Genomic DNA, 52,524 nt, shown 5'->3' with positions numbered 1-52,524 from the left:
GGCCCCTTGGTCAAGCGGTTAAGACACCGCCCTTTCACGGCGGTAACACGGGTTCGAATCCCGTAGGGGTCATAAAACCATGTACAAGATGTACATGGTTTTTTTATTTGCCACCAAACTTCTGATAGCTGTTGACCTGCAATCTTTTATCTTTAGTGTGACCTACGGATGCTTATCAGATTCTAATGGTAAAAGTTGAGAGAAAATTCCTTTTGAGTAAAACGTAATAGGTTTCGAAAGGCCTTATATGTATCAAAATGAAAAAATAGATAAAAATCTAGAAACACGCATAAAATATAGTATGAAAATAGCAGTGCACACCTTCATTCAATGTGCACTGTTTTTATTATTCCCTCAATTCAATTAATAAGCTAACTTATCCCGCTATATTTTACATTTATTCCTGTCTTATTACATTGTGATATATTTACTATATGAAATATTAAAGAGGTGCTTTTGATTGAGTGACAAAGCAGTTGTTTGAATATTTATTAACCGTGAATAACCTGCGTTTTAAGGTTATCCGTGATTATAAAGAGTATGAGAAAACTTGGTCCAAGTCATCCCTTGAGGAATACGGGGAAGACGTGTATGTAATGGGGGAGGGAGAAGAGGAGGATGCTATCCTAAAAATACACAGGAAAAACCGTAGGCGATGCCGATAGCACACCTCCCGATCCCGATGAATCCATAAGGGAGTGGATTACCTACTCGTATGATAACGAGAAACATTCCCCGACAATCCCAGATTCAAAGGTGATTACAGAAGGAGATTCACACGTAGAAGTCAGGCTCGATGAGGACTCGAATCGGTTCGGTGAACATTTTGGATTTAATAGAAATAATGGAGACAGCTGAATCCAATGGAAACACTGGGCTTGTGCAGTATCGTGTGCAGCTTCTGTGCAGTATTTGTCCAATGTATAAAAATACAGGAGTAATGGGTTTTTACTGAAAATAGAAAAAGGCTCAACACCTTGATACACTTGGGGTTAAGCCTGAAGAAGTATGGACCCCACCCTGTCAATTTACTATTCTGAATCTTATATACAATATATGCATAAATAGAGTCCAAACAGTCCACTAATTCAGGGTGCCATTGATTATTTATACAAACTGAATCTCTTAATTCCGTTGTTTATAGAAACCCATAGTATCAATTTGAATTCTTAGAAAAAATTTAGACCAGAAGCAAGGATCTGTGCGTTTGTTTAATCTGGATTATTAGTATGATATTCCTCTATATCAACTTTTAGCCGCCATTGGATTAACTATTTGTAAAATCCACAATAAAATTACTGTCTTGAGTATTGCTAGTCTTAGAATATATGTCCATCGCTTTCAATAAAAGAAGGATTTGGAAATTCTCATTAGGATCCTTAAAATCTGTCTTCAAATACTCTTTCAAGTTTTCTAGTCGATAGAGAAGTCCACTCTTTGAAATCTTTAATAAGCGTATCGTAGATTCAATTTTTAAATTATTATTTAGATATATATATAAAGTTTCTAAGAGCTCAATCCGTTTTTGTTCCTTTAATGAAAAGATTCCTGCAAATCGATTATTCGCAAGTTGCTTAATATGTTCTATATTTAAATCATTAATAAATATTGATAAAACACTAATATCTTTAAATGCAGTAATGGATGCGTTGGGGTTGGAGATGAGAGCAATTGCAGCCTCATTATAGTGAGAGTTTGCCTCCAAAATGCTATGTCCTATCTCGCTGTAACCAATTTGAACAGGATAATTAGGGAATTGTTCCATTAAAGCTTCTCTTAAATTACTAAAAACCTTCTGAACCATAGAATGATCTTTTAGAGGATGAAATAACAAAATAACTAGTTCCATCTCCTTAAAAGAAATAAGTATACGCTGTTTTTTTAAGTGTTCCCGAACAAAGTTTTCAAACTCTTTTTGAATCCTATACATATTATTATTCCTTCTCACAATAGCAACGGTGTATAGTTGGTTAATATCAATATTAAAGTAGCGAGACCTAGAAAGAATCTGATTTATATCTGTTAAACGTTGATGCAAAATATCATTAGTAAACTTGGATTCACTCTCTGCTTTTGATTTTTCTATAATAGAATTCATCATAAGTAGAACAGAAATTACATTTGTCAATTTAGATAGTATTAAATAGTCATATGAGGAAAATGTTGTTGGATGCATCGATATAACTGACAAATATGCAACGACTTTATTTTTAATGACAATCGTGTTTGTTAAACGAACATGATTATCTAATTGAACAACCTTTTTTGTGAAAGGAAGTTGCTGACGCTTTTCAAAAAAATAAGTACCTAATTGATTTCTCTCATTTTGGTCATATATCTGCATATCCTGCTCAATTAATTGTCTATCGATCTCTGATAAATTAGTAGAATGTACAAAGTTATAAAATATATCTTCTATTAAAAAGGTTCTGCCAAAAATTTTTTCAGCTTCTTTAAATATATCCTCTACTGTTGCTCCATCAATAATCGCTTGAATCATTTCACTTTGAATATTGCCAAGTTCAATCAGATCAAACGATACTTGATTTTCAGAGTTTTCATTTGATTCATCAGGTAAAGGGTTAACAGTATAAAACTCCCATGTACAATTTTCGTCACCTCTTGCTACACAGGTTTTCTCAACTACCTTTACTTCAAACTGAAAAATGGTGCTCATATAGCCAGTAGCAAATCCCATAAGTGTATGACAAACTGGTACATCACTTTGACCAAAATAATCTAGATGAACTTTTGCCTCGTAAGACTGTAACCACGTTCCTATACCATAAACAGCCTTAACTGATTTATCACCATAAAATTCCATATACCCTTCGAAAATCGAACCGTTTATATGTCCTTTTTCACAATGAAGAGTAGGCCCTTGTTTAAGTAGATCTTGTATATCGAAATATTTTTCTCTCATTCGGTGAGCTTCTGAAACCCCTAATTGATACCCATAATTAAACATTAATTCTGTTGCTTTCTCTATCCCATTTATTTCAATGATATCTGCTTTTAGAAAACTTAAAGCCTTAACGATTGCAATATTGTCGATATCTTTCTCCCTATTTTCAAGATGAAAAGTAGTCCTTTTTAAAGAAATAACACGTTGTTCCAACCTATTCCCCCCTTAATTGTAAGAAGTGCCTCAAAAAATATTGTTATTTCTCTCTTAATACTAAAATACCATAAAAAAGAAAAAACCAAACGAAATATACTGAAAACGCTTTCAAATTAATACAATTAGTCTGTTTTCAGAATATTTTATATCTAATATATTGAATGTGTAAATGATAAAAAACAAACAAAAAAGGGGAAAAGAAAATGTTACCAGAGATTGCTAAACTAGGTCATATTGCTTTAATCACACCGGATTTAAAAAAATCACTATGGTTCTTCTCTGAAGTCTTAGGTTTAGAAGAAACAGAAGTAGTGAATGGTACACATTATTTACGTGCATGGGGAGATTTTGAACACCATACACTATCGCTAAAACAAGGGGAAAAATCAAAAGTAGATCACATTGGTTGGCGTACAAAACGTCCTGAAGATGTAGAGAAATTTGCTGAATTACTAACTGAGGCTGGAGCAGAAGTGAAGTGGGTTGAATCGGGTGAAGAAGCAGGTCAAGGAAGAGCAATTCGCTTTGAGTTACCCAGTGAGCATCCATTTGAAATTTATTATGAGATGGAAAAAACGCATCCAGATCAAGACCGCAAATCCGTGCTAAAGAACCAAACTTATAAATCTTGGAGAAAAGGTGCTTCACCTCGTCGTATTGACCACGTGAATCTAGCGACTTCACACGATCCATCAGTAATTCATAAATGGTTAATTGATAATTTGGGATTTAAAATGCGTGAATATGTAGATTTAGGAAATGGAGTTATTCAAGCTGGTTGGTTAAGTGTAACTCCATTGGTTCATGACATAGCTGTTATGGCTGAACCGGAAGCTAAAACACCTAACCGTTTACACCACCTAGCTTATTGGTTTGATAATGCCCAAGATATATTACGTGCAGCTGACATTTTAAGTGAAAATGGAATTGAGCTTATTGGGCCAGGTAAACATGGTATTTCACAGGCAATTTACTTATATGTAAAAGACCCAGGTAGTGGTCATCGTGTGGAACTATTTTCAGGAAGTTATTTGATTTTTGAACCTGATTGGGAGGCTATTAAGTGGACTCCTGAAGATTTAAAAGTTGGTTTAACTTATTGGGGACAAGATCTTCAGGGAATGGATGCTGATTCAACAGAAGCATAGGAGGGACTATAATGAGCTATTCAACAGAAACTTTAGATACAGGTCGGTTTCAAACGTTCTATTGTGAAGCAGGACAAGAAAATGAGGAAGTAATCGTATTCCTACACGGTTCAGGTCCCGGAGCGAATTCAGTAAGTAATTGGCAACATATTTTACCAGAGCTTGCAAAGAACTATCATGTGATTGCTCCTGATATGTATGGATTTGGAAATACAAAACACCCCGAAGTACACCCAAAATCATTTTGGGAATGGACTCAGCTACGCGTTGAGCAACTGCTTGAACTACTTGATAAGAAAAACATAGAGAAATTCAGTCTCGTAGGTAATTCAATGGGTGGTTATGTGTCGTTAAATGTTGTTATGTATGCACCTGAACGAGTGAAAAAAGTTTTACTTATGGGCAGTGCTGGTGGAGAAACACCGCCTACTCCGGAAATAATACGAATGGTTGGTTTTTATAAAAACCCAACGTATGAAAACCTACGAAACTTAACAAGTTGGTTTGTTTATGATCCTGCAACGATTCAAGATTCATTAGAAGATATTTTAGAAATTCGATATGAAACTATTCAACGTGAAGAGATTCGCAATTCCTATTTGCAAAATATGTTCCCTATGCCTGGGGAAGGTCATATTCCTCCCAATGCATTACGTCAAATGAAACAACCATTCTTACTACTGCATGGTTTTAATGACCGATTTGTTCCAAAAGAGAGCAGTATTAATTTGATGGAACATTTACCTAATGCAGAGCTTCGTTTATTTACACAGTGCGGACATTGGCTGCAGGTAGAAAAGCGAGAAGATTTCATTAAAGCAGCTAAAGAGTTCTTCTAGTTAACTAGAATACAATAACGTGAGGTCACTAAAGAAGAGATTTTAATGTTTTTTAGTGGCCTCACCAGTATTTAAAACTCCGAATATAACATCTTCGCTAACTAAGATTTGTTATAAACTTGAAAACGTATAATAGGAGGGTTATAAATGTCAGTTGATACAAAGCAAAAATCCAAAGGATTTACAGATGTTGAACTAGAGCTTATTGAAAAAGCACGTGAAGCAGGCCTACTAGCAGAATCAGAAGTAGCAACTTCCGAAATAAATGCCTCTGTTTCTCGAAACTATGTTAATAAGTTAATTGAATCAGGAATTACTCGTGCAAATCTACCGAAAGAATATGGTGGTCCACAAATTTCGTTACGTGGCCTTGGAGAAATTGTACGTACTATCGCGTACCATAATATCTCAGCTGCATGGTTAGGTTATTTCTTCCCTTTACACAACTCCTTAACAGCACACCTTCCACAAGAAGGTAGAGACGAAATTATAAATTCAAACGGTTTGATCGTGGATGTTTTCGCGCCAGTTGGACAAGTAACCGTGGTTGATGGCGGTGTTCGCTTAACAGGTACTTATAACTATACAAGCGGTGTTAACTTTGCAGAATGGATTGGTTTAGGGGCAATTGCTCAATTACCTGAATCAAATCAACCAGAATTAATTATGTGTTTCATGCGTAAAGATGAAGTGAAAGTAAATGAAAATTGGGATACATTTGGTTTACGTGGTTCAGGTAGTAACCAAGTGATTGCAACGGAAGTATTTATTCCAAGAAGACGCGTTTTAAGACTTGAATTAGCGAATGATACACGCCGTCCACCGGAGGGTTCTAATTATGATCCCGATTATCCTTATTACCATGTACCATACTTCTCTGCATTCTATCTTGGGTTTCCAAATATGGCATTAGGTGGAGCTAGGCGTTTGCTGGATGAATATAAAAAGAGAACAGAAGCACGTGTTCGTCTACATGGAGAAAATGAAAAAGATTCTCCTCGTAGTCAGCGAATTCTAGCTAAACTTATGTTGGAATATAAAAAAGCGAATGGTTTAATGGAACAATATTACGATCTATTAGCAACTTATGAAACAGAAGGTCCATACGAAAAAGGGGAGTTTTCTTCACTACGTGCAGAAATTATTAAAATTTGTCAAGAAATCGCTACGACAGTAATGGTCTCACTCGGTGGGGCATCTCTAATAAAAAATGACACAATTGAAGTGTTTGTACGAGACATCATTGCCGTAGCCACACATATAACGTCTCTATATGAAGATGCACTATACACATATGGTCGTAATTTATATGGCTATCAAGGAATTGGTATGGGCTAATTCACCTTAATAACGAGTCAAAAAATGAATGTTTATTCAATTGAAATATGAGTAAACAAGGGGGATTTAGACATGGCAAAATTAAAGGTAGCCATTTTAGGGTCAGGCAACATTGGTAACGATTTGATGAAAAAAATTCAGCGGTCCTCTTTTCTAGAGTTAACGGCTGTTATAGGGATTGATCCCAACTCCGAGGGCTTACGAAAAGCACGTGAAGCAGGTTTTCAAGCTATCGATACGGGAATTGAAGGCTTTCTTCAAACTCCAGGACTTGCAGATGTTGTGTTTGACGCAACTAGTGCTTATGCACATGTGAAGCATGCAAAGCTACTAAAAACTCACGGTAAGAGAGTAATTGACTTAACCCCAGCAGCAATTGGACCACTTACAGTACCAACAGTGAACCTTTACGAACATCAACAAGCAGATAACGTAAATATGGTGACATGTGGTGGACAAGCAACAATTCCAATTATTTATGCAGTATCTCAGCTTTATGAGGTAGAATATGCGGAAATTGTTGCCACAATTGCAAGTAAAAGTGCTGGCCCAGCAACACGTGCGAACATTGATGAATTTATCGCAACTACTTCACGTGCCATTGAGGTTGTCGGCAAAGCAAAAAAAGGAAAAACAGTTTTAATTTTAAACCCTGCTGAACCACCAATTATGATGAATGACACGATTCATCTGTTAGTAGATCATCCGGTAACAGATGAGGAAGCATTGATTGATGCACTTAAAAAAATGGAAAAAGCAGTTCAGCAATATGTTCTAGGGTATCGCTTAAAAACACGTCCATACATTGAGGGAAATCGTATCACTGTATTCCTGGAGGTTGCTGGTGCTGCTGATTATTTACCTGCTTACGCTGGTAATTTGGATATTATAACAGCTGCAGCTATTAAAATTGCTGAGGAATGGGCAAAGGCAAAGACAACTGTGTAAAGGAGGAATACGATGAAACGCGATATTATCATAACAGAAGTAGCTTTAAGAGATGGCAGTCATGCGGTCCGTCATCAATTTACAGTTGAACAGGTTAGGAAAGTTGTTGCTGGCTTAGATTCAGCAAACGTACCATATATCGAGGTTGCTCATGGAGATGGTCTTGGGGGATCGACGGTTCAGTACGGCCATTCACATACGGATGAGTTTAAGCTCATCGAGGCTGCTGTAGAAACTGCCGGAAATTCAAAAATTGCTGTACTTTCCTTACCAGGAATTGCAACGAAGCCTGATATTAGACTTGCAGGAGATTTAGGTGTTTCTATGGTTCGCGTCGCTACACATGTCACGGAGGCAGACGTTTCATTACAGCATCTAAGCTTAGCGAAGGAGCTGGGTCTAGAAACAGTTGGTTTTCTAATGATGTCCCATATGGCTGAACCAAGTAAAATTGTAGAGCAAGCAAAAATTATGGAAAATGGTGGAGCAGATGTCATTTATATTGTAGATTCTGCAGGTGCTCTACTTCCAATTCAGGTAGCGGATCGAATAAAAGCATTGAAACAAGAAATAAACGTTCCTCTAGGTTTTCATGCACATAATAATTTGTCACTGGCTGTGGCAAATTCATTAACTGCTATTGAACATGGAGCTGATCGTATAGATGGCAGTATCCGTTGTTTAGGTGCTGGTGCTGGTAATACACAAACCGAAGTCCTAGTAAGCATATTGGATAAAATGAATATTGTTACAGGAATTGATTTATATAAAATAATGGATGTAGCTGAAGAAATTGTAGCGCCAATTCTGCCAACACCTCAAGAGATTACACGCGGTAGCTTAGTATTGGGGTATGCGGGTATTTATTCAAGCTTCTTATTACATGCGCAAAGAGCTGCAGAAAGATTTGGTGTAGATGCACGTGATATTCTCATAGAGATCGGTAAACGTAAAGCAGTTGGTGGTCAAGAGGATATGATTTTAGAGGTTGCTGCGGAGTTGAAAAGTGGAACAGTAAAGGCTTGAAAATTATTTTTAAGCAAGTTTTGAAGATCCTTTATGTTTCGAAAAATAGGCTATCCAGTAAATCTATAAAAGTTAAATCGTTAGGGGAGGTTCAAAAATGGATGATCGTTTATTTAGAAGTGCAATGGGTAAATTTGCAACTGGTGTGACAGTCATTTTAACAGACCTAGAGGATGTAACACATGGAATGACAGCGAATGCTTTTATGTCCGTTTCACTTAATCCAAAATTAGTAGTGATTTCGATTAAAGAAAACGCACGTATGCTTCCTAAAATCCAACAAGCCAAAAAGTTTTCAGTCAATATTTTAAGTTCTAATCAGGAAGAAATTTCTAAAGTATTTGCAGGTCAAATTAAAGATCAGGAGGTAACATTTAATCGTTTAACAGATGTACCTGTTATCCCTGGGGCTATTGTGCAAGTTGCTTGTGAAGTTTCTGCTGAACATGTTGAAGGTGACCACACATTATTCATTGGTAAAGTAACTAACATTACGGTTGAAGATGGTGATCCATTATTATTTTTCAATGGAAAATATCGCAGCCTCGAGGAATTAGTTGAAGTATAAGGGAAATGGGAATCTCTAACAAGGATGATAGAAGGAGTTATGCTAATGAAAACGATTTTAATTAATGCTCTAAATTTACAGGGAATTTATACTAAGGTAACTCCTTGTGTTATGGCACTTGGCTATTTTGATGGTGTCCATCTGGGACACCAGCGTGTCATACAAATTGCCCGTAAAGAAGCAAATAATCGTGGATTTCCATTAGCACTAATGAGTTTTAGGCCACATCCTATCAATATCTTGTCTGGCGGGAAGCGATGTATTTCTCATTTAACGACACTTTCTGAAAAAGAAATGATGCTCAATCGTTTAGGTGTGGACATATTTTATCTTGTCGATTTTACACTTGATTTTGCAGCACTGTCACCCAAACAATTTGTTGATGCCTATTTACTAAATCTTGGTGTAACACATGTGATTGCAGGTTTTGATTTCTCTTATGGATCTAAAGGTGCAGGAAAACTTAAACATATTCCCAATGATTCAAAATATCAAATTACTGTAACCGAGGTACAACGTGTAGACTATTTAGGTGAAAAAATTAGTTCAACAGCAATTCGACAACGATTACTATCGACCGATGTGCATGAGATTCCTCATTTTCTTGGAAAGCACTATACCGTTAAAATGCTTTGGGATGGAAATCAATTCAAACCTATGGAGCCGAAGATGCTTCCTAATGAGGGGATTTATGAGGTTGTGTTGGAGTACGGTCAGTATAAAATCAAGTCAATTGTTTCTGTCAACGAACATGGTAATATACGAATTATGGATTCGTTCAATAAGGTAACAAAGGGAAATGTGAAAATTCACTGGCTGCAGCCTAGCCAATCAAGAAGTTTAACTAGAATTTAATCTTTAGAGGAGGGGAGTTATGGTAACAGAGCAATTAATATCTAATGTAATTCAACTGCTTGATAAAGCACATGAAAAACATCAATCAATTATACCACTTACAATACAAGAGCCGACAATGACTATTGATGATGCCTATGCCATTCAAGTCAAACGAATTAAAATTGCAACAATGCTAGGTGATTGTATCACAGGCAAAAAAATTGGTTTAACATCATTTGCAATGCAAAATCTCTTAGGTGTAGATCAACCGGACTATGGACATCTTTTAGAGTCGATGTATGTAGAAGAGGGGGCAGAAATTTCCCTAAGTCAATTATTTCAACCAAAAATTGAAGGCGAAATTGCATTTGTACTTAAGGAAGATTTAGTTGGCCCAAATGTTACTGTAGATGATGTTCTACGGGCAACAGATTATGTTGTACCTGCCCTTGAAGTTGTTGATAGCCGTATTAAAGATTGGAAAATAAAACTTGAAGATACGGTTGCCGACAATGCCTCTTGTGGACTTTATGTTCTTGGATCAAATAAAGTTCACATAAGTGACGTGAATTTAATTAGCATTCATATGCAACTTTTAAAAAATAACCAAGTGGTTAATGAAGGAAAAGGGATGGATGTTTTAGGAGATCCGGCTCTATGTGTTGCTTGGTTAGCGAATAAATTATCGGAATATGGTGTCACACTTAAAGCCGGGGAGGTTATTTTATCAGGTGCCTTATCCGCAGCGGTAGTAGTAGAAAAAGGAGATCAGTTTACAGCCAAGTTTACACAAATTGGTGAAGTAAATGTTCACTTTGTGGAATAAATTTAGACCCAATATGACTTTGATAAAATAACTATCCAACTAAGAGCATTGAATTAGCAAATAAAACCTATTGGCAGCTACTTCCATGAAGTGCAACCTTTCATAAGGTTAGAAAAAATCCGTTTTCCTTTAGAAAGCGGATTTTCTATAATTTACAATATTGTTTTATTGCACTTCTTTTTCTATTTCAGATTTTTTAAATACCAGCATCCTTAAGAGAGGCTTCAGAACTTAGTGGCGGTTATGTCCAATTTTGTCCCATTATGCCCCGTCTTAATCTTAGCTACTTCTAATTGTTTAACTCTTCATTTTTGATGTATGTCATTAATAACTTTCTTCCTTTAGGTAAATGAAAGGCTCTTGCATTAAAGCTACCATAATTAATGTAGGGGAATTGGCGGTTCTAAACATGATTACTGGGTTATTTTTCATTCCAATATTTTTAAAAAAGTCATAAGTATGATTTTTTAAGTTTGCTAATTTAAATGTCAATATATTTATTAAATTGTTTTTTTGCAAATTCCACCATAACACGTGTTATTTCTGAATAGTTAGTATTATTTAACCTCACAAAACCAATAAATTGGTTTTGTGGAAAAGGTACTATTAAATCAATGAGAACAATATCCTCTTGTTGAATAAAATAAGGATCAGTTATGAAACTATAATTTAAGCCTATGGTAATAGCAGTATTATTTGAAAGACTTTTACGGATTGAATCTAAATTATTTGTTCTTAAAGCAATATCTATCTTATCAAAATTATTATCACTAGATAAAATATCCATTATTTTATAATCATCATGAATTGCTATTGGATAGTCACTAATATCTGAAAGTGTGACTGATATCTTTTTGGCAAGTGGAGATGTATTATTTACCGCAATCACAGTTTTACAAGAAGTTACTTTTTCAAAGTAATATTCCTTTTTTTCTAATTGATCTTTATCATCAAATGCTAAAAGAGCAATGTCGATATCTTGATTTAACAGTTTCTCATATATTTGTGTTGTACTTCCTTCGAATAGGTTGGATTTTATTAGAGGATAAGTTTTTTTAAAATCTGAGAAGGAGTCAATTATTAAGGGCATAAAACCGGGTAATGAACCGAATCTTATGGTTCCATTAAGTTCATTCTTGATTATTTGGATGGTTTCATTTAGAATCTCAATCTTTAAAATTATTTCCCTAGCTTTATTAATTATTAATTGTCCCTCTTTAGTAGGAATTGTACCAGATCGAGACCTTTTAAATAATTTGATATTAATTTCCTTCTCAAATTGTGATAAAGATTGGCTTAATGTTGGTAAAGTGATATTTCGATTATTTGCCGCTAATGTTAAAGACTTTGTTTTAGATATTTCTACAATGTTTGCTAGTTGTTCTAAGTTCAATATATTCACCCCTTATATACTTAAAAAATAACTAAGTTAACTTAAATATAATTAAATATATTTAAAATAACAATTCATTTATAATAGAAATGTACTAAAATTTTCACAAATTAAATTATTATGACATTGACATTATATTCTTTTGTCATAAAGGAGGATTTGAAATGAGATTACAAAATAAAGTAGCTATTATTACTGGAGCTGCAAGCGGAATGGGTGCAGAAGAGGCAAAACTATTTGCTAAAGAAGGAGCAAAAGTAGTTGCAACTGACGTACAATATGAAAAATTAGAAGAGGTTGTAAATGAAATTATTCGTAATGGCGGAGACGCCTATGCAATAAAGCATAATGTAGCTTCTTCTGAAGAATGGGAATTTGTTGTTGAACAAGCAGTAGCTACTTATGGTAAGGTAGATATTTTAATAAACAATGCAGGGATCGGTGGTAAAAATCAATTTGGTACACCAGAAACAACTGAATTGGATGAATGGGACATGGTAATAAATATCAATCTTAAAAGTACTTTTTTAGGTATGAAGTACGTCCTACCTATTATGAAAAAAGTTGGGAGCGGTTCCATTGTTAACATATCATCTATAGCTGCAATGATTGGTACAGCAGGTCCAACTGCTTATACTGCAACAAAAGGTGCAATCCGTTCGATGACAAAAAATGTTGCTGCAAGTTATGGTAAATTTAATATTCGAGTGAATTCGGTTCATCCCGGCTTTATTAATACACCAATGATGAAAGGTACATTAGAAGATGAAAAAGCTTCTGAACATATTACATCCATTATTCCATTAGGCCGTCCATCTGAACCAATTGAAGTGGCACAGGGAGTATTATTCCTTGCATCAGATGAAGCAAGTTATTTAACAGGTACTGAATTAGTGATTGATGGTGGAGCTACAATAATTTAATCACCATCAATAAATGCTATTTAAAGGTTATACAAATTTTGTGAATAGAAGCTATTTTGTTCAATTAATAGCTTCTTTTTTATTAGAAATTTAATAAATTTTTATTTACGTATAATCAGAATAGAAACAACCAACGAAAAAATAATCCTTATATATCTTCCGGAATTTTTCTGATCTTTTTTAGTAGTCCTATTAATAGTATTATAAAATTTAATAATAGAAATACATAAGAACTGAAATTATAAGTTATCAAGCTATAGACAAATAACATACAAAAATTATTGATAGAAAAATTATTAACGTTGCTAGCATACTTTCCCTCCTAAATATTAAAAGATCCTTAAAAACTACAAAAGTCAATTAACATTCCTACAATAAGCTAAAAATCACTACTCACTACCAAAAATAGACTACCCAAAAAACAAAAAAATGAACTTTTATAAAATTATCTAAGAATTAAATTGGAAATGAATACTATCCTGTAGTGTAAAAACTATAGCATATCGGCCTTGATGCGGAAGAATAATCTGAAATATTTAAGATTCACTTATGTTAGAATATTCACAAACAAAGTGAAAGGAGAGCTAGTTTTGAAATCTATTTTACTAAAGTAGTAGGTTGATTGAGCATATATCTTCTTGTAATACAAAATTCCCATCTTATTTAACTAACGTTGTTGTAACGCTTGATATGAGTGGTTTCTAATTATACAGAATTGCCTTTTCTAAATGATTAGATGTATCTTTACCTATAATAGAAAATTCCCAGCCTTAACCGAAAAGTCATTCATATCAAGGGATACAGCAATTTTCTATTTGTCTACCATAAAAAAGATAGACCATAAAGTCTATCTAAAGAGTGTTGATTATACATCCACTGTATTTAATGGATTATACTTGTCGTTTTGTTCTTTTAAATCATTTCCCCACATGGCAGCGTATTTTTCGGTTACGGCTATTGAGGAATGTCTCATTAGTTTTTGGATAGCAAATGTACTCATTCCAGAATGGATGCATCGTTGACAGAAGGTGTGTCGGAAAGTATGGGCTGATAATCTGACATCTTTAAAATTCATAATTCGTGCTAACCGTTTAAATACATTTTTTAAGGCATCGGGTGTGAATTCTTTGTTGTAACGATTAGTAAAGATATAATCACTTAAATACTCACGGCCAAATACTTGTTCACAGTATAGGTGGTAGGAAGACAATTCGTGAATAACCTTCTCTGTCACAGGAATAGATTCGCGCTTACGGTTTTTACCGAATAAAGAAAGGGTTTGATTACCTATGTCTAAATCAGTCCATTTTAATGTAGTAAGTTCAGATAACCTGATGCCTGTACCAATTAAAACAATAATGTTTGTATGATCTCGATAGGCAACAAAGGGCTTTTCTCTATTAATCCTTCTATAGTAATGGGGCAGTTGTTTAATGTGATAATCCGTAAATACATCTATTCGGATATCTTCTTTGGCTTTGGGTACTTTGGTGGCAGGGCTCTTTTTAATTACTTCACATTCAACCATATTATTAAAGAAGGCTCTTGTACGATGTAACTTAGTGTTTGTGGTAGTAGGCTTATTACCCTTGTCCTTACAGTGAATTATGTATTGTTTAACATGAGAAGGGGAGACATCTTCAACAATAAGAACTTCATTCTCGTTGAAAAAGCGTTACATTTCGTTGAGGATTAACTTGTAAGTTTCCATAGTCTGTGGAGTTACATTTTTAAACTCTCTGTCTTCATAAAAATCTTGGATAACAAACTTTAGTAACATAGAAAATACCACCTCACATGATTTTGTGAAGTGGTCGTTGAGTATCGTAACAGGTTTTGCTACGACCATAACATTTTAGGGTATGAGAAAGTTGATTCAAACCTTGCTACGACTATAAGTATGATCCCGATTGGGTTCGAACCAGCGACCCCCACCCTGTCAATTTACTAGTCTAAATTTCTAAATTTAATCAAAGTAAGATAGTTTCTATTTTTCCATATAGACCGCAAACAATAAGGGATTATTCATTCAAGCATTCTTCGGATTGCTTTTTTATTTTCTTTTTCATTATTATTGCAGGAAATATAGTTCTTGCTTGTCGAATTAATTATTTGGGAGATAGTTGAGTGTTTTAGCGGGAAGAGATTTTAAGAGATTGATGTTCCGTGTGAATATCAGAAGTAAAATTGATTCCTCCCATCACTTGGAAAGAATATACTGCTGCAAGTCCAGTGAATATGTTATGCCTAATTAATTCGGAATATTTAGATTTTGGAAAAGGGGGATACAGTAATGAACGTACCTTTAATACTTACGCAATTTTTAGACAGGGCCGTAAGCTTGTATGGGGACAAGCAGGCAATCATATGTGAAGACAGGGTATTTACATATCAAGAACTAAATGAAAGAGTTAATCGGTTATCTCACGGTTTAAAGAATTTGGGGGTTCAAAAAGGGGATCGTATTGCCTATTTAGCGCCAAACTCTGTAGAAATGCTGGAGGGCTTTTATGGGATTTTCCAATTGGGCGGTGTGATGGTACCACTAAATAGTCGATTAAAGCCAGATGATTATCAATTTATTTTAAACCACAGTGAATCGAAAATTTTATTCGTTGATCAAGACCTTTACCATTTGATTTTGCCAATTAAAGATAAGCTAAAAACGATTGAAAAAATTATAGTTCATTATAAAGATTCAGAGACAGAAGAGTTAGGATATGATGTTTGGTTGGAGGAGCAAAGTAACGAGGCATTTGAGAGATTTCCGTTAGAAGAAGATGATGTATCCAGCCTTCTTTATACAAGTGGAACAACTGGGAATCCAAAGGGAGTCATGCTGTCTCATCGAAATAATTATATTCATGCTTTAAGTACTATGCATCATCTTCGCATAACGGATGAAGATGTGTTACTTCATGTCTTACCGATGTTCCATGTAAATGGTTGGGGTTCTCCGTTTTATTATACGGCTAACGGTGCTACTCAGGTCTGCTCTCGAAAAACGACACCTGAGATGATTTTTTCTGCCCTGGAAAAACATAAAGTAAACGTTATGCATATGGCTCCAACCGTGTTAAATGCACTCCTGCAATATTACGACCAGAATAGCTCAAACATTGAACAAGCAGTTCGAGTTGTCATTGCCGGTTCGGCACCACCGCCAGCCTTTGTTAGACGAGTGGAAAAAGAGCTGGGCTGGGATTTCATACAAGTATATGGAATGACTGAATCTTCTCCTTTAAGCTTGATTTCAGTTGTTCGCTCAGAATTAAAGGAGTTACCTACTGAGGAACAATACAGAATTAAATCGAAGGCTGGGATATCGATGGTTGGCTGTGATGTGAAAGTTGTGACTGAGCATTGCGAAGAAGTCGAGCATAACGGTAAAGAGATTGGGGAAGTCATTACAAGAAGTAATGGAGTCATGTTAGGATACTGGAAGAATGAAGAGGCAACGATGGAGGCGATTAAAAACGGATGGCTTCATACGGGAGATATGGCTACTGTAGATGAATATGGACATATTGATATTGTCGATAGGAAGAAAGACGTTATCATAAGCGGCGGAGAAAATATTTCTTCCATCGAGGTTGAGGGAGTGTTATATGACCACCCGAATGTATTAGAAGCAGCGGTGATTGCTGTTCCTCATGAAAAGTGGGGAGAAACTCCGCATGCCTTTATTGTTCAAAGAGAGGGACGAAACGTGACTGAAGAGGAATTAATAGCATTTACAAGAGAGAGGTTAGCTCATTTTAAAGCAATAACAGGAGCAACCTTTGTAAGCGAACTACCAAAGACAGCTTCCGGGAAAATACAAAAGGTAGTCCTTCGTAATGATTACTGGGAGGCAGCCGGAAAAGGCGGGAAATTCGTCAATTAATAGGGTAGCCACTGAAGATTATTATGATAGGATAACTAATGGATTACATTAGCAAAAAAGTATAATCAATATATTAAAAAAGGCTGGGACATAAGTATTTCAGTTAACGATAAATCCGAACTATTAGGTTACATTTTAAATTGGATATTTGCCGGCTAGTTTGGATTTTATTTGTTTTCAAAAGATAGGTTCATGCTGCATACCATTATTCACATCTAGTGGAATGGAGCGGAAGCCCTCGACTCCTGCGGGAAGTAGAGGAAAGGCTGAGACCTGAGCAAGGCGCAGCCGAGGAGGCTAAAGCCTTCCTCCCCGCGGAAAGCGAGTGGATGCAGCGCAATGGAACGGACTATCTGGTTTTACTTTGAATCTAATTAATGGTGCTGCATGTTTCTATTTCATTAATAGTTATCAAATTCATTTTAACCATCCAGTTCAAACCTAAATATTTGAATAAATTAAATAATTTGACAATTTTGTGAAGTTTAAGTTAGAATCTAAATCATAATAAATGAACATGGAGAGGGGTGAAGAAAACGGAATTAAAGGATCGCATTCTGGATACATCTGTTAAGCTGTTTGAAAAGCATGGCTTTCATGGTGTTTCAGTAAATGATATTGTTCAGGCCAGTGATACTTCAAAGGGTGGTTTTTATCACCATTTTCAATCAAAGGATGAATTGCTTTTCTCTATACACGACACATTTATCTCCTATGTCTTGCGTAAAGCCAAAGAGGCTATCCACCATTATCAAACTCCACCAGAGAAACTTCAGCAGATTATTTACTCGTTTACGAAAGTATTTGATCTCTACCAATCTCACATATCAGTCTTTTATCAGGAAAGTAAATATTTAAAACCGGAACTGGATTCAACTATTAAACTGAAGCGGGATGAGTTCAGGCTATTAATATACGAAGTCATTAAAGAAGGTCAGGATTCCGGAGATTTTCGAAAAGAGATTCCTTTTGAAATCAGTGGTCTTGCCATATTGGGAATTGTGAACTGGACCTCAAAATGGTATCAACGAAACGGGCCAATGCCGATGGATCAGATTTCTGTGTATTTTACTGACTTTATTATGCATGCTCTATTAACCGAAGAGGCAAAAAGGAAATACGGACATTTTTTTACCACATAATTAAAGCGCTTACATATCTATAACAGACCAACCAGTCGGTCTTTCACAAAAGAGTAGGAGGATGAAAATGAACTTTGAATTGAGCACGGAGCAAAAGATGGTCCGCAATATGGCAAGAGAATTTGCGGAAAAGGAAATTAAGCCAATAGCGATTGAATTAGACCGGGAGTCAAGATTCCCTGAAGAAGTATTTAAGAAAATGGGTGAATTAGGTCTGCTCGGAATTCCCTTTCCAGAAGAATACGGAGGCTCTGGTGGAGATACGATCTCTTATGCGCTTGCAGTAGAGGAAATTGGAAGAGCCTGCGGAGGTACGGGCTTGAGCTATGCAGCTGCCGTATCACTTGGATCGAGTCCGATTTATTATTTTGGAACAGAGGAGCAAAAGCAACAGTACTTAACTCCATTGGCAAGTGGTAAGGCCTTAGCATCATTTGGATTAACGGAGCCTAATGCCGGATCAGATGCCGGAGGGACGAGAACAAGGGCAGTTCTAGAAGGTGATGAGTACGTAATTACAGGAGAAAAATGCTGGATTACAAATGCCGGATTTGCAGAAACGATTACGGTCACTGCGATATCTGGTAAGACCAATACCGGAAAAAATATTATTTCCGCCTTTCTTGTACCAACTAATACGCCAGGGCTAAAGATTACTAGCAATTACGACAAAATGGGTGTTCGAGCTTCGAATACATCAGAAATAATCCTCGACCATGTTCGGGTACCTAAGGAGAATGTCCTTGGAGATCTCGAGGGAGGATTTAAACAATTTTTATATACACTGGACGGCGGCCGGATTTCAATCGCGGCTTTGGCGGTCGGGATTGCTCAGGCAGCATTTGATAAAGCGCTTGCCTACAGTAAGGAACGAATCCAGTTTGGACAGTCCATCTCTAAGTTTCAGGCTATTCAATTTAAGCTGGCAGACATGGCAATGGAAATTGAGCTGGCGAGAAATATGGTATTAAAGGCTGCCTGGCTTAAAGATCAAAAAAAGAATTTCACAAAAGAATCTGCCTATGCCAAGCTATTTGCTTCTGAAATGGGATTCCGTACATGCAATCAGGCGATTCAAATTCATGGTGGATATGGATATATGCGTGAATACGAAGTGGAGCGTTACTTACGTGATATGAAGTTATTGGAGATTGGCGAGGGTACATCAGAAATTCAGCGACTTGTAATATCCCGCCAACTAGGTTGCTAGCCTTATATTTTTTTAAGTGATAAGGAGGAACGAGATGGCGGATTTGGTTCAGAAAACAGTGGGTGCTCTTTTGGATGAAATAGCTCAAGAGCATGCGGAGCGAGAAGCAGTTGTTTATGCAGATCGAGGTCTTCGGTATACGTATAAACAGTTTAATGAAGTTTGCAAGGAGGCAGCCCGAGCGTTTATGTCGCTTGGAATGGAAAAGGGAGATCATCTTGCCATATGGGCGACTAATACTCCTGAATGGCTGATTACCCAATATGCGACAGGGAAGATGGGGGCGGTGCTCGTTACGGTAAATACGAGTTACAGAGCCAAAGAGCTAGAATACCTTTTGCAGCAGTCTGATTCAAAAACACTTATTTTAATGGAAAATGTGAAGGATCATTCCTATATTGAAACACTTTATGAAGTCATACCGGAATTAAGAGATGCACCTCCTGGAGAGCTGGTATCAGAGAAGCTGCCTTATTTAAAAAATGTTATCGTGCTCGGTGAGAATCGATATCCTGGTACGTACAACTGGGATGATGTGATAAAAATGGCCTCCCACACATCAGAGCAGGAATTGGCTGAAAGGCTGGATTCCTTACACGACAGCGATGTCATCAATATGCAGTATACGTCTGGGACAACTGGTTTTCCAAAGGGAGTCATGCTGACTCACCGCAATATCGTCAATAACGCGATCAATATTTCTGAGGGAATGAAGCTGACAAATGAAGATCGTATGTGTATTCCAGTTCCTTTTTTCCATTGTTTTGGGTGTGTATTAGGAACATTAACAGCCGTTTCTGTTGGTGCAGCCATGATTCCATTGCAGGAGTTTAATCCGCGCAGTGTTTTACAGGTTGTTGAAGAAGAAAAATGTACCGCTCTTCACGGTGTTCCGACGATGTTCATTGCTGAAATGAATCTGGAGGACTTTGAAGAATACGATTTATCCACTCTGCGTACAGGTATAATGGCTGGTTCCACCTGCCCTATTGAAGTCATGAAGGGTGTAGTGGAAAAGATGGGGGCCAATGAAATAACGATTGTATTTGGACAGACCGAATCTTCACCTGGTATCACTCAAACGAGGACGGACGATCCGCTTGAATTGCGAGTCAGCTCCATTGGCAGATCGATGCCTAATATTGAGGTGAAAATCGTCGAGCCTGGCACTGAGAATGAAGTGCCTCGGGGGCAGCATGGCGAGTTAATCACACGCGGTTACCATGTCATGGAGGGTTATTACAAAAATCCAGAAGCAACTGCAGCTGCGATTTCCAAAGATGGCTGGCTTCATACCGGTGATTTGGCTGTCATGGATGAAAATGGGTATTGCGCTATTACTGGCAGGCTTAAGGACATGATTATCCGTGGTGGCGAAAATATTTATCCAAGAGAAATAGAAGAGTTTTTGTACCAGCATCCTTCTGTACTTGATGTCCAGGTCATTGGTGTACCAGATGCCAAATATGGTGAAGAAGTAATGGCATGGATCATTCCTAAAGAAGGCACATCCATAACAGCCGAGGATATCCGTACTTACTGCCACGGGAAGATTTCAAGGCATAAAATTCCGCGCTATATCGAATTTATAGACGAATATCCGATGACAGCTTCCGGAAAAATTCAAAAATATAAGCTTCGGGAACAATCCATGCAGATTTTGGGAACGTGAGGAGGAGCAGCATTGTTTAAGAAAATATTAATTGCCAATCGAGGGGAAATCGCTTCAAGAATAATCCGTACCTGTAAACGCCTTAATATCGAAACGGTTGCGGTTTATTCTGAGGCAGATCAAGAGGCACCATTTGTTAAGGAAGCAGATTTTGCTTTTCTTTTGGGTGGTCCAAGAGTAAATGAAAGCTATGTTAATACCGCGAAAATATTAGAGATTGCGAAAGAGCATGATGTGGAAGCTATCCATCCGGGTTACGGATTTTTAAGTGAAAACAGTGAGTTTGCGAGGGAATGCATAAGAGAAAATATTGTTTTCATTGGTCCCTCTCCGGATGTCATTGAACTAATGGGACAAAAGACAAAGGCAAGGGAGGCCATGGAGAAGTCAGGTGTACCGGTTGTGCCTGGAATATCATACCCGCTTGCTGATGCGGAGGAGGCAGTCAGGGTAGCTAAGAAACTCGGATATCCTGTAATGCTGAAAGCCTCTGCTGGCGGAGGCGGGATTGGCATGCAGTCAGTCTCAAATGAAATCGAGCTCATAAAAGCATATGAAGGCAATCAAAACCGAGCCCAAAGTTTTTTTGGCAATGGGGATATGTTCCTTGAGAAAGTCATTGTGAACCCGAGACATATTGAAATTCAAGTGCTGGCTGACAAGCAAGGCAATGCTGTATACCTTTGGGAACGTGAATGTTCCATTCAGCGCCGTAATCAAAAAGTGGTAGAAGAAGCACCATCTCCATTTGTTGATGAGAGTTTACGGAAAAGAATGGGCGAAACAGCATTAAAGGCCGTACGCGATTTAGGCTACTATAATGCCGGTACCTTTGAATTTTTAATGGATGAACAAAAGAATTTCTATTTCCTTGAAATGAACACGCGCCTGCAGGTTGAACATCCGGTAACAGAGGAGATTACGGGAATTGATATGGTTGAGGAGCAAATTAGGATTGCCTATGGGGAGAATTTACGTTTTACCCAAGATGATATTCGGTTAGAGGGTCATGCTATTGAAGTGAGAGTCTATGCGGAGGATCCCGTTACGTTCTTACCATCACCCGGGCAAATAACCCATCTGAAATTACCGAATGGTCCAGGTGTACGAAATGAGGTTGCTATCAGTGGTAACTCTAAGGTAACACCATTTTATGATCCGATGATTGCAAAACTAATTGTGTCGGCATCAAGCAGGGAAGAAGCTATAAGCTGTATGACAAAGGCACTTCAAAGCTATGAAATTCAGGGAATTAAAACAAATCTACCCATGCTTTTAACGGTCATCCAGCATGAAGCATTTAAGGCGGGAGACACAACAACTGGGTTTATTGAAGCAAATCTTAAAAAAATGAAAAACAGATAGGAGAGGTAATAATGGCTGAAGAAATCAAAGCAAGTATGGCAGGAAATGTATGGAAAATACAAGTAAAAGAGGGAGATACCGTTGAAAACGGTCAGGACATGGTCATTTTGGAATCTATGAAAATGGAAATTCCTATAGCCGCTGAAGGAGACGGACTCGTCACAGAGGTTGTCGTAAACGAAGGGGATTTTGTAAATGAGGGCGATGTTTTAATCCGTATTGACTAGAAGGGAGAGAACTTTTTTGGAGATACCTGAATTTGTACAAATAAAAGAAGTTGGCCCCCGGGACGGTTTGCAGAACGAGATGAATATAGCTCCGACTGAACAAAAAATAGAATGGATTGACCTGTTGAGCGAAACGGGTCTTTCTTATATTGAAATTACATCTTTTGTTGCTCCTAAATGGATTCCGCAGCTAGCTGATGCGCTGGAGGTATCAAGGAAAATCAAGCGCAAGGATACGGTCACTTATGCGGCTCTAGTGCCAAATCGAAAGGGATTGGAAAATGCGCTGTTAGCAAATATCGATGAAGTCTCTATTTTCATGTCAGCGAGTGAAGCACATAATCAAAAAAATATAAATAAATCCATTGCAGACACCTTTCCAATTCTTCAGGAGGTTGCAGAGGATGCATCAAAGGAAGGAAAAACAACACGAGCTTATGTATCGACAGTGTTTGGCTGTCCGTACGAGGGCGAAGTTCAGATTGATGCTGTCTTACATATATGCGATAAGCTGTTCGCGATGGGGGTAGATGAAATCTCTCTTGGCGATACAATTGGTATTGCCCATCCAAAACAGGTTGATTTTTTACTGGATGAAGTAACAAAACGGTTTAATAAGGATCGTATTGCGTTACACTTTCACGACACACGCGGCATGGCGCTGGCAAATATATTAGTAGCTTTAAAGAAAGGATATACAATTTTTGATTCCTCACTAGGCGGTTTAGGCGGCTGTCCATATGCAACCGGAGCCTCAGGAAATGTAGCCACTGATGACTTAGTTTATATGCTTGAGAGGATGGGGATTCGTACGGGTATTGATGGAAGAATGTTAGCTGAAGCTGCAGATTATATTCAAAAACAGATGGGTATCCCTTTGTCGAGCAAACAAATGGCTATCCAGGAGAAAAAGGAAGGGAGAAGGGTCAACTGATGATCAACCGATCCATACGAGAAGACGGGATAGCGGTGATTGTATTAGATCATCCTCATAAATCCAACGCTTTATCTATTGAGTTGTTAAAAGAATTGCAACAAACACTGCGTCTATATAAAGAAAATTCATCTATTCATTGCATAATCATTACTGGCAGTGGTGACAAAGCCTTTTGTGCTGGTGCTGATCTAAAAGAACGGTTAAATATGACTCCAGCACAGGTAGGAGAAGCGGTCAGATTAATCAAGGAAACCATTTCCATGATTGACCAAATGCCGCAGCCGACGATTGCTTCCATTAATGGGGCAGCATTTGGCGGAGGGCTTGAGCTTGCATTGGCTTGTGATATAAGAGTGGCCAGCCATCATGCCAGGATGGGGCTCACAGAAACCTCTCTGGGAATTATTCCAGGCGCAGGCGGAACACAGAGACTGCCGAGATTAATTGGAATCAGCAAAGCAAAGGAGCTTATTTTCACCGCTCGCAGGATAGATGCCATTGAGGCACTGCAAATTGGCCTGGTTAATCAAATCGCCAAGCCGGATGAACTGGAGACTATGAGTCTGTCAATCGCAAAGAAAATTGCAGCCAATGCACCTATCGCAGTAAGGGAAGCTAAAAAAGCGATAGAAAGAGGTATGGAAACAGACTTAGCACATGGTTTCCAAATTGAAGAAATGAGCTATCAGGTTACCATTCCAACGAAGGATCGTATGGAGGGGCTCATGGCATTCAAGGAAAAACGTAAGCCTGTATATACCGGTGAATAAACTCCCAATAGAAAGGTAGATGACCATGAATACAATTCAAAACGACCTTATAGAACGAATAGAAAAAATTAAAGGAGGCGGAGAAGAGAAGTATCATCAAAAAAATAAAGAAGCAGGCAAATTGTTCGTCCGAGAGCGTTTGGAGTTATTGTTTGATGAAGGCGTTTTAGCTGAGGATGGATTGTTTGCGAATCATTCTGCGGAAGGTTTACCGGCTGACGGGGTGGTAACGGGATTAGGAAAAATAAACGGCCAAACGGTTGCTGTTATGGCCAATGATTCAACCATTAAAGCAGGATCCTGGGGAGCACGTACGGTTGAAAAAATCATTCGTATTCAGGAGACTGCTGATAAGCTGCAAATCCCTATGCTCTATTTAGTGGACTCAGCCGGTGCGAGAATAACGGATCAGGTAGAGATGTTCCCTGGTCGTCGAGGGGCAGGCAGAATTTTTTATAACCAGGTAAAACTGTCCGGAAAAATCCCGCAGATTTGTTTATTATTTGGCCCATCTGCAGCAGGCGGTGCCTATATTCCAGCATTTTGCGATATCGTTGTGATGGTGGAAGGGAATGCCTCTATGTATCTTGGTTCTCCTAGAATGGCAGAGATGGTGATTGGTGAGAAGGTCACATTGGAACAAATGGGCGGAGCGAAAATGCATTGTTCCGTATCAGGTTGCGGAGATGTTCTTGTAAGCAGTGAACAAGAGGCAATCGAATATGCACGGAAATATCTATCCTACTTCCCAGCCAATTTTGCCGAAAAAACAAAAAGCACCGAAGAAAAGCTACCTCAAGTATCAGAGAAAACAATCGCAGATCTTATCCCTCAGAATCAAAATGCACCTTTTAATATGTATGATCTCATTAATCAATTAATAGACGAGGATTCCTTTTGTGAAATTAAGAAAATGTTTGCACCTGAATTAATTACTGGCCTTGCCCGAATGGGTGGAAAACCAGTTGGAATTATTGCCAATCAGCCGCGTGTAAAGGGTGGAGTCCTTTTTCATGATTCTGCTGATAAAGCAGCCAAATTCATTAATCTATGTGATGCCTTCAATATTCCCTTGCTCTTTTTGGCCGATATACCAGGCTTTATGATTGGCACTAAAGTAGAGCAGGCAGGAATTATCAGGCATGGTGCAAAAATGATTGCTGCCATGAGTGAAGCAACCGTTCCAAAAATCTCTGTTATTGTTCGGAAAGCGTATGGAGCTGGCCTTTATGCGATGGCCGGTCCAGCCTTTGAACCAGATTGCTGTCTTGCCTTGCCGACTGCCTCGATTGCAGTTATGGGTCCAGAAGCGGCAGTAAATGCTGTGTATGCCAATAAAATTGCCGCGCTGCCGGAAGAAGAACGCCAAGGCTTCATTATGGAAAAAAGAGAAGAGTACAAGGAAGATATTAATATTTATCGCCTCGCCTCAGAAATGATCATAGATGATATTGTTGAACCTAATGATTTAAGAAGTCAATTAATCACTAGATTTAGCTTATATCAAAGTAAATATCAGGTCTTTTCATGCCGAAAACATCCGGTTTACCCGGTTTGAGGAAACGGAGGGTTCTTTCATGAGCCAAGTAGCCTGGATACCCGATCATCGTACGATTTCTAACCTGCGTCTTCATAAATGGATACAAGAACTGAGCATTAAAGACTATGACCAATTTTATGCTAAATCGATTGAAAAACCCGATTGGTATTGGGGAGAGGTCGAAAAAGAATTGGGGTTCAGTTGGAAAACACCATATAAAAAAGTAATGGATCTATCAAATGGGATTGAATTCCCGGATTGGTATGTCGGTGGAACCTGTAATATTGTGGATTCTTGTATAGAGAAATGGATATATTCTGATCATCATGCAATCGAATATGAAAATGAATTAGGACAAACAAAGAAAATCTCCTTTCCGCAATTATATGAGTGGGTGAGCCGAGTGGCAGGAGGGTTATTGGAACAGGGGATTGTACGTGGAGATAGAATAACCATCTATATGCCAATGATTCCGGAGACCATTGTAGCCATTCTGGCTGCTGCAAAAATTGGAGCAGTTGTCTCGCCTGTATTCTCCGGTTTTGCAGAGGATGCCCTAAAGACACGGGTAAACGCAGCAGGTTCCAAAATGATTATAACGGCAGAGTCCTATACTCGACGTGGTAAAAAGGTCGATATGTTAAAGACAGTTACAAATGTTTTAGATGAAATGGATACTTTGGAGAAGGTAGTTGTAGTGGGAGAGACTGGGATGTGTGGTTCATTTGTATCTTGGAATCAAATTGAAGCAACAGATCCGGTGGACACCTCTGCTGAAATGAAGAGTGATGACCCATTCATGCTCATTTATACATCAGGGACAACAGGTAAACCAAAAGGAACAGTCCACACTCATACCGGTTTCCCGATAAAGTCAGCGATTGATGCAAGAATCTCAATGGACGTGGTCAAGGGTGATAAGCTTCTCTGGATAACAGATATGGGCTGGATGATGGGACCATTCCAGTTGTTTGCCAGTTTAATGAACGGAGCTACGATCATGCTTTACGATGGGGTGCCTGACTACCCAACAGCTAATCAGATATGGAAGTTAGTTGAAAAGTGGAAAGTTACGCAATTAGGAATATCACCTACATTAATTCGTTCTCTTATGGCAAGAGCTGATGATTCAATCGGTTCTCACGATCTTTCATCTCTTAAAGTGTTTGGATCAACGGGTGAGCCTTGGAATCCGGATCCGTGGAATTGGTTGTTTGAGAGGGTTGGGAAAAAGAAAATCCCGATTATCAATTATTCAGGAGGCACCGAAATATCCGGCGGCATTTTAGGAAATGTTTTATTGAAGCCTATTGCTCCAGTTACATTTAATTCGCCGATGCCAGGTATGGATATTACGGTTTTAAATTCATCCGGTGAATCTGTCACAAACGAAGTGGGTGAGTTATGTATTCGCGCTCCTTGGGTTGGCATGACTAAAAGCTTCTGGAATGAGAAGGAAAGATACTTAGATACATACTGGAGCACCTATAAGAATACCTGGGTTCATGGGGATTGGGTGAGTACAGACGGCGTTTTTTGGGAGATTAAAGGGCGGTCTGATGATACATTGAATATAGCGGGAAAAAGAGTAGGTCCGACTGAATATGAATCCATTCTTATTAAGCATGAAGACGTGATTGAAGCGGCTGCTATCGGTATTCCGGATGAGCTTAAAGGGGAATCCTGTGTATGCTTTGCCGTTTTACAAACGAATGTAGAGGGGAATGCAGAGCTAGAAATTGAGCTTATGAAGCTTTTGGGCAATCAGCTTGGAAAAGCACTCAAGCCTTCAGCTATTTATTTCGTTAGCGACCTGCCAAAAACGAGAAACCAGAAAATTATGCGCCGAGTCATCAAATCTACCTTCCTTAACCAAGATGCAGGTGATTTATCCTCCTTAGTCAATCCGGAGATAGTACATGAAATCAATCAGATAAAAATAAAATGATAACCCTGGTGGAAGCAAGTGTGCGAATCACTTGCTGGTAAACAGCTATCTAATAGTTAAGTGTTGGCATGGATATCATCCATGCTTTTTTAATTAGTTTTATAGTTACTATAATTGGATTGTTGTATTCTTGAAAATTTAACTTGATTAAAATAATTTAATAGAATGTATCGGAACAAAAGAAAAAGCAAGGCATACATCATTGCCTCGCTTTACTGTCCTGTTAACGAATACGCTGTTTCCGAATCCATTGAGTAGCAATCCATTTTTCACCCTTGGTAACCGGGGCACCGCCATGTAAGGTCTTTTCGTTCAGAGATTCGTCTTGGTAGAAATATTCAAAGTAAACCGCCATTCCTTTTTGTGGAGCGACTGATAAATCTAGGTGAGGGAAATACGTTTCTCCGCCTTCTTCCACATCGTTTAGGTATAAGACAATTGTACTGATTCGGTTGTTTTGAGCTGCTTGACTTGTTGAAGCAAAATAATCAAAATGTGCTTTGTATTCTTGATCAGGAGTATAGCGAAGGATATGGAGATTTTCGCTATGTTCAGACGGAATGTCAGTTATTTCAGCTAGTCGTTTTTCAATGCGTAAAACGGTTTCATTTTGGGCATCTTCAATGAAAGCACCTGTACTCGTACGCATACCGTTTACTTCACGGGTTGCTCCAACGGTTGAACGTTTCATATCTTGCTTCGCTAACTCTATCAATGTATCGCATTCCTCGTCGCTTAACACGTTTCCCAATACCACAACAAGTGGTTCACCGTGACGAGCTAAGATAGGAATTCGTCTGTTCTCTGTCTCAATGAAATGACCTGTGTGGGGGAAAATAGGCGTTTCTTTTTGTGGATGAATGGTCGTTGTCATATATTGCTTCCTCTCCCATCTTTTCTCTGTTCCATTTGTTATTTTATCATGTATTTTAATAAATCCGATTAGAATTCTCATAATTATTTTTGGAAGAGTAAATTTCAAAATAATAATATATGAGTTTGAATGGGAGCAAATATTAAAAAGAATATATTCTCAAACATATCTTGAGACAAGAGAGCTCAATGGATATATAACGTTGCTGGTTGTAGTACAGGTTTTTAAGTCGTTATTAGCAAATTATGGGTGGGGGATCATTGTTATATCTGGCTTTATCAGTTTCAGACAGGAATCATTCTGGAACTACAATTTATAATCAAGGTTGATTTTCATAGAATTTAATTATTGAACTAAAAAATGAATTCTTGAAATTTATGGTAATATATATTTTGAAATGATTCGCAGTTTAGTAGAAAAAGTTATAGAGTGGAATTCAAATCATTTCAAAATAAATTTATTGATTAAAATTAAGAAATAAATTTATGGAAGTGAACGGAGGGCTTGTATATGTCGCGTATTCAATTTTTAGCATCGTCTAAGCCATTTATAATGCCTGAAGAAATAGAGAATTACCATAATAATGGAATAGATGAATTAGACATGTGTTTCTCAGTGTATGAAGCAGATAAATGGTGGTGTGATATTGTTAAACCTGTTTTATCAATGCCATACATATATGAAGTCGGAGTTCTTGGTAATCATTTTTTCGTTTATTTGGAGAAATATATGGATATTGGTGATGTTATCGAGCTTTATGAAATACCTGTTCAACAGTGGTATGAAGAATATATACAGCGTGTCCTTGAAGTTCCAGAGCCAATTATGATCAACGTTGGTAGTTACACCTACCAAAATCAATATGGATTGTTTAGGCTTAACCCTAAAAAATGGGTAGAAGAGCTTAGCCATCGAACATTATTAACTGAACGTGGTGTAACAACAATTGTGAAATATTGATAACTCTCTACTTTTAGGAGTTTCCTCTGATGGGCTCTCTTGATTATACATAAGGAAAGAAATGAAAAAGGCTTTAGTTTTGTAAACGTGGCATTTGAAGGAAAGAAACCAAAATTTTAGTTCAAGAACTTTACTATAAAAGAATAAATCAAAACTCCTCAATGAATGGGGAGTTTATTTTGTTTAATACTTTAATTTGGCTGTATATAAAGAAAATGCGCCATCAAAGCAAATAAAATGGAACAATTATGATTGATCCGGTGATATTATATGTATGATTTAAATAAAGTAATGAATCAAATGGGTCTAATATCAAAATTAAGAAAAAATACTTATAGAACATAATAATATTATGTAAACAAGATTATTAAATTTATAGATATGCGGTTAATCGTATATATTAGCCTTATAAGAGAATTTTTATGGCAGTTGAAGGAGAACGGAATAATGGACATATTGAATAAAGGGTATAAAGAAGCAGTTGAAAAAGCAAAAAATGACATTCTGAATGATATTTCCTTATATATGGAAGAAAGTGAAACAAAGCCTGCTGTTAATGATTATTTGGAAAGCAGAGAACGTTATTTGAATCAGATTTGGAATTTAGCATGGAAGAGTCGAACGCTTCAGCGGATGAATAGAACTGAAAAAATTAAATTTTTGGGGCTTCGTGGTATAGAAACAGAAGGAGCCTCCAAGAAAGCAATTAATAAAATGGTTGAACAAGAACTGAGTGGACTAAAATCCTTTGATATGAAAAGTTGGATCCAAGATTACTTTGGAGAAACAGATGAACGATGGAATGAATTATTTGAATCAGTAAAGTTAAAAAAATTGAAAGCAAATTATGAGATTACCGTTATAAAAGATGAGGCCTTAAGTATTTTGAGCAGTAACAAGCTTTATTTTTATTTAAAGCTCAGATATAAAGTGGCAAATCAATTACAAAAGGATATATCAAATGTGAAGGGGTTCAATCAAGCCCAATTTGAAACGCTCAACGACCTCTTATATTGGGGATATGATGTATACCAGGATGATTCTGTTTTTGACGAATATATTTATCAAAATCTAATCGATACCTTTGTTTACGAAACCATATACCCATTTATACTATCAGAATTGCCGAATCAGATCATAAACCAATATGAGAATTTGTTTAAAGGGTCGATTAATCATAAGTTGATCAGGCAATTGATTGGGGCTAATATTAGTGAATTTCAATGGGAATATGAAAGTGAAATAGAGCAGGAATTGATTGAGGACCTTATAGATGTTCGAAACCACCCGGACGAATTTGATATACAAATGCCGTTATACCATACTCAGCACAAAGAGAGAATTGAAAAAAGAGAACAGAAATTAGAAGAGCTGAGGAAACAGGAAGAAATAAAACAAAAGAAACTGGATGATATTTTTGGAGTTGAATACAAAACAACCGTTTATAGTAACACTAAATATATTCTGCATATAGGAGAAACAAATACCGGAAAAACCTATCAGGCGTTAAATAGATTAAGGGAAGCTGCATCTGGTATATACCTGGCACCTTTAAGGCTATTGGCACTTGAAGTATATGAAACGCTTAAAAACAACGGAATTGCCTGTGCATTAAAGACAGGTGAAGAAGAAAAGGATATTGCAAATGCCACGCATTATTCCTGCACAATTGAAATGTTTACCGAGAAAGATGAATTCGACGTCATGGTTATAGACGAAGCGCAAATGATCGCAGATAAAGATCGTGGGTTTTCTTGGTTTAGAGCTATTAATAAAGCGCGTGCTCGGGAAGTTCACATCATAGGCAGTCACAATTCGAAAAGGATGATTTTAAATCTGCTTCAGGGAAATGATATTGAAATTCATGAATACAAACGTGATATACCGCTGATTGTAGAGAAAAAACCTTTTAAGATCGAACATACCAAGGCAGGAGATGCATTGATTGTATTTTCTCGAAATAAAGTGCTTCAAACCGCTTCAAAGCTGGAGAGAAACGGCCATAAAGTAAGTGTAATCTATGGAAGTATGCCTCCTGAGACAAGAGCTAAACAAATTCAGAGGTTCATTAACAGGGAGACGCGAGTGATTGTATCTACAGATGCTATCGGGATGGGGCTCAATCTACCGATTAGGCGGGTCGTTTTTCTGGAAAATGATAAATTTGATGGCACGAGAAGGCGTTTATTAACCTCCCAGGAAGTAAAGCAGTTAGCAGGCCGTGCCGGCCGTAAAGGTATATATAATGAAGGAAGAGTGGCATTTACTGATCAAATTGGTTTAATGAAACGGTTGTTAAATGGTGAAGACCGGCCGATCAGTACATTTACAATAGCACCTACACAGGGTGTATTTGAACGTTTTAAACGTTATCACTCGAGTTTTGATCAATTCTTTGAATTATGGGATGAATTTAAAAATCCTTCCGGCACAACAAAAGCACCGCTTACTCAGGAAAAAGCTTTATATCATTTAATTCGCCATGAACAAATAGAAGGACGAATGTCGATAACTGATTTATACGGTTTTCTGCATTTACCTTTTTCAGCGAATGAGGAGAGCCTCGTTAACCAATGGCTCTATAATATGAAAGCCATTGTGGATAGAAGAGAATTGAGAGAGCCTTTAATAAAGAAAGATTCCTTGGATGAACTTGAATTATCTTATAAATCAGTAGGATTGCATTTATTGTTTTTGTATAAATTAGATCGAAGAAGTGAAACGGTCTATTGGGAGCGAGTAAGAGAAGAAATCAGTTCAGATGCACATAATCAGTTAAGAAAAGGGGTTAAAAAATATCAAACAAAGTGTCGGTCATGCAATAAGCCGTTAAGTTGGAATTATCCATTTGCTATTTGCCAGTCGTGTTATGAAGAGAGTAAACGATCAAGATACTATTACAGAGGATGGGATATATAGGACCTTCAAGCTTGCAATCATAATGGTTGCAAGCTTTTTGTATTACATAATTATATTATGTAAACAATGAGATAAATAAAAGCGTTAATCTATTTATGAAGTGGAATATGCCAATCTTTAAATGCATAAGTTTAATAGAGAAAATAGAGATAATAGATTTTAAACACATAAGTAGAACCGGCTGAAAGCCGGTCCCATCGTTCTTATTGAATATTTCTGTATAACCCGATCACTTTACCGAGGATGCTGACATTTTGTAGAATGATAGGCTCGAGCATAGAATTTTCCGGCTGCAGACGGAAATGAGTATCTTCTTTAAAGAAACGTTTTACGGTAGCTTCATCATCTTCAGTCATGGCTACGACAATTTCACCATTGTTTGCTGTATGCTGCTGGCGAACAATAACATAGTCACCGTTAAGTATTCCAGCTTCAATCATACTGTCACCCATAATTTCAAGCATAAACACATTTTCATCGGCAGGAGCCATATGCTCAGGTAGAGGGAAGTATTCTTCTATATTTTCGATAGCTGTAATAGGCTGCCCTGCAGTTACTTTCCCGATTAATGGTACATTAACTGAGTTTGTTTTTGGAATATGGTCATGTGGATCCATATCCAGGATTTCAATAGCACGCGGTTTTGTAGGATCCCGTCTGATGAGTCCTTTGCTTTCCAATCGCGCTAAGTGACCATGAACTGTGGAACTTGAAGCCAGTCCGACTGCTTCGCCAATTTCTCGAACGGAAGGTGGATAGCCCTTCGTTTTTACTTCTTCTTTAATATATAGCAAAATATCCTGTTGCCGTTTGGATAATTTAGTAGTCATCTCCCGCACCTCTTTTAGCTTTTCTTGTTTTTAGTATATCATTTCCTGTTTAACAGTACAAACATAAGTTCGTTTTTTGTGTTGACACAAAACATTTGTTCGGTTTATACTTAGTTTATATTAAACGAACATACATTCGATGGGGGTTTATTTATGAAAAAATTATGGACTTCTTATGGCTATTCCATCTTGTTTTTTATCGGTCTTTTCTTATTAATAACTACAATGATAGTAACAAATATTGAAGCACCAAAAGACGATTATCAACAAATTACGGTTAAAAAAGGAGATACAGTTTGGGATATGGCTGAACGTTTTGACGGCAGCGAAATGACACAGACTGAATTTGTCTCTTGGGTTCAGGAAAATAATGACTTGCACATTAATCATTTAAAGGAAGGGCAAACGATTGTGATTCCTGTAAAGAAAATGAACGAAAACACAGAAATGCTACACTTAGCAGATTCTGATAAATAACTATATAATCAGAAAGGTCGGGAATGTTTCCCGGCCTTATCTATATGTAAAGAAGAATGGTGAGAGAAAATGAAGGTTGGAATTTATTGCAGAGTCAGCACAGATAAAAGTTCACAGGAAACATCACTGGAAAGGCAGGAGCAGGAGTTAACAAGACTGGCTGCCATAAAAGGGTTCGAGGTTGTAATAATAGAGAAAGAACAAGCTAGTGGATATGATTTAGAACGAGAAGGCATTCTAATCTTGCTGGAAAAAATGAAAAATAGAGAAATCGAGGGTCTCTTGATTCAGGATGAAACAAGACTTGGCAGAGGAAATGCCAAGATTGCTCTATTACATTGCATCTATAAAGAAGGAGTTAAATTATATACGGTTACTCATAATGGTGAGCTTGAGGTTTCTGAAACAGATGCCATGATTTTGCAAATCATTAGTATAGTAGAGGAATATCAGCGAAAATTGCAAAACAGTAAAATCAGAAGAGGGATGAAACGAGCCATTGAAAATGGATATAAACCGCAAAGAAATTTAGCAAATCAACATCTTGGAGGCGGAAGAGAAAGGTCAGAGGTACCTTTACAAGAGGTCATTGAGCTGCGTATTAAAGGATTAACATTTGCTGAAATTACGGAGAATTTAAACAGAAAAGGCTATGATCTCTCTAAAGCCACTATTCACCGAAGATATTCAGAATATATGAAAAAGAATACTAATCAATAGTTCCTTCTTGAAAATCCAGCGGTTTTTCTATACGATGACAATATCTACTTATATTTTATATAGAAGGAGCAATACCATGCTGCCAATGCATAAAATTAAAAGAATTAATGAATTATCTAAGAAATCAAAAACAGTTGGCCTTACAAAAGAAGAAGCCACTGAACAATCTCTTCTAAGGAAAGAGTATTTGGAAACCTTTCGTACTTCAATGAGAAATACGGTTGAAGGTTTGACCATTATCGATCCAGAAGGTAAGGATGTCACACCTGAAAAAATAAAAAAATTACGTAATAAAAAATTACATTAAGGGTATAGGATAATAGGCTAGACTCCAAAAAAATAGTTTAAGGAGTGACGATTTTGTAGCATTTACCAACAAAGTCTTGTCAACCTGTTTATACTTCATTAATATAAATTAGAAGGTTAATCTGAAAGGATGTAGGCAATGTTCACAGAAAAAGATAATTTATCTATCACAGCTATTCGTACACTTTCAATCGATGCAATTGAAAAAGCTAATTCAGGTCACCCTGGTATGCCTATGGGAGCTGCTCCTATGGCTTATACACTTTGGACCAAATTCATGAACCATAATCCAAAAAATCCGGATTGGTTTAACCGTGATCGTTTTGTATTATCAGCAGGGCATGGTTCCATGCTTTTATACAGCTTATTGCACTTATCAGGTTATGGCCTTGATATGGAAGAAATTAAGAATTTCAGACAATGGGGCAGTAAAACACCTGGACATCCTGAATATGGACATACAAAAGGCGTAGAAGCTACAACCGGACCACTTGGCCAAGGTATTGCGATGGCAGTCGGTATGGCAATGGCGGAACGTCATTTGGCGGCAGTCTACAATAAAGATAACTTTGATGTTGTAGATCATTTTACATACAGCATTTGCGGAGATGGAGATTTAATGGAAGGGGTATCAGCTGAAGCTGCTTCTCTTGCTGCCCATTTAAAATTGGGACGTTTAGTAGTCCTTTATGATTCCAATGATATCTCTCTTGACGGCGAATTAAATATGAGCTTCTCTGAAAGTGTTGCTGAGCGTTTTAAAGCTTACGGATGGCAATACATTCGCGTAGAAGACGGTAATGATCTGAATGAAATTGCTAAAGCGCTTGAAGAGGCAAAAACAGATCTTGACCGTCCAACTATGATTGAAGTAAAAACAGTTATCGGATACGGTGCTCCAAATAAATCCGGTAAATCTGCTGTTCATGGTGCTCCGCTTGGCGAAGACGAAATGAAATTGACTAAAGAATATTACAAATGGACATTCGAAGAAGATTTTTATGTACCACAGGAAGTTTATGACACATTCGAAGAAACTGTTGTAAAAGCTGGTGCTAAAAAAGAAGAAGAATGGAACCAATTATTTGAAAGCTATAAAAACGAATACCCTGAACTTGCTGCTCAACTAGAAACAGCAATCAAAGGCGAATTACCTGAAGGCTGGGATAAGGATATTCCTGTTTATGAAGCAGGAAAAGCCGTTGCTACACGTAATTCAGGCGGAGAAGTATTAAATGCAATCGCTAAAAATCTTCCATCTTTATTTGGTGGATCCGCTGACTTAGCTGGATCAAACAAAACGATGCTGAAAGGCGAAAAAGATTTCTTGCCAGGCTCCTATGATGGCCGAAACATTTGGTTTGGAGTACGTGAATTTGGTATGGGTGCTGCATTAAACGGTATGGCACTTCACGGTGGTGTGCATGTGTATGGAGGAACATTCTTTGTATTCTCTGATTACCTGCGTCCAGCTATTCGTTTAGCAGCGTTAATGAATCTTCCTGTCACATATGTATTTACACATGACAGTATTGCTGTTGGAGAAGACGGTCCAACTCATGAACCAATTGAGCACTTGGCTGCATTGCGCGCAATGCCTAATGTATCACTTATCCGTCCGGCTGACAGCAATGAAGTGGCAGCTGCATGGAAAGCGGCATTAACAAGCAAGTCTGCACCAACTGCGTTAGTATTATCCCGCCAAAACTTAACTACGTTACCGTTATCAGCTGAATTAGCTGAAGAGGGCGTTGCTAAAGGTGGATATGTAGTTTCACCTTCCAATAAGGATACTGCCGATGCTATATTGTTGGCATCTGGATCTGAAGTAGGATTGGCTGTTCAAGCACAGGCTATATTAGCGAATGACGGCATTGATGTATCAGTTGTCAGCATGCCATCATTTGATCGCTTTGAAGCTCAATCTGCTGAATATAAAGAATCTGTTATCCCTTCAACTGTTAAGAAACGCTTAGCAATTGAATTAGGTACATCTTTCGGATGGGACCGTTATACAGGTGATGAAGGTGAAATATTGGCAATTGACCGCTTTGGTGCTTCCGGCCCTGGTGAATTGTTAATGGAAAAATTCGGATTCACTCCATCTAATGTGGTTTCTTTAGTAAAAGAAATGCTACAAAAATAAAATATATTTTTAAAAAATCGCCAGGGTCTTTCTCTGGTGATTTTTTTATGAATATATTTACAAACAATTCCAAATGATGTATGTTTGATATGTACCTAATAATTCTAGGTAGGTGAAGAAATGTTTAATCGTGAACTTGTAAAAGGAAGTACATCACTTCTTGTTCTGCAGCTTTTGCAAGAAAGAGATATGTATGGGTATGAATTGGTGAAAGAAATGGATCACCGCAGTGACCATGGATTTCAGATGAAGGAAGGTACGCTGTATCCTGCTTTGCATAAGCTTGAAAAACAGGAATATATAGAGTGCTACTGGGTTGAACAAGAGAAGGGACCCGCTCGTAAGTACTACCGTATTACCATGGCTGGCGAAGAGATGCTAGAGATTAAAACAAACGAATGGAATCGATATGTCCAGGTCATGAACAAGGTAATGGGGAGAACAGAAACATGAGAAGGGCTGAAGAAGATTATTTAAGTCAGCTTGATCGATTGCTGGGTGCCCATCCTGATAAAGCGGCTATTATGAAAGAATATAAGTTACATATTTCCGAAATGGCTTGCGACATCATTTATGAGGATGAGTCACCCGACTTAATCTATAAAGAGCTATCGATGCGGCTGGGTACACCGGAAGAAGTTGCTGTATCCTGGAAACAGGAACTAACCCTTACACCAAGAAAAACAAGGTGGATATTTGCAGGAATTAACTTGTCCCTCTTTATAAGCGGAATTTTGTTAACATTTATCAACCATACATATGATTGGAATTGGGCCAAGGAAATATGGTCTTTGCTAACATCGATTCCTGTACTTTTAATGGCCATCTATATTGGTTTTTGGGTCTTGCTTGGTTATGAAATTGGCAAGGAATTTGGACATCAGGGCAAAAAGCTTATTAAGAAAACGTTTTTGATTACGGTGATCCCTAACATTATCTTAATGTATTTGGTTATCTTTAACCTCGTACCGGATCAATGGTTTGACCCCTTACTGGATAAACCATTTATTATTGCATGTGTATTTTGTACGTTTATCTTATATCCAGTCAGTTTTGCTGGGTATCTATGGGGGAAGAAAGCCTCGCTTTGACTATTTGCCTATATACATAGAATAACTATGTATATTTATCACTATATACCTAGAATAACTAGGTAGAGGGGGATCCTTAAAATGGATATTCAGTTTAAAAAAGAAGATAAAGGCTTTTTACTGTTATGTATAGCGCTAGCCTGTTTTGCTGAGTTATCTTTTTTACATGGAGAAGTAGGGATTTCCTATCCGTTGTTCTTATTTGCTTTTTATGGTCTGTTTTTTTGGAGGTTTCGGAAAACGAAATTTACTCATATGCGAATTGGAAGCCTTCTGATGGTTTGTATTTGGATTCTTGGTTTATCTTATTTCTATCAATCTAATGTCCTTTTTTATCTAACGAATGGGTTGGTTATACCAATTCTTGTAGCAGCTCAGCTAACACTTATTACAAATCAACAAAAAATTGATTGGAGCAGAGTCAACTTTATTAAACAACCGAAAACAAAACTGGTAAACAGTATTAAATACAATCAGCAATTCATCTCCTACATCCTAAAAAAATTCAGAAAAGAGGGAGCAGGGGAAACTGGGGGGATGGCTAAAAGCATCGGTTTGGGAATTGTTATTGCATTCCCGATACTCATCATCATCATTCTATTGCTTGTATCGGCAGACAGTCATTTTCAAGCGATATTTATGCACATCCCTGACTGGTTATTTTCCGTACAAATAGGTGAATTCTTTGGAAGATTGATAGTTATTATCCTATTTGCTCTTTTGTTTTATGGTTTTCTAAATGTATTACATTTAAAACAGCCGCAAACACTGTCCTCTAACATGAAAGAGGCAGGAAGTGTCCAGTTCGATTCAACCATTGTGACAACGATTCTGGTCCTGATTAATGGAGTCTATTTATTATTTACAATTGTCCAGTTTAAATATTTCTTTGGCAGCCCGCTTCTCAATGATATGACCTATGCTTCAAGCGCGCGAACAGGATTTGCCCAGTTATTGTTGGTTACCCTCATAAATTGGTCCATACTGCTTGGAACCCTAAAGTATGTATCTGTTCAAATGAACGCTGCTAAAAGGCTTATACAGGTCCTTCTCAGTCTTTTAATCGTATTTAGCGGAGTTATGCTAACATCGGCTTTTATGCGCCTCTATATGTATGAAGAGGCCTATGGATATACGATTCTCAGAATACTCGCACATACGATTATGCTTTATCTGGTTGTCATTTTTACCTATACATTAGTAAAAATCTGGATTGAACGAATTGCATTAAGACATTTTTATTTTTTAACCGGATTATTGTTTTACACTGGATTGCACATCGTTCAACTGGATCAACTAATCGTAGATAAAAATATAAGTAGATATAAAGAAACGGGTAAAATTGATCTATATTATTTAAACGAATTATCCTATACAGGATTATCTGGACTGATTGACTTATATGAATCAGACCCCAATTCTGGTGAATTGAAACATCTATTATCAGTCCAATATGAGCAAATGAGGAACACTGACTATACTTGGCAGTCCTATAATCTTTCCAGAGTTGAAGTTTATGATAGGTTAGAAAGTCTTAACCTCACTAAGCATGAAAATGGAGATTAACAACAGCTAATCCAGTACTGGTCATATTCTTGCTATAAAGTAGATATCAGATAACGGCAACCGGTTTTTGGAGGATTCCAGCAGAAAACGGAGTACTGGCTAATTTGATTTTTGAAGGATAAATAAGTAAAAAGCCTGGACTTATGGGTCCAGGCTTTTTGTAAACAAGCTTATTTAAAGTGTTTATGTCTGTAGGCTAATCCATTTAAAAATATGAAATATATCAATTTTATTTTCCTCAGCTGCCCTTGATCCTAGCGAGTGGGGAATGGATATAATTTTTAGAAGGTACAAAAAATGTAATCATTAATGCGATGACACTCAATAATGTCATGAAATAATAAGCATCACTTGCCCCTAAATTAGAAAAAGTCTATCACTGGATATATTAGCTCATCAGTATTGGGAATTATCATATGGTGGATAAAAGACGGACTTCATTTCAGTTCTGAATATGTAGCCAGTCAAATTACAGAATTATACAGATGATCAATGGTGATAAGAGTAAATCATATGTATAATGGGTATAAGAGATTAATTTGAAAAATCAAAAAAATATTTACTCGACAAAATTAGAACAACTCTGCACGTTCATTTTACATAATATGCAACAATAGTTTTTTATACTATATGTAAAGAGAATTGGAGGTAAGAGTATGCGCACTTATATTATTTATTTAATAGAGAATGAATTTGCACGTCATTATTATGGACGAGAATATATGTTTTTTAACTTATTCCAGGATTATGAACAATCTGAAGGGGATAAGAAAAAAATACTCCGCAGGCAAATTAACTTTGTTACTAAAAAGATTCATGCACAGCTTTTTACCTCTTTTATGGAAAATCAACTAATGGAAAATAAAGATTGTTATATGGAAAATGGGGTATATTATATCAGAAAGCGAAATGTCGGCCAAAGCGAAGCAAGCTTAGGATATCGCAATCATTCATTGATTCTGCATGCTACTGGAACGTATGAATGTGAGACCATATTTTTTGAATGGCTCAGGCAGTGGAATCCATATTTTTTAGCGTTGGATATAACTAAGGAACGGTGCGCTTGGCTCAGACCTATTAAACAGAGGTTATATGTATGAAGTAGAATAAGACAGATTTCACTATGAGATTGTTATAAATACCGTGGAATTTATTCTATTATGTCTGTTTGTATCAAAATCTGATAGAAATATCACAATAGTTATGGTATTATTACTTTGGTTTAGTACAATGTCTTTGTGACAGCACGGAGGAGGTAGTTTAGGTTATGGGATATTATATTCTTACGGCAGTGATTGCTTTGATTGCTGGTGTGGCTTTAGGATTCTTTATCGCTCGTAAATACATGATGGACTATTTAAAGAAAAACCCACCAATCAATGAACAAATGATTAAAATGATGATGACACAAATGGGTATGAAGCCATCCCAAAAGAAAGTAAATCAAATGATGAATGCGATGAACAAGCAACAAGGGAAATAAGCCTTGTTACATCTGGGATTCTAAGGTCATCTGATTATACATGGTTAAAGTTTACTGTCTTTTTTACATAAAAAGATGTAACCTTCATCGATATTTTTTAGTATATTGGTGAAGTTTTCTTGGCTTAGTTTAAAACCACTTTTCTGTAGAGAATGTTAAACCATTAAATACGGAGGAGTGGTTTTTTCTATTGTTGGTGCTGAGTTTTCAGACTATAGCGTTAAAAGCTTATTGATTATATGGCTACTTCCCTATTTTATAATCTTTAGGGCAATCAAATGGTTCATTAAGAGATAAAATTAGCTTTTTATGTTAGTCTATAAACACGAAAACCCCCTCTTTGCGAGAAGGGGTTTTTATATTATTTCACTGGAATAGTAAACGAAACATCTTCACTGTTCATGAAATCCTCAGTGGTTACGTCACCCAGTATTAACTTTATCTCTTTAACGGAATTAACATCAATGGTTTTACCATCAGGTGCTAAAAATTCAAGTACTCCTTCTTTTTTAACCCCACCTTGGATCTCACCACTAACATCACCATCAGTTAAGAACATGTTGGCATCCAATTGCATATCGCCAATTACAGCTGATCCTTGGTCGGGATAAAATTGTAGAACTCCATCTGTTGTATTTTGAACATTGATACCTACTTGGATTTCATTTTCTTCAATTTTAATGTCGCCTAGTCCAACTTTTAGTCCTTGTGCTGTTACTTGTTGAGAAGAAGCATCAATGGATTTAGTTCCATCATCTGTTTTTTGTGTTTCAGTTGTTTTAGTGTCTGAAGTATTACCAGTTGATACACTTTCTTCTTCTCCGCCACCTACAATAGCAACAATAATAAGTAATACAGCAATAACTATGATTCCTAAGCATCCAATCTTAAAGAACTTTTTCAAGTTAATCATCTCCTTATGAATCTTATATCTAAATTATAATACAATTCTAAAAATAATTAAAAGTAGAAACGAGGATTTTGACATTGAGCAAACATAGACTGGTGGTTTTTATGTGTGCTCAAAAAGCGTCAATAGGAATGGTATAAGAGTGTTTATTAAATCACCACAATAAAAATAGAACGTTTGTATTATTTTAAACAAACGTTCTAACTATGCTTCTGGCTATCTAATAGTCTCGAATTTATTCTTGTTGTTCTTGATCATCCTTCAATCGGCCTGCTTTTTTTACGGCTTCTTTTAAGAGGATTTCTATTTGAGCATTTACACTGCGAAGTTCATCATCTGCCCATTTTTCAAGTGCGTCATAAAGTTTAGGATCAATTCTTAGCGGATATGCTTTTCTTTTGGCCATCTTAAAAACCTAGTGAATGCTTCCTGTATTAATAATTGGCTGCGTTCCCTTTTCTGAAACAATTGCAACCATTAAGTTGTTGACCATTTGTGCTTTCTTGTCTTCATCAAGTTCAACAATATCTTCATCCGCCAATTGGTCGATCGCACTTTTCACCATTCCAATGGCACCATCAACAATTACCTTACGGGCAGCCAGCACAGCCTGGGCCTGTTGTCTTTGTAACATAGCGGAAGCAATCTCAGAAGAATAGGCTAGATGCATGATTCGTGCCTCAAGCACATCCACACCAGCTACCTCTAAACGTTTTTGTAAATCCTCTGCTAAAAAAACAGCAATTTCATCACTATTTCTCCGTAGTGACAGATCGGTTTCTTTGTCAAAGTGATCATAGGCGTATTGGCTTGCGATATGACGAATTCCCGTTTCACTTTGGATTTGTACAAACTCTTTGTAATCCTTCACATCAAAAGTTGCCTTCGCACTATCATTGACACGGTATACCACCACGGCAGCTATTTCAATCGGATTACCTTCTAAATCATTTACCTTTAGGGTATCGCTATTGAAATTGATGACGCGCAGTGAAACGCTGGATTTGATGGTAAAAGGTATTGCCAACCATAGACCTTGCTCGCGTATGACTCCTACATATGTTCCGAAAAATGTTAATACTTTTGCTTCGTTTGGTTGGACAATGGTGATGCCAGACAATAATACGGCAACAGCTATTAATAATACGATTGGAAGTACAGTTGATCCATTTATCAACATATAAGCACTAATGCTGATAATGACCAACCCTGCAAGGACGCCTAAATAACCATTCATTTTAACTGCCTTCTTTTCAACCATCTTAATGCCTCCTATATATCAAAGTGATATCACAATTATATCACTTATTTAGTTAGATAGTTAGCTTTTTATAACAAAATATACCAAATATTCTAATTAAGTTTGTAAAGCAATCCTAAAATACACCTGTATAATTATTCGGAAAGTTTAAAATAATCTTCCTTTGGTTTATTTGATTTGCTAAAATAAGGAGGCCTTATAAAAGAGAAAAGGAGGGCATTTGTGAAGATCTTTGTAAAGCTAAAATGGTTTTTTAAGAAAGAAAAAAAAGCATACATAATTGGCATCATTATGTTATTATTCGTAGCTATTTTGCAGCTGATTCCACCTAGAATTATAGGAATTGTAGTTGATCAGATTAATAATGATTCTCTGACAGGTGCAGGTCTTTCGAAATTGACTGTTATTTTAATTGCTTCGGGCGTTGGTATGTACATATTAAGATATTTTTGGCGAATCAAGATCTTTGGTTCAGCCGTGAAGTTAGCAAGAGAACTTCGTTATCGATTATTTGATCATTTCACGAATATGCCGTCATCCTTTTACCAGCGTAAGCGCACCGGAGATTTGATGGCACATGCGACCAATGACTTAAATGCAATCCAGCAAACCGCAGGAAGCGGTGTCCTATCCTTGGTTGATTCGCTAACGACCGGTGGGTTTGTTGTTCTGGCCATGGCCTTTATTGATTGGCGTTTAACGTTGTTTGCATTGCTTCCTATGCCCGTTATTGCCATCTCAACAAGCTATTATGGGAAGCTATTACATAAAAGATTTAGGGCTGCTCAGGCTGCCTTTTCTGAATTGAATGACAAGACCCAGGAAAGCATAAATGGGATTAAAGTGATCAAGACCTTTGGCCAGGAAAGAGAGGATATTGAATCCTTTCGGTCTTCCTCTAATGATGTAGTGGATAAAAACATATCGGTGGCGCGTATAGATGCCTTGTTTGATCCAACTATCAGTGTAATGGCGGGACTTTCTTATTTTATTTCAATCGCTGTTGGCGCGAAATATGTGATGGAGGGCAGTTTGACGATTGGTGAACTTGTATCTTTTTCAACCTATCTAGGATTATTGATTTGGCCGATGCTCGCTTTTGGGTTCTTATTTAATATCGTGCAACGTGGGAACGCATCTTATGATCGAATTACTGAACTCCTAGCTGAAAAAACCGATATTTTTAATAAAACTGGCGCTCTTAACGAACAAGCCAGTGGTGATATAGAATTTGAGATTTCATCCTTTACTTATCCTGATGAAAAGGAACCTGTACTGGAGGATCTCTCATTTACGATAAAAAAAGGGGAAACTCTCGGAATAGTTGGGAAAACTGGTGCAGGTAAAACGACTTTATTAAAATTACTGATTAGGGAATTTGAGACAACAGAAGGGTGTATAAGCATTGGCGGACATGAAATCCAAAATTATACGTTGAAATCATTACGAGAAGCAATTGGGTATGTACCACAGGATCCTTTTTTGTTTTCAGCAACGGTTGGTGAGAATATCGCTTTTGCTAAACCGAATGCTACCCAAGAAGAAATTAAGGAGGCGGCAATTCTTTCATATATTCATTCTGATATTGAAGGCTTTACGGAAGGATATAATACGGTTGTAGGTGAACGTGGAGTCTCGCTTTCTGGTGGTCAAAAGCAAAGAATCAGTATAGCAAGGGCATTGATGCTTGATCCTGAAATCTTAATTCTGGATGACTCACTATCGGCAGTCGATGCCAAAACAGAGGCAACAATCCTCCAGAATTTAAAGGAAAACAGAGTACACAAAACAACGATTATCACATCCCATCGGTTAAGTGCTATCCAGCATGCCAATCTAATCATTGTTCTGAAGGACGGTAAAATCGTTCAAAAAGGTACGCATAGGGAGTTAATGGACTTGGAAGGCTGGTATAAAGAAATGTACCAACAGCAACAATTAGAAGAATTAGTGGAGCAGGGGGGATAAGAGATGGATGAACTTAAATCAATAACAGGAAAAGAACAGCGAGCAATTCTCTTCCGTCTCTTGTCCTATGCGAAACCATATAAAAAGAGATTAATAGGAGCATTTTTCTTATTATTTCTTGCGACAGTGGCTGACATCACAGGACCTATTTTAGTGAAGATATTCATTGATGATTATTTAACGCCAATGAATATGCAGTATAAGCCAATAGCTATTTTGGCAATCGGGTATTTGATACTCCTGTTTGCTAAAATGTTTATTACTTATTTTCAAGAGTTTTCGTTCCAGCTTGTCGCTTTAAAAATTATTCAGCAGCTTAGGGTTGATGTTTTCAGTAAAGTACAAAGCCTTGGATTGAGATATTTTGATAAAACACCAGCAGGAGCAATTGTATCCAGGATTACTAATGATACAGAAGCAATTAAGGATATGTTTGTGACTGTGATTGCAGCTTTTATATCCAGTGGATTTTTCGTGATAGGGACGATTATTGCGATGTTTATTTTGAACGTTAGGCTTGCTGTGTTTTGTTTATTCATCCTGCCCATTTTATATTTGCTTATGAGATTTTATCGTAAATTCAGCAGTGTTTTTTATCAAGAACTCAGGGAAAGGCTAAGCCAGTTGAACGCCAATTTAAATGAATCTCTCCAGGGGATGTCTATAATTCAGGTGTTTCGCCAGCAGAAACGCTTAAAGGATGAGTTTGAGGAGATTAATCAAAAACATTATGAAGCAGGAATGAGGAATATTAAGATAGATGGGTTATTGCTAAGGCCAGCGATAGATCTAGTATATATATTTGCGATTGTTCTTGTGCTCAGTTACTTTGGGATCAACTCGATGAATTCAGTAGTTGAAATAGGTGTTTTGTATGCGTTTGTAAACTATATTGATCGTTTTTTTGAACCCGTTAACCAAGTGATGCAAAGATTATCCTTATATCAGCAGGCAATTGTGGCTGGATCAAGAGTATTTGCTGTTTTGGATGAAAAAGAGTTAGCTCCCGGGGCAGAGAGCATTCAAACGTATAAAATCGAGCGGGGTGTCGTTGAATTTAAAAATGTTAGTTTTTCTTATGATGGAAAGAGAGATGTACTAAAAAACATCTCCTTTAAAGTCAATGAGGGCGAAACAGTTGCACTTGTTGGACATACGGGTAGTGGAAAAAGTTCTATCATAAATTTGATCATGCGTTTCTATGAATTTAATAGAGGAGATATATTAATTGATGGGAAATCCATCAAAAGTTATTCAAATGAAGAACTGCGGGGGAAGATGGGGCTTGTATTACAGGATGCTTTCTTATTCTATGGGTCTGTTAGAGATAATATCAGTTTGCATGATCAAACAATAACGGACAATGAAATAGAAGAGGCAGCTAATTTTGTTCAGGCACAATCCTTCATTGAAAAGCTACCTGATAAATATAATCATTTAGTAGTGGAGCGGGGAGCAACATTTTCGAGCGGTCAAAGGCAGTTGATTGGCTTCGCGCGAACAATCGTGAGAGATCCTAAAATTCTTATTCTTGATGAAGCGACAGCCAATATTGATACAGAAACTGAAGAGGCTATTCAAAAAAGCCTGGCAAAAATGAGAAAGGGCAGAACGACAATTGCAATTGCCCACCGTCTTTCCACAATTCAAGATGCTAACCTTATACTTGTTTTGCATCAAGGCCAAATTGTTGAACAGGGAACACATCAGGAATTGCTGGCTAAGCAAGGGCTTTATTATAAAATGTATTTACTTCAAAATGGTATCCGTTCAAGTTTCAACAAAGATGTAAGCTGAAATAAAGACTCTAACTAAATAAATCGCATCCGATGAATCGGATGCGATTTATTGTTTTTCTGAAATATACTTTTGAGTGATTCCTGAAACTGTTTGAACAGTGTTTTAATGGAAAAAGAATGAGTTCTTCTAACTCTATTCTATCCTTATGTGTTTAGGTTTTTCTTACTTTAGCTTAACATGATATTTTTGATCTATTGTATGTTTTTTCAGGTTGATAGTTGTTTAACAGATGATCGAGTTCCTGGCTATATTGAATGGTTGTTTGAGATGATAATCCATTCTGAGAGACGACAGTAACTAGTTCTGCACGCTTGATTTCTATTTTATCTAACAACTCTTGATTATCCATGGTTGCAGATCCTTCCTCGTTTAGTGGATTATGTTTAAATTTACAAGGTTATAACATATTCTTACAGAAAAGAATTGCGGTAAAACTATTATACATAAATTTTACTAAAAATGTAAAATATATTGAAAAATTAAAACTATACTCTTTATCATCTGCTCAGACAGTTACTTTATATGGAGTAATTTGGTACAATGTAAGATGGAATGAATTAGAAACAGTGGGGGTAATTTCATTTGGGTGATATTAATATATTTTTGGCATTCGGAGCAGGTTTCCTCAGCTTTATATCTCCATGCTGTCTTCCGCTTTATCCGGCCTTTCTTTCTTATATAACAGGAATGTCGGTTGGAGAATTAAAAAATGATAACGCGATGATGCATAAAAGGAGCCTATTACATACTTTCTTTTTCTTAATTGGATTTTCCATTATTTTTATAGCACTGGGATTCAGTGCATCTTATATTGGAACCTTCTTTGAAAACTATGGAGATATTATCCGGCAATTAGGTGCTATTCTTATAGTCTTTTTTGGCTTAATTATAATTGGCTTCTTTCAGCCGAAGTTTCTTATGAAAGAACACCGTTTTGAATTTAAAAATCGTCCGGGTGGTTATATCGGATCAATTTTAATAGGAATTGCCTTTGCAGCAGGATGGACTCCATGTACTGGACCTATTTTAATGGTTGTCATTGGGATGACCGGAACCAACCCGGAATCTGGTATGTTCTACATGTTAGCATATATTTTAGGATTTGCTATTCCGTTTTTTATTATGTCTTTTTTTATTGGGAAATTAAGCTGGATCAAACGCAACTCGGATAAAGTTATGAAGGCAGGCGGAATGTTAATGATTCTGATGGGAATCGTTTTGTTTTTTGATTGGATGACCAAAATAAGCTCCTATTTTATCGCTTTATTCGGAGGGTGGAGTGGTTTTTAACTAGTTTTAATCATATTCAGCACAGAGTTATACTTTTATTTTGTAACAGGGGTAACTAAAGATGGCTAATATTCTAATAGTGGATGATGCAAAGTTTATGCGGTTGACGTTGGCAGCTATCCTTAAAAAAGGAAATCATCACATTGTTGGAGAAGCAGAATCAGGTATAGAGGAAATTGATCTATATGAAAAGCATAAGCCTGATTTGGTTACTATGGATGTAACGATGCCATTAATGAGTGGATTAGAGGCGACCAAAGTAATTAAGGGTAAATACCCGGATGCCAAAATTATTATGTGTTCGGCAATGGGTCAGCAAAAGATTGTCAGAGAATCCATAGAAGCGGGTGCAAAAGACTTTATTATAAAACCATTTGAAGAGATAAGGGTAATAGATGCGGTCAAGCGTGTCTTGGATTAACATAAATCGTATTAAACGTTTGAAATTTATGTATGCTAAAAGGAATGATGATATATGATGTTTGCAGTATCTACAATACTTGCAGTGATAATGGGACTTTTTGTTTTTGCAGTAAGGATGAAGGCATCCCAAAAACCGGCTTCTATCAAAAAGATTATATTGCCGCCGTTTTTTATGAGTACCGGTGCACTTATGTATGTATTCCCGTATTTTCGGTTAACTGGAATGGAAATACTCGAGGCAATCATACTGGGCATGTTTTTTTCCATATTTTTAATAAAGACATCCAAATTTGAAATTAAAGATAAACAAATATATATGAAACGGTCGAAAGCTTTTGGAATTGTCCTTATAGGACTCATTTTAATCAGAACCATCCTTAAGGTATTTTTAAGTTCATCAATTGATTTGGGTGAAACAGGAGGAATGTTCTGGCTATTGGCTTTTTCAATGATTGTGCCATGGAGAATAGCGATGTATATGCAATATAAAAAGTTTGAAAACATCTTAAATGATACACAGGCAGGTAATAATCCGGTTACTTCCGTATAAATGATAAAAAACGACCTTTGGTCGTTTTTTTAATTTTGGCTGTTTTAACCCGAATCATGTTAATCGTGTTGAATTTGTTTCACAAAATACAACCGTATTTTAAATTGAAGATATTTTTGAGGAAGATCATAAAAATAAAAGGCTGTTTTCGCATAGATTGTTGCTCTTGAATAAAAGGATATAAATATCCAATTTGTGGTACAGTTGAATTAAGATGGCTTGTTCAACAAACGGGGCAGGTTAGCGGAAGAAGGACTTGAACAAAATATAGCGAATAATTGATATTAGAACATACCAACGACTAAAAGACGATCAACGAATTAGGGATAAAACCAGTAAATAAATTTCAGGGAGAGTAACATGAATTTTAATGAGTCGGTTTTGGATGAACAGCTTGAAATACTAAAAAGCTTTTTATGCCATTATTCTAGTTTTAGATATTTAAATGAGAAATTTGATAACCTATGTAGATTTGGTTCTCAGGAATTTTGGAAGTATACAATAGATGCACATTACTTTATGTCAATTAATCTCTGGTGTATGATTTTTGGCACTGACGAAAATGAAATACACTGGAAGAAGCTTGGATTAGATGGTGATTTAAAGCCAATTATTTTGTCTAACATAGAGTTAAGTGAGAAAGATTATAATTTGTACTGGAAGAGTTTGAAGGATTGGCGAAATATGTATTCAGCACATAGAGTACCAGGATTTAAAGAAAAGACACCAGACTTGAAAATAGCCCGAATGGTAGTATTTATATATGAAGACTGGATTGAAAGGAATATTGATGCAATCAGTTAGTTATTCCTCATTGAAACTATATGAGGAAAACTTTAAAGAAGAATTCAATTTATCAATTAGCACTTTGCTAACAGCGTCAAAATAATACATAGTTTTTAAGCAGGGATAAATATTTTTGGCTATTATAGCTTATTGAACTAAAGGGGCAGAAGAGTTGAAGAAGCCTATGATTAAGGATGGGGAAAATGAAAGAAAAAATACACATATTGGGAGCCTCTGGTTCTGGTACTTCAACGCTCGGTTCTTCATTATCAAAGGTCTTACCTCATACACATCTTGATACTGATGACTACTTTTGGACAACTAAATTTACTAAACAAAGAGAAGTACCTAAAAGAAGAGAAATGCTTGAAAAAGATTTATTACTTAATGAAAACTGGATTCTTTCTGGTGCAGTGTGTGGTTGGGGTGATAACTTTAAAAGTTATTTTGACCTTGTTATATTCTTATGGGTTCCGCAAGATATAAGGCTTGAAAGGTTAAAGCAGAGGGAATATGAGCGTTATGGAAGTCAAATATTAACTGGCGGAAGCAAATATGAACAATCGAAAACTTTTTTAGAGTGGGCTTCTCTTTATGATAGTGCGGGAATGAAAGTTAGAAGTAAAAAATTGCACGAGCATTGGATGGCAGACTTATCTTGTCCAGTATTAAAAATTGAAGGGGATTATTCAGTCAATGAAAGAGTTGATATTGTCTTAGATTATCTAAATACTAATTGAACTAACAGGGGCGTTGATCCAAGAAGGATTAATGTCCTTTTCTGTTGAACTCCTTATGGAAGTAAGGGGCAGTTTAGTTGAAGAAGGAGAATTTAAACGTTTTGTTGAAATCATTACTTTATAAAAATATATGAGGGGTGAATATAAATGGTATTGCAAAGAATAAGCCTAATTACTATCGGTGCATTCAATTTGCCTATTTTACGTTCGTTTTATAAAAATTTGGGATGGGAAGAAACAGAGATAAGTTCTGATAATTACGCTGTCTTTAAAACGGCAGGTGTTAATCTTTCAATATTTCCTATTGAGGAATTGGTTAAGGATGCAGCAGTTGAAATTACTCAAAGCGTAGATACCTTTCGAGGAGTATCTTTTTCAATCAACGTAGATAAACCCGAAGAAGTTGATAAAACAATTGATGCTATTAAAAAAGCAGGTGGGAATATTTTAAGAGAACCAAGCGATGCCTTCTGGGGAGGAAGAACAGCTTATTTTTCGGACCCTGAAAACAACCTTTGGGAGATTGCTTGGAATCCAGATTCAGTATTCGATGAACGTGGAGCTATGATTTCCTTTTAATAGGTTCTTACTTATGTATGCCTTGTATCAGTTTTCTTAAAGTACCAAGGCATTACTCCAAAGGGCTGTGATCAGCTCTTTTTTGTTATTCCGTTAAAGGGGCAGGTTAGTGGAATACGTAATGTAATTGATTTAGTTATGGTAAAATTTATTATATATGTTGGAAATATTGTTAATTGTGTAATGGAGGGAAAATTAGGCTGACATACCAAAAATAATGAATGGAGTATTACGGTATATGATAGGGGGGATAAAATGGGCCAGAATCTAAAGGAAAAATCCAATTTTGGTCAGCAAATGACTGCCAAATGGCTTGCGTTTGTTCCTAGAAGTCTACGTTATTTATTGATTTTTGGTGGATTATTATTGTTAATATATCTTGTAAACAAAGGAATATGGTTTTAAATATAAGTATGATACATTCAGCTACAACATTTTAAATAAACGTAAATACACTATCAGGGCCTTGATCAAGTAGGATTAGTGCTTTTTTATTGAATTTCTTATTGTAGTAACGGGGCAGTTTAGCTCAATAAGTGAAAGGATAATATCACCATTTTGTAGTAGTATGGAGAGAGATAACTGAATTAATACAATTTAATGTAAAGAGAAGGGGATTATGATGAAAATAAATTTAATGATTTTTATATCATCCATAAAAGAACAAAAAGAAAACAATATCGGAGAAATAGTTATAAAAACATTTGAATCTAACATTCGTCCTGTAAAAGGGGACATTTTAGATGATCCAGGATTCCATCCAGGATTTCACAATGGATATGAAGTTGTTAATGTTACAATGAATTATGCTTTAAATGAATGCTTCGTTTCACTATGCCCACTTGAGTTAGAAAGGGAAGAAATCGAGATAGAGACCTACATAGAGAGACTTAAAGTAAGCGGTTGGTGTGTTGTCTCAAAAGAAGAATTGAAAAATATGTTTGCAGTAAATGGTTCAAATAATTATTAGACAAAGATTCACCAAGTTTATTAAGAATTGCGACTAAATTAACGGGGCGACTGCGACTAGGAGCAGTCGCTTTTTACTAAAGGGGGAGGTTAGCGGAATAAGAAATTTTCTGAAACTTCGAACTAGTATCCGTCGTATATAATTAATAACAGGAAATACCAAGAAAGGGGATTTTATGTTGCAGTTGCTTTTAAAGGGATTATATAGAGGG

At 36.8% G+C, this 52,524-nt stretch carries 51 protein-coding genes and 1 tRNA gene; 43 read left to right on the top strand and 9 right to left on the bottom strand.

Annotation, left to right across the window (positions count from 1 at the left end):
- Both AC4BHA_RS18475 and AC4BHA_RS18470 read left to right on the top strand, forming a co-directional pair.
- Nucleotides 1-72, top strand: a tRNA-Glu gene (locus AC4BHA_RS18475).
- A gap of 392 nt (nt 73-464) precedes the next feature.
- Nucleotides 465-665 carry a hypothetical protein gene (locus AC4BHA_RS18470; protein WP_140461395.1) on the top strand — a complete coding sequence of 67 codons (201 nt, stop codon included), beginning with the start codon at nt 465-467 and terminating at the stop codon, nt 663-665.
- Nucleotides 666-1,267: 602 nt separating this feature from the next.
- Here AC4BHA_RS18470 and AC4BHA_RS18465 read toward each other — a convergent pair.
- Nucleotides 1,268-3,118 (bottom strand): V4R domain-containing protein, encoded by a 1,851-nt coding sequence (locus AC4BHA_RS18465; protein WP_490559039.1) that lies wholly within the window; start codon nt 3,116-3,118, stop codon nt 1,268-1,270.
- A gap of 206 nt (nt 3,119-3,324) precedes the next feature.
- On the opposite strand from AC4BHA_RS18465, the gene AC4BHA_RS18460 reads away from it, so the two are divergent.
- From AC4BHA_RS18460 to AC4BHA_RS18425, 8 genes are all read left to right on the top strand, one after another.
- A complete protein-coding gene (locus AC4BHA_RS18460; RefSeq protein WP_148629661.1) occupies nt 3,325-4,269 on the top strand; it encodes a VOC family protein in 945 nt (314 codons plus the stop codon).
- A gap of 11 nt (nt 4,270-4,280) precedes the next feature.
- Nucleotides 4,281-5,108 carry an alpha/beta fold hydrolase gene (locus AC4BHA_RS18455; protein ID WP_225983690.1) on the top strand — a complete coding sequence of 276 codons (828 nt, stop codon included), beginning with the start codon at nt 4,281-4,283 and terminating at the stop codon, nt 5,106-5,108.
- Between the two features lie 147 nt (nt 5,109-5,255).
- Entirely contained in the window at nt 5,256-6,446 is a 1,191-nt protein-coding gene (locus tag AC4BHA_RS18450; RefSeq protein ID WP_490559038.1) for an acyl-CoA dehydrogenase family protein, read from the top strand.
- 72 nt (nt 6,447-6,518) lie between these two features.
- Entirely contained in the window at nt 6,519-7,394 is an 876-nt protein-coding gene (locus tag AC4BHA_RS18445; RefSeq protein ID WP_490559037.1) for an acetaldehyde dehydrogenase (acetylating), read from the top strand.
- 12 nt (nt 7,395-7,406) lie between these two features.
- Nucleotides 7,407-8,420, top strand: coding sequence for a 4-hydroxy-2-oxovalerate aldolase (gene dmpG / locus AC4BHA_RS18440; protein WP_140461399.1), 1,014 nt, complete (start codon nt 7,407-7,409; stop codon nt 8,418-8,420).
- A 97-nt stretch (nt 8,421-8,517) separates the two neighbouring features.
- Complete coding sequence (locus AC4BHA_RS18435; RefSeq protein WP_066104078.1) at nt 8,518-8,988, top strand: flavin reductase family protein; 471 nt, start codon at nt 8,518-8,520, stop codon at nt 8,986-8,988.
- Nucleotides 8,989-9,033: 45 nt separating this feature from the next.
- Nucleotides 9,034-9,843, top strand: a complete 810-nt coding sequence (locus AC4BHA_RS18430) for an FAD synthase (protein WP_066104075.1) — start codon at nt 9,034-9,036, stop codon at nt 9,841-9,843.
- 19 nt (nt 9,844-9,862) lie between these two features.
- Nucleotides 9,863-10,651, top strand: coding sequence for a 2-keto-4-pentenoate hydratase (locus tag AC4BHA_RS18425; RefSeq protein ID WP_490559036.1), 789 nt, complete (start codon nt 9,863-9,865; stop codon nt 10,649-10,651).
- Nucleotides 10,652-11,132: 481 nt separating this feature from the next.
- Here AC4BHA_RS18425 and AC4BHA_RS18420 read toward each other — a convergent pair whose 3' ends face one another.
- Nucleotides 11,133-12,044, bottom strand: coding sequence for a LysR family transcriptional regulator (locus tag AC4BHA_RS18420; protein WP_066104069.1), 912 nt, complete (start codon nt 12,042-12,044; stop codon nt 11,133-11,135).
- Nucleotides 12,045-12,208: 164 nt separating this feature from the next.
- On the opposite strand from AC4BHA_RS18420, the gene AC4BHA_RS18415 reads away from it, so the two are divergent.
- Nucleotides 12,209-12,967: an SDR family NAD(P)-dependent oxidoreductase gene (locus tag AC4BHA_RS18415; protein WP_140461402.1), complete on the top strand. Its 759-nt coding sequence runs from the start codon at nt 12,209-12,211 to the stop codon at nt 12,965-12,967.
- A gap of 865 nt (nt 12,968-13,832) precedes the next feature.
- Here AC4BHA_RS18415 and AC4BHA_RS18410 read toward each other — a convergent pair.
- Nucleotides 13,833-14,495 (bottom strand): tyrosine-type recombinase/integrase, encoded by a 663-nt coding sequence (locus tag AC4BHA_RS18410; protein WP_490559035.1) that lies wholly within the window; start codon nt 14,493-14,495, stop codon nt 13,833-13,835.
- A 765-nt stretch (nt 14,496-15,260) separates the two neighbouring features.
- Between AC4BHA_RS18410 and AC4BHA_RS18405 the strand changes: the two genes are divergently transcribed.
- The 10 genes from AC4BHA_RS18405 (at nt 15,261) to AC4BHA_RS18360 (ending at nt 27,664) form a co-directional block, all read left to right on the top strand.
- A complete protein-coding gene (locus tag AC4BHA_RS18405) occupies nt 15,261-16,853 on the top strand; it encodes a long-chain-fatty-acid--CoA ligase (RefSeq protein ID WP_490559034.1) in 1,593 nt (530 codons plus the stop codon).
- Between the two features lie 527 nt (nt 16,854-17,380).
- Nucleotides 17,381-17,995 (top strand): TetR/AcrR family transcriptional regulator, encoded by a 615-nt coding sequence (locus tag AC4BHA_RS18400; RefSeq protein ID WP_066104057.1) that lies wholly within the window; start codon nt 17,381-17,383, stop codon nt 17,993-17,995.
- A gap of 67 nt (nt 17,996-18,062) precedes the next feature.
- The gene (locus tag AC4BHA_RS18395; RefSeq protein WP_139891594.1) at nt 18,063-19,205 is read left to right on the top strand and encodes an acyl-CoA dehydrogenase family protein; all 1,143 of its coding nucleotides are present in this window, start codon (nt 18,063-18,065) and stop codon (nt 19,203-19,205) included.
- Nucleotides 19,206-19,248: 43 nt separating this feature from the next.
- Nucleotides 19,249-20,877, top strand: coding sequence for an AMP-binding protein (locus AC4BHA_RS18390; protein ID WP_490559040.1), 1,629 nt, complete (start codon nt 19,249-19,251; stop codon nt 20,875-20,877).
- Nucleotides 20,878-20,889: 12 nt separating this feature from the next.
- On the top strand, nt 20,890-22,242 hold the full coding sequence (locus AC4BHA_RS18385; protein WP_139891593.1) for an acetyl-CoA carboxylase biotin carboxylase subunit: 1,353 nt from the start codon (nt 20,890-20,892) through the stop codon (nt 22,240-22,242).
- A gap of 11 nt (nt 22,243-22,253) precedes the next feature.
- The gene (locus AC4BHA_RS18380) at nt 22,254-22,469 is read left to right on the top strand and encodes an acetyl-CoA carboxylase biotin carboxyl carrier protein subunit (RefSeq protein ID WP_066104050.1); all 216 of its coding nucleotides are present in this window, start codon (nt 22,254-22,256) and stop codon (nt 22,467-22,469) included.
- Nucleotides 22,470-22,485: 16 nt separating this feature from the next.
- Entirely contained in the window at nt 22,486-23,403 is a 918-nt protein-coding gene (locus AC4BHA_RS18375) for a hydroxymethylglutaryl-CoA lyase (RefSeq protein ID WP_139891592.1), read from the top strand.
- Complete coding sequence (locus AC4BHA_RS18370; RefSeq protein ID WP_139891591.1) at nt 23,403-24,176, top strand: enoyl-CoA hydratase; 774 nt, start codon at nt 23,403-23,405, stop codon at nt 24,174-24,176. Before AC4BHA_RS18375 ends, AC4BHA_RS18370 begins: the two co-directional genes overlap by 1 nt.
- A gap of 25 nt (nt 24,177-24,201) precedes the next feature.
- Complete coding sequence (locus AC4BHA_RS18365; protein ID WP_490559033.1) at nt 24,202-25,734, top strand: acyl-CoA carboxylase subunit beta; 1,533 nt, start codon at nt 24,202-24,204, stop codon at nt 25,732-25,734.
- A 19-nt stretch (nt 25,735-25,753) separates the two neighbouring features.
- Entirely contained in the window at nt 25,754-27,664 is a 1,911-nt protein-coding gene (locus tag AC4BHA_RS18360) for an AMP-binding protein (RefSeq protein WP_490559032.1), read from the top strand.
- A 223-nt stretch (nt 27,665-27,887) separates the two neighbouring features.
- Here AC4BHA_RS18360 and AC4BHA_RS18355 read toward each other — a convergent pair whose 3' ends face one another.
- Nucleotides 27,888-28,538, bottom strand: a complete 651-nt coding sequence (locus AC4BHA_RS18355; protein WP_490559031.1) for a 2OG-Fe(II) oxygenase — start codon at nt 28,536-28,538, stop codon at nt 27,888-27,890.
- Nucleotides 28,539-29,048: 510 nt separating this feature from the next.
- On the opposite strand from AC4BHA_RS18355, the gene AC4BHA_RS18350 reads away from it, so the two are divergent.
- Together AC4BHA_RS18350 and AC4BHA_RS18345 are read left to right on the top strand one after the other, a co-directional pair.
- Nucleotides 29,049-29,498 (top strand): hypothetical protein, encoded by a 450-nt coding sequence (locus AC4BHA_RS18350; protein WP_066104031.1) that lies wholly within the window; start codon nt 29,049-29,051, stop codon nt 29,496-29,498.
- A gap of 447 nt (nt 29,499-29,945) precedes the next feature.
- A complete protein-coding gene (locus tag AC4BHA_RS18345) occupies nt 29,946-32,417 on the top strand; it encodes a helicase-related protein (RefSeq protein ID WP_490559030.1) in 2,472 nt (823 codons plus the stop codon).
- 203 nt (nt 32,418-32,620) lie between these two features.
- Here AC4BHA_RS18345 and lexA read toward each other — a convergent pair whose 3' ends face one another.
- Entirely contained in the window at nt 32,621-33,247 is a 627-nt protein-coding gene (lexA, locus tag AC4BHA_RS18340; RefSeq protein ID WP_066104026.1) for a transcriptional repressor LexA, read from the bottom strand.
- Between the two features lie 153 nt (nt 33,248-33,400).
- Between lexA and yneA the strand changes: the two genes are divergently transcribed.
- The 10 genes from yneA to AC4BHA_RS18290 all read left to right on the top strand — a co-directional run bounded on the left by yneA (nt 33,401) and on the right by AC4BHA_RS18290 (nt 41,036).
- A complete protein-coding gene (gene yneA / locus AC4BHA_RS18335; RefSeq protein ID WP_490559029.1) occupies nt 33,401-33,724 on the top strand; it encodes a cell division suppressor protein YneA in 324 nt (107 codons plus the stop codon).
- A 69-nt stretch (nt 33,725-33,793) separates the two neighbouring features.
- Nucleotides 33,794-34,444 carry a YneB family resolvase-like protein gene (locus AC4BHA_RS18330; protein WP_490559028.1) on the top strand — a complete coding sequence of 217 codons (651 nt, stop codon included), beginning with the start codon at nt 33,794-33,796 and terminating at the stop codon, nt 34,442-34,444.
- A 76-nt stretch (nt 34,445-34,520) separates the two neighbouring features.
- Nucleotides 34,521-34,751 carry a DUF896 domain-containing protein gene (locus AC4BHA_RS18325; RefSeq protein WP_139891586.1) on the top strand — a complete coding sequence of 77 codons (231 nt, stop codon included), beginning with the start codon at nt 34,521-34,523 and terminating at the stop codon, nt 34,749-34,751.
- Nucleotides 34,752-34,889: 138 nt separating this feature from the next.
- Nucleotides 34,890-36,896, top strand: a complete 2,007-nt coding sequence (gene tkt / locus AC4BHA_RS18320) for a transketolase (RefSeq protein ID WP_139891585.1) — start codon at nt 34,890-34,892, stop codon at nt 36,894-36,896.
- Nucleotides 36,897-37,016: 120 nt separating this feature from the next.
- Nucleotides 37,017-37,349, top strand: a complete 333-nt coding sequence (locus AC4BHA_RS18315) for a PadR family transcriptional regulator (RefSeq protein WP_066104010.1) — start codon at nt 37,017-37,019, stop codon at nt 37,347-37,349.
- A complete protein-coding gene (locus tag AC4BHA_RS18310; protein ID WP_140461414.1) occupies nt 37,346-37,987 on the top strand; it encodes a hypothetical protein in 642 nt (213 codons plus the stop codon). The genes AC4BHA_RS18315 and AC4BHA_RS18310 overlap by 4 nt, the downstream gene beginning before the upstream one ends.
- 81 nt (nt 37,988-38,068) lie before the next feature.
- Nucleotides 38,069-39,553 carry a DUF4153 domain-containing protein gene (locus AC4BHA_RS18305; RefSeq protein ID WP_490559027.1) on the top strand — a complete coding sequence of 495 codons (1,485 nt, stop codon included), beginning with the start codon at nt 38,069-38,071 and terminating at the stop codon, nt 39,551-39,553.
- Nucleotides 39,554-39,928: 375 nt separating this feature from the next.
- On the top strand, nt 39,929-40,042 hold the full coding sequence (locus AC4BHA_RS18300; protein WP_180349939.1) for a TetR-like C-terminal domain-containing protein: 114 nt from the start codon (nt 39,929-39,931) through the stop codon (nt 40,040-40,042).
- Between the two features lie 167 nt (nt 40,043-40,209).
- The gene (gene sirA, locus AC4BHA_RS18295; RefSeq protein WP_066103999.1) at nt 40,210-40,653 is read left to right on the top strand and encodes a sporulation inhibitor of replication protein SirA; all 444 of its coding nucleotides are present in this window, start codon (nt 40,210-40,212) and stop codon (nt 40,651-40,653) included.
- 167 nt (nt 40,654-40,820) lie between these two features.
- Nucleotides 40,821-41,036, top strand: coding sequence for a YneF family protein (locus AC4BHA_RS18290; RefSeq protein WP_066103996.1), 216 nt, complete (start codon nt 40,821-40,823; stop codon nt 41,034-41,036).
- A 361-nt stretch (nt 41,037-41,397) separates the two neighbouring features.
- On the opposite strand, the gene AC4BHA_RS18285 is transcribed toward AC4BHA_RS18290, so the two are convergent.
- The 3 genes from AC4BHA_RS18285 to AC4BHA_RS18275 all read right to left on the bottom strand — a co-directional run bounded on the left by AC4BHA_RS18285 (nt 41,398) and on the right by AC4BHA_RS18275 (nt 43,207).
- On the bottom strand, nt 41,398-41,949 hold the full coding sequence (locus tag AC4BHA_RS18285; RefSeq protein WP_490559026.1) for a hypothetical protein: 552 nt from the start codon (nt 41,947-41,949) through the stop codon (nt 41,398-41,400).
- A gap of 232 nt (nt 41,950-42,181) precedes the next feature.
- On the bottom strand, nt 42,182-42,352 hold the full coding sequence (locus AC4BHA_RS18280; RefSeq protein ID WP_139063817.1) for a type II toxin-antitoxin system antitoxin: 171 nt from the start codon (nt 42,350-42,352) through the stop codon (nt 42,182-42,184).
- A 9-nt stretch (nt 42,353-42,361) separates the two neighbouring features.
- Nucleotides 42,362-43,207 (bottom strand): SPFH domain-containing protein, encoded by an 846-nt coding sequence (locus tag AC4BHA_RS18275; RefSeq protein ID WP_139891992.1) that lies wholly within the window; start codon nt 43,205-43,207, stop codon nt 42,362-42,364.
- A gap of 222 nt (nt 43,208-43,429) precedes the next feature.
- On the opposite strand from AC4BHA_RS18275, the gene AC4BHA_RS18270 reads away from it, so the two are divergent.
- Together AC4BHA_RS18270 and AC4BHA_RS18265 are read left to right on the top strand one after the other, a co-directional pair.
- Nucleotides 43,430-45,175, top strand: a complete 1,746-nt coding sequence (locus tag AC4BHA_RS18270; RefSeq protein WP_490559025.1) for an ABC transporter ATP-binding protein — start codon at nt 43,430-43,432, stop codon at nt 45,173-45,175.
- A gap of 3 nt (nt 45,176-45,178) precedes the next feature.
- On the top strand, nt 45,179-46,972 hold the full coding sequence (locus AC4BHA_RS18265; protein WP_490559024.1) for an ABC transporter ATP-binding protein: 1,794 nt from the start codon (nt 45,179-45,181) through the stop codon (nt 46,970-46,972).
- Nucleotides 46,973-47,147: 175 nt separating this feature from the next.
- On the opposite strand, the gene AC4BHA_RS18260 is transcribed toward AC4BHA_RS18265, so the two are convergent.
- On the bottom strand, nt 47,148-47,324 hold the full coding sequence (locus tag AC4BHA_RS18260) for an aspartyl-phosphate phosphatase Spo0E family protein (RefSeq protein WP_077248028.1): 177 nt from the start codon (nt 47,322-47,324) through the stop codon (nt 47,148-47,150).
- 233 nt (nt 47,325-47,557) lie between these two features.
- On the opposite strand from AC4BHA_RS18260, the gene AC4BHA_RS18255 reads away from it, so the two are divergent.
- The 8 genes from AC4BHA_RS18255 to AC4BHA_RS18220 all read left to right on the top strand — a co-directional run bounded on the left by AC4BHA_RS18255 (nt 47,558) and on the right by AC4BHA_RS18220 (nt 52,313).
- Nucleotides 47,558-48,265: a cytochrome c biogenesis CcdA family protein gene (locus AC4BHA_RS18255; protein ID WP_066103982.1), complete on the top strand. Its 708-nt coding sequence runs from the start codon at nt 47,558-47,560 to the stop codon at nt 48,263-48,265.
- 61 nt (nt 48,266-48,326) lie between these two features.
- Nucleotides 48,327-48,686 carry a response regulator gene (locus AC4BHA_RS18250; protein ID WP_148629673.1) on the top strand — a complete coding sequence of 120 codons (360 nt, stop codon included), beginning with the start codon at nt 48,327-48,329 and terminating at the stop codon, nt 48,684-48,686.
- A 54-nt stretch (nt 48,687-48,740) separates the two neighbouring features.
- Nucleotides 48,741-49,238 (top strand): CcdC family protein, encoded by a 498-nt coding sequence (locus tag AC4BHA_RS18245; RefSeq protein ID WP_139891987.1) that lies wholly within the window; start codon nt 48,741-48,743, stop codon nt 49,236-49,238.
- Between the two features lie 360 nt (nt 49,239-49,598).
- Entirely contained in the window at nt 49,599-50,042 is a 444-nt protein-coding gene (locus AC4BHA_RS18240; protein WP_490559023.1) for a hypothetical protein, read from the top strand.
- A 185-nt stretch (nt 50,043-50,227) separates the two neighbouring features.
- The gene (locus AC4BHA_RS18235) at nt 50,228-50,764 is read left to right on the top strand and encodes an ATP-binding protein (protein ID WP_066103966.1); all 537 of its coding nucleotides are present in this window, start codon (nt 50,228-50,230) and stop codon (nt 50,762-50,764) included.
- Between the two features lie 147 nt (nt 50,765-50,911).
- On the top strand, nt 50,912-51,343 hold the full coding sequence (locus tag AC4BHA_RS18230) for a VOC family protein (RefSeq protein WP_148629675.1): 432 nt from the start codon (nt 50,912-50,914) through the stop codon (nt 51,341-51,343).
- A 255-nt stretch (nt 51,344-51,598) separates the two neighbouring features.
- Nucleotides 51,599-51,748 (top strand): hypothetical protein, encoded by a 150-nt coding sequence (locus AC4BHA_RS18225; protein WP_187393423.1) that lies wholly within the window; start codon nt 51,599-51,601, stop codon nt 51,746-51,748.
- Between the two features lie 214 nt (nt 51,749-51,962).
- On the top strand, nt 51,963-52,313 hold the full coding sequence (locus AC4BHA_RS18220; RefSeq protein ID WP_490559022.1) for a hypothetical protein: 351 nt from the start codon (nt 51,963-51,965) through the stop codon (nt 52,311-52,313).
- The last annotated feature ends 211 nt before the right edge of the window (nt 52,314-52,524 follow it).

Source organism: Pradoshia sp. Z3_51 (assembly GCF_058215915.1).
Note: the sequence above shows the minus strand (reverse complement) of the source record. Positions and strands in the feature narration are given on the sequence as shown.

Bases quoted from the DNA above. Each gene is read 5' to 3' on its own strand.
- AC4BHA_RS18460 (WP_148629661.1), top strand. From the start codon at position 3,325: ATGTTACCAGAGATTGCTAAACTAGGTCATATTGCTTTAATCACACCG.
- AC4BHA_RS18445 (WP_490559037.1), top strand. From the start codon at position 6,519: ATGGCAAAATTAAAGGTAGCCATTTTAGGGTCAGGCAACATTGGTAAC.
- AC4BHA_RS18410 (WP_490559035.1), bottom strand. From the start codon at position 14,495: ATGGTTGAATGTGAAGTAATTAAAAAGAGCCCTGCCACCAAAGTACCC.
- AC4BHA_RS18325 (WP_139891586.1), top strand. From the start codon at position 34,521: ATGCTGCCAATGCATAAAATTAAAAGAATTAATGAATTATCTAAGAAA.
- AC4BHA_RS18355 (WP_490559031.1), bottom strand. From the start codon at position 28,538: ATGACAACGACCATTCATCCACAAAAAGAAACGCCTATTTTCCCCCAC.
- AC4BHA_RS18405 (WP_490559034.1), top strand. From the start codon at position 15,261: ATGAACGTACCTTTAATACTTACGCAATTTTTAGACAGGGCCGTAAGC.
- AC4BHA_RS18265 (WP_490559024.1), top strand. From the start codon at position 45,179: ATGGATGAACTTAAATCAATAACAGGAAAAGAACAGCGAGCAATTCTC.
- AC4BHA_RS18395 (WP_139891594.1), top strand. From the start codon at position 18,063: ATGAACTTTGAATTGAGCACGGAGCAAAAGATGGTCCGCAATATGGCA.
- AC4BHA_RS18435 (WP_066104078.1), top strand. From the start codon at position 8,518: ATGGATGATCGTTTATTTAGAAGTGCAATGGGTAAATTTGCAACTGGT.
- AC4BHA_RS18360 (WP_490559032.1), top strand. From the start codon at position 25,754: ATGAGCCAAGTAGCCTGGATACCCGATCATCGTACGATTTCTAACCTG.
- AC4BHA_RS18235 (WP_066103966.1), top strand. From the start codon at position 50,228: ATGAAAGAAAAAATACACATATTGGGAGCCTCTGGTTCTGGTACTTCA.
- AC4BHA_RS18430 (WP_066104075.1), top strand. From the start codon at position 9,034: ATGAAAACGATTTTAATTAATGCTCTAAATTTACAGGGAATTTATACT.
- AC4BHA_RS18280 (WP_139063817.1), bottom strand. From the start codon at position 42,352: ATGGCCAAAAGAAAAGCATATCCGCTAAGAATTGATCCTAAACTTTAT.
- AC4BHA_RS18240 (WP_490559023.1), top strand. From the start codon at position 49,599: ATGAATTTTAATGAGTCGGTTTTGGATGAACAGCTTGAAATACTAAAA.
- AC4BHA_RS18290 (WP_066103996.1), top strand. From the start codon at position 40,821: ATGGGATATTATATTCTTACGGCAGTGATTGCTTTGATTGCTGGTGTG.
- AC4BHA_RS18345 (WP_490559030.1), top strand. From the start codon at position 29,946: ATGGACATATTGAATAAAGGGTATAAAGAAGCAGTTGAAAAAGCAAAA.
- AC4BHA_RS18370 (WP_139891591.1), top strand. From the start codon at position 23,403: ATGATCAACCGATCCATACGAGAAGACGGGATAGCGGTGATTGTATTA.
- AC4BHA_RS18220 (WP_490559022.1), top strand. From the start codon at position 51,963: ATGATGAAAATAAATTTAATGATTTTTATATCATCCATAAAAGAACAA.
- AC4BHA_RS18350 (WP_066104031.1), top strand. From the start codon at position 29,049: ATGTCGCGTATTCAATTTTTAGCATCGTCTAAGCCATTTATAATGCCT.
- AC4BHA_RS18450 (WP_490559038.1), top strand. From the start codon at position 5,256: ATGTCAGTTGATACAAAGCAAAAATCCAAAGGATTTACAGATGTTGAA.
- AC4BHA_RS18425 (WP_490559036.1), top strand. From the start codon at position 9,863: ATGGTAACAGAGCAATTAATATCTAATGTAATTCAACTGCTTGATAAA.
- tkt (WP_139891585.1), top strand. From the start codon at position 34,890: ATGTTCACAGAAAAAGATAATTTATCTATCACAGCTATTCGTACACTT.
- AC4BHA_RS18285 (WP_490559026.1), bottom strand. From the start codon at position 41,949: ATGATTAACTTGAAAAAGTTCTTTAAGATTGGATGCTTAGGAATCATA.
- AC4BHA_RS18315 (WP_066104010.1), top strand. From the start codon at position 37,017: ATGTTTAATCGTGAACTTGTAAAAGGAAGTACATCACTTCTTGTTCTG.
- lexA (WP_066104026.1), bottom strand. From the start codon at position 33,247: ATGACTACTAAATTATCCAAACGGCAACAGGATATTTTGCTATATATT.
- AC4BHA_RS18250 (WP_148629673.1), top strand. From the start codon at position 48,327: ATGGCTAATATTCTAATAGTGGATGATGCAAAGTTTATGCGGTTGACG.
- yneA (WP_490559029.1), top strand. From the start codon at position 33,401: ATGAAAAAATTATGGACTTCTTATGGCTATTCCATCTTGTTTTTTATC.
- AC4BHA_RS18225 (WP_187393423.1), top strand. From the start codon at position 51,599: ATGGGCCAGAATCTAAAGGAAAAATCCAATTTTGGTCAGCAAATGACT.
- dmpG (WP_140461399.1), top strand. From the start codon at position 7,407: ATGAAACGCGATATTATCATAACAGAAGTAGCTTTAAGAGATGGCAGT.
- AC4BHA_RS18330 (WP_490559028.1), top strand. From the start codon at position 33,794: ATGAAGGTTGGAATTTATTGCAGAGTCAGCACAGATAAAAGTTCACAG.
- AC4BHA_RS18275 (WP_139891992.1), bottom strand. From the start codon at position 43,207: ATGGTTGAAAAGAAGGCAGTTAAAATGAATGGTTATTTAGGCGTCCTT.
- sirA (WP_066103999.1), top strand. From the start codon at position 40,210: ATGCGCACTTATATTATTTATTTAATAGAGAATGAATTTGCACGTCAT.
- AC4BHA_RS18310 (WP_140461414.1), top strand. From the start codon at position 37,346: ATGAGAAGGGCTGAAGAAGATTATTTAAGTCAGCTTGATCGATTGCTG.
- AC4BHA_RS18380 (WP_066104050.1), top strand. From the start codon at position 22,254: ATGGCTGAAGAAATCAAAGCAAGTATGGCAGGAAATGTATGGAAAATA.
- AC4BHA_RS18230 (WP_148629675.1), top strand. From the start codon at position 50,912: ATGGTATTGCAAAGAATAAGCCTAATTACTATCGGTGCATTCAATTTG.
- AC4BHA_RS18365 (WP_490559033.1), top strand. From the start codon at position 24,202: ATGAATACAATTCAAAACGACCTTATAGAACGAATAGAAAAAATTAAA.
- AC4BHA_RS18305 (WP_490559027.1), top strand. From the start codon at position 38,069: ATGGATATTCAGTTTAAAAAAGAAGATAAAGGCTTTTTACTGTTATGT.
- AC4BHA_RS18415 (WP_140461402.1), top strand. From the start codon at position 12,209: ATGAGATTACAAAATAAAGTAGCTATTATTACTGGAGCTGCAAGCGGA.
- AC4BHA_RS18260 (WP_077248028.1), bottom strand. From the start codon at position 47,324: ATGGATAATCAAGAGTTGTTAGATAAAATAGAAATCAAGCGTGCAGAA.
- AC4BHA_RS18455 (WP_225983690.1), top strand. From the start codon at position 4,281: ATGAGCTATTCAACAGAAACTTTAGATACAGGTCGGTTTCAAACGTTC.
- AC4BHA_RS18245 (WP_139891987.1), top strand. From the start codon at position 48,741: ATGATGTTTGCAGTATCTACAATACTTGCAGTGATAATGGGACTTTTT.